This is a genomic window from Cryobacterium cryoconiti (genome assembly GCF_004403065.1).
In the GTDB taxonomy this organism is placed as follows: Bacteria; Actinomycetota; Actinomycetes; order Actinomycetales; family Microbacteriaceae; genus Cryobacterium; species Cryobacterium cryoconiti.
On record NZ_SOHA01000005.1, the window covers coordinates 114,348 to 170,840 of the forward strand.

59 protein-coding genes (2 of these 59 running past the window's edge) are annotated in these 56,493 nt (G+C 68.5%); 42 read left to right on the top strand and 17 right to left on the bottom strand.

Annotation, left to right across the window (positions count from 1 at the left end; all coding sequences use genetic code 11):
• From fliS to csrA, 29 genes are all read left to right on the top strand, one after another.
• Positions 1-207, top strand: partial view of a flagellar export chaperone FliS gene (gene fliS / locus E3T49_RS01880; protein ID WP_338145413.1) — the final stretch only. 231 nt of this gene lie to the left of the window's left edge; only the last 207 of its 438 coding nucleotides appear in the window; the start codon falls outside the window, past its left edge; it ends in the stop codon at positions 205-207.
• The gene (locus E3T49_RS01885; protein ID WP_134422953.1) at positions 200-547 is read left to right on the top strand and encodes a hypothetical protein; all 348 of its coding nucleotides are present in this window, start codon (positions 200-202) and stop codon (positions 545-547) included. The genes fliS and E3T49_RS01885 overlap by 8 nt, the downstream gene beginning before the upstream one ends.
• Positions 548-817: 270 nt before the next feature.
• Entirely contained in the window at positions 818-1,159 is a 342-nt protein-coding gene (locus E3T49_RS01890) for a flagellar basal body rod protein FlgB (protein ID WP_134422955.1), read from the top strand.
• Positions 1,159-1,551, top strand: coding sequence for a flagellar basal body rod protein FlgC (locus tag E3T49_RS01895; RefSeq protein ID WP_134422957.1), 393 nt, complete (start codon positions 1,159-1,161; stop codon positions 1,549-1,551). Before E3T49_RS01890 ends, E3T49_RS01895 begins: the two co-directional genes overlap by 1 nt.
• Positions 1,551-1,874 carry a flagellar hook-basal body complex protein FliE gene (gene fliE, locus E3T49_RS01900; protein ID WP_134422959.1) on the top strand — a complete coding sequence of 108 codons (324 nt, stop codon included), beginning with the start codon at positions 1,551-1,553 and terminating at the stop codon, positions 1,872-1,874. The genes E3T49_RS01895 and fliE overlap by 1 nt, the downstream gene beginning before the upstream one ends.
• Complete coding sequence (gene fliF / locus E3T49_RS01905) at positions 1,874-3,475, top strand: flagellar basal-body MS-ring/collar protein FliF (protein ID WP_134422961.1); 1,602 nt, start codon at positions 1,874-1,876, stop codon at positions 3,473-3,475. Before fliE ends, fliF begins: the two co-directional genes overlap by 1 nt.
• The gene (fliG, locus tag E3T49_RS01910; protein WP_134422963.1) at positions 3,472-4,491 is read left to right on the top strand and encodes a flagellar motor switch protein FliG; all 1,020 of its coding nucleotides are present in this window, start codon (positions 3,472-3,474) and stop codon (positions 4,489-4,491) included. The genes fliF and fliG overlap by 4 nt, the downstream gene beginning before the upstream one ends.
• Complete coding sequence (locus E3T49_RS01915; RefSeq protein WP_134422965.1) at positions 4,481-5,110, top strand: FliH/SctL family protein; 630 nt, start codon at positions 4,481-4,483, stop codon at positions 5,108-5,110. Before fliG ends, E3T49_RS01915 begins: the two co-directional genes overlap by 11 nt.
• Positions 5,107-6,480, top strand: a complete 1,374-nt coding sequence (locus E3T49_RS01920) for a FliI/YscN family ATPase (RefSeq protein ID WP_134422967.1) — start codon at positions 5,107-5,109, stop codon at positions 6,478-6,480. The genes E3T49_RS01915 and E3T49_RS01920 overlap by 4 nt, the downstream gene beginning before the upstream one ends.
• The gene (locus E3T49_RS01925; protein ID WP_134422969.1) at positions 6,480-6,920 is read left to right on the top strand and encodes a hypothetical protein; all 441 of its coding nucleotides are present in this window, start codon (positions 6,480-6,482) and stop codon (positions 6,918-6,920) included. The genes E3T49_RS01920 and E3T49_RS01925 overlap by 1 nt, the downstream gene beginning before the upstream one ends.
• Positions 6,917-7,558 carry a C40 family peptidase gene (locus E3T49_RS01930; protein WP_134422971.1) on the top strand — a complete coding sequence of 214 codons (642 nt, stop codon included), beginning with the start codon at positions 6,917-6,919 and terminating at the stop codon, positions 7,556-7,558. The genes E3T49_RS01925 and E3T49_RS01930 overlap by 4 nt, the downstream gene beginning before the upstream one ends.
• Complete coding sequence (locus E3T49_RS01935) at positions 7,555-8,820, top strand: flagellar hook-length control protein FliK (RefSeq protein WP_134422973.1); 1,266 nt, start codon at positions 7,555-7,557, stop codon at positions 8,818-8,820. The genes E3T49_RS01930 and E3T49_RS01935 overlap by 4 nt, the downstream gene beginning before the upstream one ends.
• Before the next feature lie 55 nt (positions 8,821-8,875).
• Positions 8,876-9,361, top strand: a complete 486-nt coding sequence (locus E3T49_RS01940; RefSeq protein ID WP_420898521.1) for a flagellar hook capping FlgD N-terminal domain-containing protein — start codon at positions 8,876-8,878, stop codon at positions 9,359-9,361.
• A gap of 45 nt (positions 9,362-9,406) precedes the next feature.
• Positions 9,407-10,579, top strand: coding sequence for a flagellar hook protein FlgE (locus E3T49_RS01945; RefSeq protein WP_134422975.1), 1,173 nt, complete (start codon positions 9,407-9,409; stop codon positions 10,577-10,579).
• Between the two features lie 91 nt (positions 10,580-10,670).
• Positions 10,671-11,021, top strand: a complete 351-nt coding sequence (locus E3T49_RS01950; RefSeq protein ID WP_134422977.1) for an HPF/RaiA family ribosome-associated protein — start codon at positions 10,671-10,673, stop codon at positions 11,019-11,021.
• A 75-nt stretch (positions 11,022-11,096) separates the two neighbouring features.
• The gene (locus E3T49_RS01955) at positions 11,097-12,692 is read left to right on the top strand and encodes an ABC-F family ATP-binding cassette domain-containing protein (RefSeq protein ID WP_134422979.1); all 1,596 of its coding nucleotides are present in this window, start codon (positions 11,097-11,099) and stop codon (positions 12,690-12,692) included.
• 105 nt (positions 12,693-12,797) lie between these two features.
• On the top strand, positions 12,798-13,109 hold the full coding sequence (locus E3T49_RS01960; RefSeq protein WP_134422981.1) for a flagellar FlbD family protein: 312 nt from the start codon (positions 12,798-12,800) through the stop codon (positions 13,107-13,109).
• The gene (locus E3T49_RS01965; protein ID WP_134422983.1) at positions 13,109-13,924 is read left to right on the top strand and encodes a motility protein A; all 816 of its coding nucleotides are present in this window, start codon (positions 13,109-13,111) and stop codon (positions 13,922-13,924) included. The genes E3T49_RS01960 and E3T49_RS01965 overlap by 1 nt, the downstream gene beginning before the upstream one ends.
• Entirely contained in the window at positions 13,921-14,820 is a 900-nt protein-coding gene (locus E3T49_RS01970; protein WP_134422985.1) for an OmpA/MotB family protein, read from the top strand. The genes E3T49_RS01965 and E3T49_RS01970 overlap by 4 nt, the downstream gene beginning before the upstream one ends.
• Before the next feature lie 61 nt (positions 14,821-14,881).
• A complete protein-coding gene (locus E3T49_RS01975; protein ID WP_134422987.1) occupies positions 14,882-15,769 on the top strand; it encodes a flagellar motor switch protein FliM in 888 nt (295 codons plus the stop codon).
• Positions 15,766-16,470, top strand: a complete 705-nt coding sequence (gene fliN, locus E3T49_RS01980) for a flagellar motor switch protein FliN (RefSeq protein ID WP_134422989.1) — start codon at positions 15,766-15,768, stop codon at positions 16,468-16,470. Before E3T49_RS01975 ends, fliN begins: the two co-directional genes overlap by 4 nt.
• Entirely contained in the window at positions 16,471-16,932 is a 462-nt protein-coding gene (locus tag E3T49_RS01985; RefSeq protein ID WP_134422991.1) for a FliO/MopB family protein, read from the top strand.
• Positions 16,933-16,997: 65 nt separating this feature from the next.
• Positions 16,998-17,789 (top strand): flagellar type III secretion system pore protein FliP, encoded by a 792-nt coding sequence (fliP, locus tag E3T49_RS01990; RefSeq protein ID WP_134423654.1) that lies wholly within the window; start codon positions 16,998-17,000, stop codon positions 17,787-17,789.
• On the top strand, positions 17,789-18,064 hold the full coding sequence (gene fliQ / locus E3T49_RS01995; protein WP_134364018.1) for a flagellar biosynthesis protein FliQ: 276 nt from the start codon (positions 17,789-17,791) through the stop codon (positions 18,062-18,064). The genes fliP and fliQ overlap by 1 nt, the downstream gene beginning before the upstream one ends.
• Position 18,065: 1 nt before the next feature.
• Complete coding sequence (locus E3T49_RS02000; RefSeq protein WP_134422993.1) at positions 18,066-18,824, top strand: flagellar biosynthetic protein FliR; 759 nt, start codon at positions 18,066-18,068, stop codon at positions 18,822-18,824.
• The gene (locus tag E3T49_RS02005) at positions 18,825-19,931 is read left to right on the top strand and encodes an EscU/YscU/HrcU family type III secretion system export apparatus switch protein (protein WP_134422995.1); all 1,107 of its coding nucleotides are present in this window, start codon (positions 18,825-18,827) and stop codon (positions 19,929-19,931) included.
• Positions 19,928-21,979, top strand: coding sequence for a flagellar biosynthesis protein FlhA (locus E3T49_RS02010; protein WP_134422997.1), 2,052 nt, complete (start codon positions 19,928-19,930; stop codon positions 21,977-21,979). Before E3T49_RS02005 ends, E3T49_RS02010 begins: the two co-directional genes overlap by 4 nt.
• Entirely contained in the window at positions 21,954-23,075 is a 1,122-nt protein-coding gene (locus tag E3T49_RS02015) for a hypothetical protein (protein WP_134422999.1), read from the top strand. The genes E3T49_RS02010 and E3T49_RS02015 overlap by 26 nt, the downstream gene beginning before the upstream one ends.
• A gap of 4 nt (positions 23,076-23,079) precedes the next feature.
• A complete protein-coding gene (csrA, locus tag E3T49_RS02020; protein WP_134423001.1) occupies positions 23,080-23,343 on the top strand; it encodes a carbon storage regulator CsrA in 264 nt (87 codons plus the stop codon).
• A 282-nt stretch (positions 23,344-23,625) separates the two neighbouring features.
• Here the strand turns inward: csrA and E3T49_RS02025 are convergent, their stop codons facing one another.
• From E3T49_RS02025 to E3T49_RS02050, 6 genes are all read right to left on the bottom strand, one after another.
• Positions 23,626-25,137, bottom strand: a complete 1,512-nt coding sequence (locus E3T49_RS02025) for a DUF222 domain-containing protein (RefSeq protein WP_134423003.1) — start codon at positions 25,135-25,137, stop codon at positions 23,626-23,628.
• Between the two features lie 256 nt (positions 25,138-25,393).
• On the bottom strand, positions 25,394-26,464 hold the full coding sequence (locus E3T49_RS02030) for a glycoside hydrolase family 130 protein (RefSeq protein WP_134423005.1): 1,071 nt from the start codon (positions 26,462-26,464) through the stop codon (positions 25,394-25,396).
• A gap of 2 nt (positions 26,465-26,466) precedes the next feature.
• A complete protein-coding gene (locus E3T49_RS02035; RefSeq protein WP_134423007.1) occupies positions 26,467-27,300 on the bottom strand; it encodes a carbohydrate ABC transporter permease in 834 nt (277 codons plus the stop codon).
• Complete coding sequence (locus E3T49_RS02040) at positions 27,297-28,253, bottom strand: carbohydrate ABC transporter permease (protein WP_134423009.1); 957 nt, start codon at positions 28,251-28,253, stop codon at positions 27,297-27,299. The genes E3T49_RS02035 and E3T49_RS02040 overlap by 4 nt, the downstream gene beginning before the upstream one ends.
• Before the next feature lie 3 nt (positions 28,254-28,256).
• Positions 28,257-29,558 carry an extracellular solute-binding protein gene (locus E3T49_RS02045; protein WP_134423011.1) on the bottom strand — a complete coding sequence of 434 codons (1,302 nt, stop codon included), beginning with the start codon at positions 29,556-29,558 and terminating at the stop codon, positions 28,257-28,259.
• Positions 29,559-29,609: 51 nt separating this feature from the next.
• The gene (locus tag E3T49_RS02050) at positions 29,610-30,677 is read right to left on the bottom strand and encodes a LacI family DNA-binding transcriptional regulator (RefSeq protein ID WP_241972591.1); all 1,068 of its coding nucleotides are present in this window, start codon (positions 30,675-30,677) and stop codon (positions 29,610-29,612) included.
• A 154-nt stretch (positions 30,678-30,831) separates the two neighbouring features.
• Between E3T49_RS02050 and E3T49_RS02055 the strand changes: the two genes are divergently transcribed.
• Together E3T49_RS02055 and E3T49_RS02060 are read left to right on the top strand one after the other, a co-directional pair.
• Positions 30,832-32,271 carry a lipase maturation factor family protein gene (locus E3T49_RS02055; protein ID WP_134423013.1) on the top strand — a complete coding sequence of 480 codons (1,440 nt, stop codon included), beginning with the start codon at positions 30,832-30,834 and terminating at the stop codon, positions 32,269-32,271.
• On the top strand, positions 32,264-33,721 hold the full coding sequence (locus E3T49_RS02060) for a phytoene desaturase family protein (RefSeq protein ID WP_134423015.1): 1,458 nt from the start codon (positions 32,264-32,266) through the stop codon (positions 33,719-33,721). The genes E3T49_RS02055 and E3T49_RS02060 overlap by 8 nt, the downstream gene beginning before the upstream one ends.
• A 266-nt stretch (positions 33,722-33,987) precedes the next feature.
• On the opposite strand, the gene E3T49_RS02065 is transcribed toward E3T49_RS02060, so the two are convergent.
• The 8 genes from E3T49_RS02065 to idi are packed head-to-tail and all read right to left on the bottom strand — an operon-like array spanning position 33,988 to position 40,044.
• Positions 33,988-34,389, bottom strand: a complete 402-nt coding sequence (locus E3T49_RS02065; protein ID WP_134423017.1) for an RNA-binding S4 domain-containing protein — start codon at positions 34,387-34,389, stop codon at positions 33,988-33,990.
• Between the two features lie 40 nt (positions 34,390-34,429).
• Positions 34,430-35,332 carry a prenyltransferase gene (locus E3T49_RS02070; RefSeq protein WP_134423019.1) on the bottom strand — a complete coding sequence of 301 codons (903 nt, stop codon included), beginning with the start codon at positions 35,330-35,332 and terminating at the stop codon, positions 34,430-34,432.
• The gene (locus tag E3T49_RS02075; protein ID WP_134423021.1) at positions 35,329-35,634 is read right to left on the bottom strand and encodes a lycopene cyclase domain-containing protein; all 306 of its coding nucleotides are present in this window, start codon (positions 35,632-35,634) and stop codon (positions 35,329-35,331) included. The genes E3T49_RS02070 and E3T49_RS02075 overlap by 4 nt, the downstream gene beginning before the upstream one ends.
• Entirely contained in the window at positions 35,631-35,981 is a 351-nt protein-coding gene (locus E3T49_RS02080) for a lycopene cyclase domain-containing protein (RefSeq protein WP_134423023.1), read from the bottom strand. Before E3T49_RS02080 ends, E3T49_RS02075 begins: the two co-directional genes overlap by 4 nt.
• The gene (crtI, locus tag E3T49_RS02085; RefSeq protein ID WP_134423025.1) at positions 35,978-37,582 is read right to left on the bottom strand and encodes a phytoene desaturase family protein; all 1,605 of its coding nucleotides are present in this window, start codon (positions 37,580-37,582) and stop codon (positions 35,978-35,980) included. The genes E3T49_RS02080 and crtI overlap by 4 nt, the downstream gene beginning before the upstream one ends.
• On the bottom strand, positions 37,579-38,472 hold the full coding sequence (locus E3T49_RS02090; RefSeq protein WP_134423027.1) for a phytoene/squalene synthase family protein: 894 nt from the start codon (positions 38,470-38,472) through the stop codon (positions 37,579-37,581). The genes crtI and E3T49_RS02090 overlap by 4 nt, the downstream gene beginning before the upstream one ends.
• Positions 38,469-39,512, bottom strand: coding sequence for a polyprenyl synthetase family protein (locus E3T49_RS02095; RefSeq protein ID WP_134423029.1), 1,044 nt, complete (start codon positions 39,510-39,512; stop codon positions 38,469-38,471). Before E3T49_RS02095 ends, E3T49_RS02090 begins: the two co-directional genes overlap by 4 nt.
• On the bottom strand, positions 39,505-40,044 hold the full coding sequence (gene idi / locus E3T49_RS02100; protein WP_134423031.1) for an isopentenyl-diphosphate Delta-isomerase: 540 nt from the start codon (positions 40,042-40,044) through the stop codon (positions 39,505-39,507). Before idi ends, E3T49_RS02095 begins: the two co-directional genes overlap by 8 nt.
• Before the next feature lie 155 nt (positions 40,045-40,199).
• Here idi and E3T49_RS02105 point away from each other — a divergent pair, with 155 nt between their 5' ends.
• Positions 40,200-40,727 (top strand): adenine phosphoribosyltransferase, encoded by a 528-nt coding sequence (locus E3T49_RS02105; protein WP_134423033.1) that lies wholly within the window; start codon positions 40,200-40,202, stop codon positions 40,725-40,727.
• Positions 40,728-40,873: 146 nt separating this feature from the next.
• Positions 40,874-41,326, top strand: coding sequence for an NUDIX domain-containing protein (locus E3T49_RS02110; RefSeq protein WP_134423035.1), 453 nt, complete (start codon positions 40,874-40,876; stop codon positions 41,324-41,326).
• A gap of 112 nt (positions 41,327-41,438) precedes the next feature.
• Here E3T49_RS02110 and E3T49_RS02115 read toward each other — a convergent pair whose 3' ends face one another.
• On the bottom strand, positions 41,439-43,919 hold the full coding sequence (locus E3T49_RS02115) for an ATP-dependent DNA ligase (RefSeq protein WP_134423037.1): 2,481 nt from the start codon (positions 43,917-43,919) through the stop codon (positions 41,439-41,441).
• A 68-nt stretch (positions 43,920-43,987) separates the two neighbouring features.
• Between E3T49_RS02115 and ku the strand changes: the two genes are divergently transcribed.
• The 5 genes from ku to E3T49_RS02140 all read left to right on the top strand — a co-directional run bounded on the left by ku (position 43,988) and on the right by E3T49_RS02140 (position 47,377).
• Entirely contained in the window at positions 43,988-44,851 is an 864-nt protein-coding gene (gene ku, locus E3T49_RS02120) for a non-homologous end joining protein Ku (RefSeq protein ID WP_134423039.1), read from the top strand.
• A 47-nt stretch (positions 44,852-44,898) separates the two neighbouring features.
• Positions 44,899-45,513, top strand: coding sequence for a CDP-alcohol phosphatidyltransferase family protein (locus E3T49_RS02125; protein ID WP_277613075.1), 615 nt, complete (start codon positions 44,899-44,901; stop codon positions 45,511-45,513).
• An 88-nt stretch (positions 45,514-45,601) separates the two neighbouring features.
• Entirely contained in the window at positions 45,602-46,015 is a 414-nt protein-coding gene (locus E3T49_RS02130) for an FHA domain-containing protein (RefSeq protein WP_134423657.1), read from the top strand.
• On the top strand, positions 46,015-46,713 hold the full coding sequence (gene ftsR / locus E3T49_RS02135; RefSeq protein WP_134423041.1) for a transcriptional regulator FtsR: 699 nt from the start codon (positions 46,015-46,017) through the stop codon (positions 46,711-46,713). The genes E3T49_RS02130 and ftsR overlap by 1 nt, the downstream gene beginning before the upstream one ends.
• A 112-nt stretch (positions 46,714-46,825) precedes the next feature.
• Positions 46,826-47,377, top strand: a complete 552-nt coding sequence (locus tag E3T49_RS02140) for a MerR family transcriptional regulator (RefSeq protein WP_134423043.1) — start codon at positions 46,826-46,828, stop codon at positions 47,375-47,377.
• A 67-nt stretch (positions 47,378-47,444) separates the two neighbouring features.
• Here the strand turns inward: E3T49_RS02140 and E3T49_RS02145 are convergent, their stop codons facing one another.
• Positions 47,445-48,251, bottom strand: a complete 807-nt coding sequence (locus E3T49_RS02145) for a ParA family protein (RefSeq protein ID WP_134423658.1) — start codon at positions 48,249-48,251, stop codon at positions 47,445-47,447.
• Between the two features lie 77 nt (positions 48,252-48,328).
• On the opposite strand from E3T49_RS02145, the gene E3T49_RS02150 reads away from it, so the two are divergent.
• From E3T49_RS02150 to def, 3 genes are all read left to right on the top strand, one after another.
• The gene (locus E3T49_RS02150; protein ID WP_134423045.1) at positions 48,329-51,733 is read left to right on the top strand and encodes a pyruvate carboxylase; all 3,405 of its coding nucleotides are present in this window, start codon (positions 48,329-48,331) and stop codon (positions 51,731-51,733) included.
• Between the two features lie 35 nt (positions 51,734-51,768).
• Positions 51,769-53,091 carry a MinD/ParA family ATP-binding protein gene (locus E3T49_RS02155; RefSeq protein WP_241972592.1) on the top strand — a complete coding sequence of 441 codons (1,323 nt, stop codon included), beginning with the start codon at positions 51,769-51,771 and terminating at the stop codon, positions 53,089-53,091.
• A gap of 77 nt (positions 53,092-53,168) precedes the next feature.
• Entirely contained in the window at positions 53,169-53,660 is a 492-nt protein-coding gene (gene def / locus E3T49_RS02160; RefSeq protein ID WP_134423047.1) for a peptide deformylase, read from the top strand.
• Positions 53,661-53,996: 336 nt separating this feature from the next.
• Here the strand turns inward: def and E3T49_RS02165 are convergent, their stop codons facing one another.
• Positions 53,997-55,799 carry an AMP-dependent synthetase/ligase gene (locus E3T49_RS02165; RefSeq protein WP_134423049.1) on the bottom strand — a complete coding sequence of 601 codons (1,803 nt, stop codon included), beginning with the start codon at positions 55,797-55,799 and terminating at the stop codon, positions 53,997-53,999.
• A 175-nt stretch (positions 55,800-55,974) separates the two neighbouring features.
• Here E3T49_RS02165 and E3T49_RS02170 point away from each other — a divergent pair, with 175 nt between their 5' ends.
• Positions 55,975-56,493: the 5' portion of an ROK family glucokinase gene (locus tag E3T49_RS02170; RefSeq protein WP_134423051.1), read on the top strand. The gene runs 429 nt beyond the window's last position; 519 of the gene's 948 nt are visible here — the first part of the coding sequence; the start codon lies at positions 55,975-55,977; its stop codon lies off the right edge, out of view.

Genomic DNA, 56,493 nt, shown 5'->3' on the forward strand with positions numbered 1-56,493 from the left:
GACGCCTGGGAGGGCGGCGAAGGTCTGTTCGCCCTGTACACCTACGCCTCGAACGCGTTGATGAGCGCCAACATCCATCGGGATGTCGCCCGCACCCGCGAGGCGATCGCCCTGCTCGAGCCGCTGCGGCAGACCTGGCACGAAGCCGCCGGCCTGCTGCCGGCCCAGCCCATGCAGCGTGCCGGCGGGGAGTACGGACTTGCCTAGGCAGGTGGTGCAGATCGGCGAAGGGACGAACGCACGCCGGGCGTGGCTGGAGGTTCTCGACCAGCTCGAGTCCAGCCTCGGCTCCGGTGCCCGCGACGCCGTGCTGGCCGCACCGGGGGAGCGGTTCTCCACCGGCGTGCAGTGGCGCGCCCCCGATCACCTGGGCCAGTTGCCTGCCGACCTGGAGAAGCGCGCCCGGAGCCTGATCGCCGGCCAGATCGCCCTGATCGCCACGATCGAGGATGCCCGGCGCTCCGCCGGTCTGCACCTCGCCGCCGTGCACACCATCATCTCGGCGCAGCACACCGACCAGGCCGTCTACCTCGACGTGGCCGGCTGACCCTCGCCCGTTACCCTCGCCCGCGACCGTAACCACGTTCCAACTGTTCCCCGATCGGACAAGTGTTGCCCGTGCGCGGGCGACACTTGTCCGATTCGGCGACAGTTGCGGGGTTCGGGCCGGCGGCGTGCGGCAGGGCGTGCGGGAGAAAGTTTCGCGAGAAACTTCTAACGCAGCGCGGCCACCGGCCGATAGCTAGGAACGAGCAGGGATTGCTCGACCACAGGCCACGGATCGGCCGCCCTCGTTTTGCCGACGAATCGGGTATCCGTGTTCCAATCCGTGACCGCCACCGCCATTGTCAGTGCCCTGGACGGCCTGGCGCTGCGCCAGCGCACCATCGCGAACAACATCGCGAACGTCAACACCCCCAACTACCAGGCCAAGCGCGTGGCGTTCGAGGAGGCCCTGGCCAAATCGGTCGAAGCCGGCAGCGGCAGCACCGTCGCCACCACGGCGAGCTCGCTCGAGCCCACCCGCCTCGACGGCAATAACGTGAATCTCGACACCGAGACCCTCTCCAACATCGACACCGTGCTGCGGTACCAGTTCGCGACGCAGGCCGCCAACGGTCCGTTCACCTCACTGCGCTCCGCGATGCGGACCAGCTGATGACCTTCGACGCGATCGGGATCGCCGGCTCCGGCCTCACCCTGCACCGCAAGTGGCTCGACGCCGTCGCGGACAACATCGCCAACGTCAACACGGTCACCGCCACCGACGGGGATGCCTTCCAGGCGCGCTACATCGTGGCCCAGGCCGGCCAGGGCACCACGGGCGCCTACGTCGCCGGCGCCGCTCTCGGCGACGCCGAGGGGATCCTGACCTTCGACCCGAGCAACCCTCTCGCCGACGAAGCCGGCTATGTGCGCCGTCCGGACATCGACCTGGCCGAGCAGATGAGTGCGCTGATCATGGCGCAGCGCGGCTACCAGGCCAACGCCGCCGTCGTCGACCGGGCCAAGACATCCTATGAAGCCGCACTCCAGATTGGACGCTCCTGATGACGATCGGATCGATCAACCCGCTCCAGGCCGTGAGCGGAACAGGCTACCTCTCCGGCGTGCAGGGCGTGCAGGGTGCACCGGGCGTGCAGGGCACCGACGGCTCGGGCTTCGGCAGCGCGCTCGTCGGTGCGGTCGACAACCTGCAGCAGCTGCAGGCCACGTCCAACACCCTCGCGGTGCAGGCCGTCACCGGCAACCTGACCGACATCCACTCCGCCACCCTGGCGTCCACCCGCGCGCAGGTCACCCTCGAACTCGTCGCCGCCGTGCGTAATAAGGGTGTCGACGCGTTCAACGAGATCATGAGGATGCAGGCCTGATGCCCCGTCCGATCACGTCGGCGTTCGAACGCCTCGGCCGCGGCATCAGCTCGTTCTCCGTCGCGCAGCGCACAGTCGCCATCATCGGGGTCGCCGTGCTCGCCCTGGGCATCGCCGCCCTCAGCATGTGGGCCACCAAACCGGCCTTCACGCCCCTGTTCTCCGGCCTCAGCGGCTCCGACGCGAGCACCATCGTCGAGCAACTCCGCACCGACGGCGTCGCCTACGAGCTCAGCGACGGCGGCGGCACCATCCTGGTTCCGCAGGAGCACGTCTACGACGAGCGCCTCAAGGCCGCCGCGGCCGGCCTGCCGTCCTCCAGCACGAGCGGCTACGGGCTGCTCGACAGCATGGGCGTCACCTCCAGCGAGTTCCAGCAGTCGGTCACCTACAAGCGGGCGCTCGAGGGCGAGATCGCGAACACCGTCAAGGCCATGAAGGGCGTCAAGAACGCCTCGGTACGCCTGGCGATCCCCGAGGAGACCGTGTTCGCGTCGGAGCAGAGCGACCCCACGGCATCCGTCTTCGTGGAAACGGCCACCGGCAGCACCCTCAACACCGAACAGGTGCAGGCCATCGTGCACCTGACCTCCGCTTCGATCGAGGGTATGGCCCCCACCGATGTGGCCGTCATCGACTCCGCCGGCGTCGTGTTGTCGGCGGTCGGAGTGGGTGCCACCGGTTCTGCCGACCAGCAGGCCGGCGCCTATGAGGACCGCGTGCGCGGAGCCGTGCAGGCCATGCTGGACAAGGTCGTCGGGCCCGGAAACGCCACCGTCGTGGTGGCCGCCGACATGAGCTACCAGTCGGCCCAGCGGGTCGAGGAATCCTTCACCACCCCCGAGGACGCCCCCGCCCTCAACGAGGCCGTCAAGACCGAGTCGTACTCGGGAGCCGGCGGCGCCGGCGGTGCCGCCGGGGTTCTCGGCCCGGACAACATCGCCGTTCCGGCCGCCGCCGAAGGAGACGGCACCTTCACGTCGGAGGACACCACCAAGAACAACGCCGTCAACAAGGTCACCGAAACCCGCACCATCCCGGCCGGGGAGATCAACCGGCAGACGGTGTCCGTGGCCGTGAACGCCGACGTCGTCGGCAATCTCAACGTCGCCGACATCACCTCGCTCGTGGCCTCCGCAGCCGGCATCGACGCCCAGCGCGGCGACGCCGTCACGGTCGAGGTCGTCGGTTTCAACGGTGGCGCGGCAGCGGATGCCGCTGCCGCCCTCGCTGCGGCGGAGGCGGAGGCCGCCGCCGATCGGTTCGCCGAGATCGTGCGCATCGCCATCATCACCGCGGGAATCGTCATCACCCTCGTGCTGGGCCTCATCCTGTATGCGCGCCGTTCGCGCCGCCAGAGCCGCGAAGCGATCGAGCTCGACGAGCTGATGGAGGTGCGTCCCGCGTTGAACGCGCCCGGGATGCCTTTCCCACTGACCGCGCCGATCGCACCGATCATGATCGATCCCACGCCGACGGTGGCCTACCAGCCGCCCGCGGCCGACCGGATGCGCGTCGAGATCGATTCCCTCGCCCAGCGCGACCCTGCGAAAACAGCGGAGCTCCTGCGCGGCCTGATGGATGACCGGCAGCCCGCATGATCGACGCCCAGCCGGCCCTGACCGGCACGCAGAAGGTGGCGGTCGTTCTGATGAGCATGGAACATCAGCGTGCCACCGAGGTGATGAAGCAGTTCACCGAAGCCGAGGCGGCCGACATCGCCGCGGAAATGGTGCAGTTGCGCCGGGTCGACCCCGACGTGACCGAGACCACCGTGCTCGAGTTCCACGAACTCACGGTCAAGGGCAACCGGGCCGGCCGCGGCGGGCACGCCTACGCGATCGGCCTGCTGGAGGCATCCTTCGGAGCGGAGAAAGCCGCCGGGGTCATGGTCAAGGTGGCCTCCTCGATGGCCGGCAAGGCCTTCGAGTTCCTGGACGCCACCGAGCCGCTGCAGATCCTCACCCTGCTCGACGGCGAGCTGCCGCAGACCATCGCCCTGGTGCTGGCGCACCTGCGCCCCGGGCACGCCTCAGCCGTGCTCGGCGGACTGGACACCGATCTCCGCGCCGAGGTAGCCCAGCGCATCGCCGGCATGGGCACCACCACCCCGGAAGCCGTTCGCGTGGTCACCGAGACGCTCAAGGCCCGGGTCGGCGCCGTCTCCTCGACCCGCGACTCCGTCGAAACGGTCGGCGGCATCCAGCCGCTGGTCGAGATCATCAACCGGGCCGATGTGGCCACCGAACGTGCCCTCCTGGAGGCCCTCGACGCGCGCGACCCCGCGCTGGCCGAGGACGTGCGGTCACGGATGCTGACCTTCGCCGACATCGTCAAGCTCGAGAACCGTGATGTGCAGCAGGTCCTCCGCGGCATCGACGCGGCGGTCCTGGCCATCGCCCTCAAAGGCTCGACCGACGGCGTGGTCACCACCATCCGCACCAATCTCTCCGAACGCAACCGCGAGATCCTCGACGACGAGGTCAAGGCCCTGGCGCCCGTGCGGGTGTCGCAGGTCGAGGAGGCGCGCGCCACGATCGTGCGCGCCATCCGCGACCTCGAGGCTCAGGGCAGCATCACCGTGCAGCGTGCCGAGGAGGACGACTATGTCGTCTAGTGCGCAGTCGATGCCGTTCTCCGCCGTGAGCTTCCCCAGCCTGCGCAACGAGCGAGGCGCCGGGGACGAGTCCTCGCGGGCCCGCGGCCACGCCGCCGGGTACACCGCGGGTCTGCGGGCGGCAGCCGCCGAAATCGACGCCCGGATCGCCCTCCACGATGCCGAGCACGCCGCTGCGATGCTGCACCAGCAGACACGGGTGGACCGGGCGGTCGCCCTCCTCGGTGCCGCCGCCGCCGCACTGCACCAGCGCACCCTCCCTGTGCTCCAGGACGTGGAGGACACCCTCGTCGCCACCGCCGTGGAACTGGCTGAAGCCATCCTCGGGCACGAACTCGGCGACACGGAGACCTCCGCCCGCGCCGCCCTGAGCCGGGCCCTGATCCCCGGCACTGACGCCATCGCCGGCAGCGGTCGCCCGCATGCGGTTCGGATGCACCCGGCCGACCTTGCCCTGATCGACCAGATCACCCGAACGGATGCCGGCGTCGACCTCATCGCCGACGCGGGCCTCGCCCGCGGCGACGCGATCGCCGAATTCCCGGACGGGTTCCTCGACGCCCGGATCGGCACGGCCCTGGCCCGCGCGAAGGCCGCGCTCGGGAGCGCAGCCTCATGACTCTGCTGCAGACCCCGTCCGCCTCCGCCACGGCCACTGCTACCCGCGCTCCGGGCTGGCGCCCGCAGGCCGGGAAAATCCGTTCCGCGGTGGCCGCGTCCCGGCCCGAACGGGTCGGCGTGGTGTCCTCGATCGTCGGACTCGGCCTCGAGGTGCGCGGGCTGAACTCCGCGATCGGCGATCTCGTCACGGTCGGCGACGGCGGGGAGGTCGACGCCGAGGTCGTCGCCACGACGCGCGACGGCATCCGGTGCATGCCCCTCGGCCGGATGACCGGCATCCGGGTCGGAGCCCCCGTGCGCTCCGGCGGAGCCCCGCACCTCGTCCCCACCGGTGCGGGCCTGTTCGGACGCGTCATCGACGGTCTGGGTCGTCCCATCGACGGTAAGGGGCCACTGATCGTCGAACGGTTCGTCGGCATCGATCACGACAGCCCGTCGGCCATGGCCCGCGCCCGGATCCTGGAACCGCTGCAGCTCGGCGTGCGTGTGCTCGACACCCTCACCACCGTCGGCAAGGGGCAGCGGATGGGCCTGTTCGCCGGTTCCGGCGTGGGCAAGTCCTCGCTGCTGTCGATGATCGCCCGCGGCACCGAAGCGGAGGTGTCGGTGATCGCCCTGGTGGGGGAGCGCGGCCGTGAAGTGCGTGAATTCCTGGAGGACGACCTCGGCCCTGCCGGGCTCGCCCGCTCGATCGTGGTCGTGTCCACCTCCGACGAACCGGCGATGATGCGCCTGCGGGCCGCCTTCCTGGCCACCCGGATCGCGGAGTCCTTCCGCGACGACGGCGCCGACGTCATGCTGATGATGGATTCGCTCACCCGGGTGGCGATGGCGCAGCGGGAGATCGGGCTGTCGGTGGGCGAGCCCCCGGCCACCCGAGGCTATCCGCCGTCGACCTTCTCCCTGCTCGCCCGACTGCTCGAGCGGGCCGGCACCGACGAAACCGGGTCGATCACGGGCATCTACACGGTGCTCGTCGACGGCGACGACCACAACGAGCCCATCGCGGATGCCGCCCGTTCGATTCTGGACGGACACGTCGTCCTCGACCGCAAACTGGCCGTCCTCGGCCATTTCCCATCCGTCGACGCGCTCTCCTCGATTTCCCGGGTGGCGTACCGGGTCAACAGCCCCGCGCAGAACCAGGTCGCCGGACTGCTGCGCCGGGTGCTCGCCGCCCGCCGCAACGCGCAGGACCTGCTCGACGTGGGGGCCTACCGCCGGGGCACCAACCCGCTGGTCGACGCGGCAGTCGACCATGAGGGCGCCATCAACGCATTCCTCCAGCAGCGCATGGACGACCAGACCTCATCCCGGCACGCCTGGGACCACCTGACCACACTCACTCGAACGCTGGGGGCCCTCTGATGGCACGCACTTTCGCTCTCGCCGGCCTGTTGCGCCTGCGGCATCTGCAACAGGACCAGGCGGCCGGAGACCTGGCAGCGGCCAACGCCGTCGCCCAGGCGAACGCGGCCCGACGCGCGGATGCCCGGGCAGGCCTCCAGCGGATGCCCAGCACAGCGAACGGAGCCGACATGCTCTCCACCATCGCCGCGGCCCGCGCCTCGGCCCGCAGCATGCTCGCCGACATGGAGGCTCTCGGCCGCAACTACCAGGTTGCCGTGGGCGAGGCACAGGTCGCCTTTGATGCGACACGAGCCGACTCGGTGCGGCTCGAAAAGCTCGAGGGGCGGCACGGAGCCCTGGTCGTCGCCGAGGATCTGCACCGGGAACAGACCGTGCTCGACGAGATCGCCGGGGCGGGCTGGCACCGTAACCGTTCAGTGGACGGTGGCCCGCGATGACGATGATCGCGGCGATGAGCCGGGTCAGCGAGATCCAGGCGACGCTGGTGCAGCTCTCGGCCGGGGCGAGCTCCCAGAAGACGGCTGCGACGACGACAGCGGCGTCGGCGAACACCTTCGCCGACGCTCTCGCCACCGCGTCGAGCGCTGCCTCGGGTGCCGCCGCCGTCACGCCGGCGGCCCCGTCGACCGGCGGTGCCACCGGCACCGACGTTGTCGACGGCGCGAAGAAGTACCTCGGTGTGCCCTACGTCTTCGGCGGCGAAGACGCCAGCGGCATGGATTGCTCCGGGCTCGTGCAGACCGTGTATGCCGAACTCGGCATAGACGTGCCGCGTCTCGTCTCCGGACAGATGAAGATCGGCACCGAGGTCGGCTCCCTCGCCGAGGCCAGGCCCGGCGACCTCATCGTCACTGCTGGTGGCGACCACATCCTGATCTACGCCGGCGACAACAAGGTCATCCACGCCCCCTACGAGGGACGCACGGTCTCCCTGGTCGAGGCCTACATGGACGACTCCGAGATCACCACCATCCGCCGCGTGATCCCGGATGCTCCGGCAGCCCCCGCAAGCACGGCCGCCGGCAGCCAGCTCAGCGCCGCACTGGCCTCCTTCATGAACGGAGCAGCCCGGTGAACGCCCTGCTCGGCCGGATGGCCGCCACGATGCCGGCGGGCCCGGCCCACGCCGTCGCGCCGGCTCCCCGCACCGGCCGCTCCGACACGTCCGGCGTGTCCGGAGCGGGGTCGTTCGCCGCTGTGCTGCAGGGCACGCTCGACGCCGCACCGGCCGAGAGGCCGGCTGTGCCTGCCGAGAAGCCCGCCGGGCCGGCCGAGCCGACGACGGATGCGGGGACGGACCGCGTTCTCGACGCAGGTTCTGTCGCGGGGGAGCCAGAACCGGGCACCGAGCCGGGCACGGAGCCGCAGTCGGTGCAGAACCTTGCGGCGCACCCGCTGACCGCCCTGCTCGCGCCCGCCGGAACGGCTCTGTCGGCGATGTTGTCCGGCACCGGCACCGGCACCGGCACGGTCGTGGCGGATCCTGCCGCGGCCGACGCCGGGACGGTTCCTGTGTCCGCCGCCGCTTCTGCCCTCGAGGGCGCGGCTCCCGCCGCCGGCATTTCGAGTGCCGTCCCCGGTGCCGTCCCGGGTGCCGTCCCGAGTACAGTCCAGGGAACTCCCGCGACGCCCGCCGCCGGGGGACCGGCGACCGTGCCTGCCGCCCTGCCCGGCTCCGCCGAGCAGCTCGGGACCGCGCCGGTCGTGTCCACGTCGTCGCCCGCCGCACTGCCGGCCTCGGCCGTCTCCGCCGGAGCCGCGCGGCCCGGGCCCGGCGACCCGGTCACCCTCCGGCCCGCGGACTCCGCCACCGACGTGACGGCCCCCGTCGCCCTGCTCGTCCCGGTCGGCACTCCGGCACCGGCTGCGGCGCCCGTCGCCGGCATTCCGGCACCGGCGGCGGTCGTTCCCACCCCGCACGTTCCCCTCACCGGCCAGGTCTCCCGCCCCCTGTTCACCCTGGTGGGTGCGGCCAACGGCGACCATGTGATGACCATCAGCGTCAGCCCCGACAACCTGGGACCGGTCACCGTGCGCGCCCATGTGAGCGGTGACGGCATCCGGGTCGAGCTGTTCGCCCCCACCGACCTGGCCCGGGACGCGCTCCGTGCCATCCTGCCGGACCTGCGCCGGGATCTGACCGGCGGCGGGCTGAACGCCCAGCTCACCCTGTCGGCCGACGACCAGGCGTCCGACTCCGCCGCGCAGTGGCACGACCGCACCGGTGCCGGGCGTGATCGGGAAGCCGGGGAAACCCGACCCGACGCATCCGCTGCCGGTACCCGGACCGCCGTGCTGCGGACCGCCGGCTCGCACACCATCGACGTCTTCGCCTGACCCGCACACCCTGACCCGCAGCCCCCGACCCGCCACCACCAGAAGAGAGAACCTTGTGACCATCGACGCAGTGGCAGCAGCCGCCCCGGCCGGGATGTACTCGACCACTCCCGTGCGCACCCCGAAACAGTCCCTGGACTCCGAGGCCTTCATGTCGCTGCTGGTGACCCAGCTGCGCAACCAGGACCCCAGCTCTCCCATGGACACCAACCAGATGATCTCGCAGACCACGCAGCTGGCCATGATGGAGAAGATGGCGGCGCTGTCGACCACCGCCGACGAGAACTTCTCCCTGCAGATGCGCGTCGCCGCGGCCGCACTGGTCGGCCAGGACGTCACCTACACCCGGGCCGACGGCACGACCGGCACCGGCACCGCATCGAGTGTCTCCTATGCCGGGGCCGTGCCCCAGGTCACCGTGGGCGGCACGACCATCGCGCTCGACCTGGTGACCGGCGTCACCTCCGGCACCACGCCCGGCGTCACGCCCGGCGTCACGCCCGGCGTCACCTCCGGCACCGCTCCCGGCCTCTCCGCGTAAATCCTGCTTCTCCGCCCGTCTCGCATCCACCGAAAGGCAGCACCCATGCTTCGCTCCCTGTACTCCGGAATCTCCGGCCTCCGTTCGCACCAGACCATGCTCGACGTCACCGGCAACAACATCGCCAACGTCAACACCACGGCGTTCAAGGCGTCCGCCGTTCAGTTCCAGGACACCCTGTCGCAGCTCAAGCAGGGTGCCGGCGGACCGCAGGCGGAGGTCGGCGGCACAAACCCGGCCCAGATCGGACTCGGCGTGCAGGTGGCCGGCATCTCGACCAATTTCTCCCAGGGCTCCGCGCAGTCGACGGGTCGGGCCACCGACGTCGCAATCTCCGGTGACGGGTTCTTCGTCACCCAACTCGGCGGCGAGACGCTGTACAGCCGTGCGGGCGCCTTCGACTTCGACGCCGAGGGTCGCCTGGTCTCGCCGGACGGCGCGATCGTGCAGGGCTGGAACGGCGTCAACGGACAAATCAACGAGGGTGGCCCGGTGGGCAACATCACTCTGCCGCTGCAGGCCATGATCCCCGCAGCAGCGACGAACACGGCGACCATGGTGGGCAACCTGCCGGCCGACGCCGCGGCAGGGGAATCCCTCGTGCGCGACATCAAGATCTACGACGCTGTGGGCGCCGCGCGCACGCTCTCCCTGACCTTCACCCGCTCGGGCTCCGGTTGGGACGTCGCCGGCAGCGACGGAATCGGCACCGGTTCCACCGCCCTGACGCTCGACGCGGCGGGAAACCTCACGCCGACCGGAGCGCTGACGGTGAACGGGGTCAACGTCGACCTGACCGAGCTGACCGGACAGGCCGGTCTCACCACGGCGACCGCCAGCAGCCAGAACGGCTCCGCCGCCGGAACGCTGCAGTCGTTCACGCTCGGCAAGGACGGCACCCTGGTGGGCCTGTTCAGCAACGGAAGCCAGGCATCCATCGCCCGCATCGCCCTCGCGACCTTCACCAACCCGGGTGGCCTGGAGAAGGCCGGCTCGTCGGCCTACCGGGCCACGTTCAACTCGGGGAACGCTGCCCTCGGCGCCCCCGGCGACGGCGGCTTCGGCTCGCTCAGCGGCGGAACCCTGGAAATGTCCAACGTGGACCTGTCGCAGGAGTTCACCAATCTGATCGTCGCCCAGCGCGGCTTCCAGGCGAACGCGCGCATCATCACCACCTCCGACGAGGTGCTTCAGGAGCTCACCAACCTGAAGCGGTAGCCGCCGGGCGGATGATCAGCGTCGGCATCGTGTCAGGCGCCAGATTTCTGCGCGCATACTGGAATGACCGACGTTCAACTGAGGAGCAAAGATGCAAATCCTGGTCAACACCGACAACAACATCAAGGGCACGGAAACCATCCGCCAGGAGGTTGAATCGTCGGTCGAAACGGTCCTGGCCCGGTTCGACTCCCGGTTGACGCGAGTGGTGGTTCACCTCAGCGACCAGAGTGCCGGCCGGGAGACGACCGACGACATCCGTTGCGTGCTCGAGGCGCGTCCCGCCGGAGGGAATCCGCTCGCGGCAACCGGCAATGCGGAGAGCGTGAACGCGGCCGTCAACGGGGCACTCCACAAGCTGGTCAGCGTTCTCGAGACCGAATTCGGTCGGTTGGACGAACACAAGGGTGCCTCTGCCATGGGTGACGAGCCCATGCCGTGAACCGGCGGCCGGCACGGTAAAGTTGGCGGTCCGCCTCGCCCGGGGCTTGAACCCCCACCCGAGAGGACGGCCGCAATGAGCCTGATCAGGCTGAACGACGTCAGCATCCGTTTCGAGAACACCCAGATCCTGCGCGAGGCCTTCTTCCGGCTCGAACCGGGGGACCGGGTGGGCCTGATCGGCCGTAACGGGTCCGGCAAGTCGACCATCCTGAAACTGGCCCTCGGCCAGGTGACAGCGGATGCCGGCACCGTCACCCTCGACCCCGGGATCCGGGTGGGCTACTTCTCCCAGTTCTCCGAGCTGAACGGGGAATCCACCATCACCGAGGTGCTCGACGGCCTGTTCGCCCCGATCAAGGCCATCGAATCGGAGCTTTCGTCGATCGACGCCCGGATCGCGGCGGATTCCTCGCAGAGCGCCGAACTGGACCGGCTGATCCACCGCCAGGCCGAACTGTTCGAGGACATGGACCGCCTCGACGGGTGGGACTATCCCCGGCGCATCGACACCGCGCTGACCACCCTCGGGTTCGACGAGGCCCACCGCGTCTGCGCCATCGACGAGCTGTCCGGAGGCTGGCGCAACCGGGCCGCGCTGGCCAAGATCCTGCTCGAACAGCCCGATGTGCTGTTGCTCGACGAGCCCACCAACTACCTCGACGTGGCCGGCGTCGAGTGGCTCGAGGCGTGGTTCCGCAGCTTCCGCGGCGCGGCCATCATCGTCTCGCACGACCGGCGGTTCCTCGACGGGGTCGTCACCCGCATCATCGAGGTCGAGAACTACCACCTGCACGAGTACCCCGGCAACTTCGGCGAATATGTGGTGCAGAAGCAATTCCGCCTGAAAACCCTCGAGCAGCAGTTCCTGCACGAGTCCGAGCTGCTCGCGTTCGAATCCGAGGGAATCAGCGACCGCCGTGAAGCCGCGAAGGCCGCCAGCCGCAGCCTCGACAACCAGCTCGCCCACATCAAGAAGACCCGCAGCCCGCGGCCCGTCGACACGATCATCACCGAGATCTACGGCGGACTGCACGTGAAGGACTCGCTCTGCCGGATCGAGTCGCTCAGCAAGTCCTACGGCGACAAGGCCCTGTTCACCGACCTCACCTTCGAGATCCGCCGCGGCAACCGCATCGTCGTGCTGGGTTCCAACGGCAGCGGTAAGACCACGCTGCTGCGGGTGCTGGCGGGGGAGGAGACGGCCGATTTCGGCACCGTGGCCTGGGCGGCCGGCGCCGCCGTGGTCTCCTACAACCAGGTGCTCGACGGCCTCGACGACGACGACACCGTCAGCCATTCCGTCAATGCCATGCCGGGCAGCCTCGCCTTCACCGCGACCCGCAAATCGGTCAACCGCTTCCTCGCGATGTTCCAATTCTCCGAGGCCGACCTCAAGCAGAAGATCGGCAACCTCTCCGGCGGGCAGCGCGCCCGCGTCGCCATGGCACAGTGCCTGCTGTCCGGCGCAGCGGTGCTGTTGCTGGACGAACCGACCAACCACCTGGACATGGCCAGCACCCAGGTGATGGAGCGCGCGCTGATCCACTTCCCCGGTGCCGTGGTCGTGGTCAGCCACGACCGGTTCTTCACCGACAAGATCGCCACCCGGCACCTGGTCTTCGGCAGCGACGCGGCCGAGCCGGGCGAGATCGTGGTGCGCGCGGCGTAACCGGGAAGGGGGGTCTGTTCCCGCCGGCAGCTAACGCACCCGGCCTCGCGGCCGACAGTGGGGCGTGACGGTTACTCGAATCGTTCTGAACCCAGGGTGGACGCCATGATCGTTGTGACGAGGCTGAATGACAGCCAGTTCGCGATCAACCCGGACCTGATCGAACGCATCCACGCGAACCCCGACACGACCCTCGTCATGGTCGACGGCGCCAAGTTCATCGTCACGGAGACCCTCGAGGACGTCATCGAGAAGATCGCCCGGTTCCGGGCCCATGTGATTTCGCTGGCCTACCTGTCCCCGGATACCGACTACCGGCCGGGCATCCGTTCGCTCGAAATCGTCGACGGTCCGCATGCGATCGCGGAAATCATCGAACCCGGCAGCACGGTTCCCTCCCGCCCGCGGAGGATCTGATGGCAACCCTGATCGGCATAGCGATCGCCTTCGGCTCGCTCTACGCGATGATCATCCTCGAGGGCGGCCACGTCCAGTCGATCCTCCTGCCTGCCCCGATGGTCCTGGTCTTCGGTGCCACCATCGCGGTCGGGATCGCGGGCGGCACCATCCGGGACGCGATTTCGGCGTTCAAAGCCCTGCCCGGCGCCTTCTTCGGCAAGACCACCCCTCCGCAGCAGGTGATCGACCAGGTGGTCGGCCTCGCCGAGAAAGCCCGCAGCTCCGGCCTGCTCGCCCTCGAGCAGGAGGCCGACAACGTTTCCGACCCGTTCCTGCGCGGCGCCCTGCAGAACATCGCCGACGGCACCGACGGCGACGAACTTCGGATCCTGCTGGAAGACGAGCTCGCGACCGCCACCAAGGAGAGCCGCAACGCCGCCAAGTTCTTCACCACCCTCGGCGGCTACGCGCCCACGGTCGGCATCATCGGAACGGTCGTCTCGCTGACGCACGTGCTGGAGAACCTCGACACGCCGTCCACCCTCGGCCCGATGATCGCCGCCGCCTTCGTCGCCACTCTCTGGGGGCTGCTCACGGCCAACTTCCTCTGGCTGCCGATCGGCAACCGTCTGAAACGGCTCAGCGACATCGAGGTCGAACGGATGACCCTGCTCCTGGAAGGCGCGCTGGCAGTCCAGGCAGGCAGCCAGCCCCGACTCCTCGGAGAGAGATTGCGCGCCATGGTTCCCGCGGCGGCGACGGCCAAGGCCGGCAAGGCAGGCAAGCCGGGAAAGGCCGGTAAGGCGGACAAGTCCCTGTCGGAGGCAGCATGAGCGGGCACGGCCGTGGCCGCCCGCGGGGACGGGGGCTGGAGGAGGAGCACGTCGAGCACGTCGACGAGCGGTGGATGGCGTCCTACATGGACATGGTCACCGTGCTGATGTGCATGTTCATCGTCCTGTTCGCGATGTCCTCCGTCGACCAGGAGAAGTTCCTGCAACTGAAGAACTCCCTCGCGACGGGTTTCGGCGTCACGGATGTCGGCAAGATCGACACGGCCAAGGGTGTCGTCGTCACCGCGGACAAGGTCGCCCAGTCCGAGATGACCGGGTTCACCGACATCCAGGTCGCCGCCGCGGAGGTCAAGGACCTCACCGCGGTGAAGGATGCCCTGCAGGCCGCGGTGGATGCCAAGGGCGTGGCCCAGCAGGTGCAGTTCACGATCGACGAGCGCGGCCTGATCATCGGGCTGATCGGCTCCGAGGCCTTCTTCGAACCCAACCTCGCCAATCTGAGCAGCCAGGCCGTGCAGGTCCTGGATGCCGTCGCCCCGATCCTGTCCGGCAACACCCGGGAGATCAAGGTGGAGGGCCACGCCGACCGGCACGGCGTGACCACGAATTACCCCACCGACTGGGAGCTGTCCTCGGGCCGGGCAACGGCGGTGCTCCGCCGGCTGGTCGAGTCCGGCGGCGTGGGACAGGAACGCGTCTCGGCGGTCGGCTACGGTTCGGCCCGACCCGTGGCCGAGGGTGCCGATCTGGCGGCGCAGGCGCAGAACCGACGGGTCGACGTCGTGCTCCTCTCCAGCCAGCCGGAAGCGGTGCGCCAGCTGATTCCCGACATCGTCGCGGGGGTGACGCCCGTCAGCCCGGAGCCGGCGGTGAAGGCCCAGACCGCGGAGTCTCCCGTGACCGCCGTGGTCAAAGAGGAAAAGAAAGGTCACTGAGCTGCTAACCATCGGCTCGCTCTGACCGATAGTCCTCACCGTGACGGTCCAGGAACAAGCAGTGATTGGTGTGCCCGCTTCGGCGGAGCGCACGGTCGAGGTGTACGACTTTCGTCGCCCGACAACGCTCGCGCGCGAGCACTCCCGGGTGCTCGAGCTTGCCTTCGAAACCTTCGCCCGTCAGTGGGGCACTCAGCTCACCGCCAAGGTGCGGGTCATGTCGCAGGTGAAATGCGATCACGTGATCATGCGAACCTACGACGAGTACGCATCCTCGCTGCCGGCCACGACCGCCATGGTGCTGTGCCCCGTGGGCGGCATCACGGCCAAAGCCGTCGTGCAGTTCCCCACCTCCGCGGCCCTGTCCTGGGTCAGCCACATGCTGGGCGGCACCGCCGGCACCACGTTACCGGAGCGTGCCTTCACCCAGATCGAACTCGCTCTCGTGCGTCGCCTGATGGATGACGCCCTCGAGGACCTGCGCTACTCGCTCGGTTCCCTGTTGGTTCATTCCATTGCCGTCGGCGCGATCCAGTACAACTCGCAGTTCGCCCAGGCCGCGGCCACCGCCGACCTGATGATCGTCGCCAGCTTCATCCTGCGTATCGGTGAGGGCACCGCCGCCGCCACCGTCGCTCTCCCGGCGGAGGCGCTCCTGCCGCAGCTGGTCGAGGCCGTTCCGCCGACCGGGAGCGCCGATTCTGCCGACCTGCTGCGCGCCCAGCTGTCCCAGGTGCCGGTGGACGTGTCCGTTCGCCTGACGCCGGCACTCGTGCTGCCCAGCGTCGTGCTGGGTCTGGCCGTCGGCGACGTTCTGCCCCTGCCGCACCCTCAGCACCGGCCTCTCGACGTGGTGGTCGACGGCCACACTCTCGCTCGGGCCGCCGTCGGTTCCAACGGCTCCCGCCTGGCCTGCATCGTCACCGACACCGAGGAGTCCTCCCCATGATCACCACCCCCACCGCCGCGCAGACCGCCGCCGTCGAGGCCCTGCTGGATCTTCTCCCCACCACGACCCGCCTCCGCGCGCAGGTCTGCTCCGGGGCCGCCCTCGCCGGTCGGGTCGGGGATGCCGCGCTGGCGTCCTTCGTGGGGGTCTCCTCCGCCGATCTGGCCCTGGTGCTCGCCGACCCGGCTTCACTGGATTCCGCCTCCGGCACTGATTCCGCCCTCGTCTCCCGCCAGGATGTGCTGCGCCCCGCCCTGGAGAGCGCCGCGAGCGTGTTCGGCGTCGGGGTCCTCGGGGAGACGCGGTCGGGCGATGCCACGGCCCTGTTCGCGGATGACGCCACCAGCGTTTTCGAGCTGACCGGTGACGGACACGTCACGGGCTGGTTCGCCGTGCGGCTGCGCGACAACGGCGTGTCTGCCGGCGCGCCGCGCTCTCCGCAGTCCGTGGCCGGCAAACTCGGACGGATCAACAGCGTGCAGATGGCCCTGACCGTGGAGATCGGGCGCACCCGGATGTCCGTGCGCGACGTGCTCACCCTCGAACCGGGTGCCGTCATCGAACTCGACCGTTCCGCCGGGGCTCCCGCCGATGTGCTGCTGAACGGCCGGCTGATCGCGCACGGCGAGATCGTCGTGGTGGACCAGGACTACGGGGTGCGGATCACCCAGATCCTCGACGTGGCCGAGAGCCTGACCTAGGTGGACACCGTCCTCGTCGCGCTCCGGGTGGCGCTGTCCCTGGCCGCCGTGCTGGGGCTGCTCTGGGTGCTGCAGCGCAAGCTGACGAAGGGCTCCCTCGGCGCGCGCACCCCGAACCTGGTCACCGTGGTGGGCCGGCAGGGTGTGGGTCAGAAGGCATCCGTCGTCGTCGTCGACATCGACGGCCGGCGCTTCGTGCTCGGCGTGACCGAGCAGTCCGTCAGCGTTCTGCACGGTGGCGACGCACCCACGGATGCAGCGGCCCCGCACGCCGGGGACGACTTCGCCCGCGAGCTCGACGAGGCCGTGCACGCCGATTCCGGCACCGGCGGCGAGGTGCTCACGCCGCCCCTCATCCTCCGGCCGCGGCGGGACCGGACCACGTCGGGCCGGATCGGCGGGTCGATCCTCTCGCCCGCCACCTGGCAGCAGACCGCCGCCGCACTGCGGCAGGGCCGGTGACCACGTCGGCCGTGCGCCCGGCCGTGCGCCCGGATCGGCGGCGAGAGCTGGCCCGGTACCTGGTGATGGCGGCCCTCGTGCTGGTGATCGTCATCGCCGTCCTGATGCTGGTGGCGCCTGCCGGCCATGCCGCACCGACCGATCCGGTCGGTCCGACCGACCCGGTCACGCCGACGGATCCGGGCGGCGGCGGGCTCAACGTGCAGATCAACGGCCCGAACGGCGAGCCGTCCTCGGCGATCGTGACCCTGATCGGGATCACCCTGCTCTCGGTGGCGCCGGCCCTGCTGCTCATGATGACGAGCTTCACGAAGATCTTCGTCGTTCTCGCGATGACCCGGAACGCGCTCGCACTGCCGTCGATCCCGCCGAACCAGGTTCTGGCCGGGCTGGCCCTGTTCCTGTCGCTGTTCATCATGGCGCCCATCCTGACCGAGATCAACGACGGCGCCCTGCAGCCGTACCTGAACGGCACGATGAACTTCGACGACGCGGTCACGCTCGGCTCCGCGCCGCTCCGCACCTTCATGCTCGCGCACACCCGGGAGGAGGACCTGGCCCTGATGACCCGGGCCGCGGACCAGGCGAACCCGGAAACCCGTGACGCGGTGTCGCTGCTCACCCTGATCCCCGCGTTCATGATCTCCGAGCTTCGCGCCGCGTTCATCATCGGCTTCGTGATCTTCGTGCCGTTCCTCGTGATCGACCTCGTCGTGTCCGCGGCCCTGATGTCGATGGGCATGATGATGCTTCCGCCGGTGATGATCTCGCTGCCGTTCAAAATCCTCCTGTTCGTGCTCGTCGACGGCTGGGGTCTGATCATCACGACCCTCGTCTCCAGTTACCGGGGTGGCTGATGGATACCAACGCCGTCCTCGACATCGGGCTGCAGGGCATCCTGATCGCCGGCAAACTTTCCGCACCCATCCTGATCACGGCCCTGGTCGTCGGTTTCGCGATCTCCCTGCTGCAGTCGATCACCCAGATCCAGGAGGTCACGCTGTCGTTCGTGCCCAAGGCGATCGCCGTGGCCGTGGCCATGATCATCTCCGGACACTGGATGATCTCCGAGATGGTCTCCTTCACGCACATGCTGTTCGACAAGATCCCCGGCCTCATCGGCGGCGGCTGACATGAATATCACCCTCGATTTCGCCTGGATCGAAGCAACAATGCTGGCCGGCGTGCGCATGGTGGCGTTCCTTGTCGTGGCGCCGCCGTTCTCCTACAACGCGTTCCCGCTGCGGATCAAGGGCATGCTCGCCCTCGGCCTGGCCCTCGCGGTCTCCCCGCGGGTCACGCCCGGCTACCTCTCGCCCGACACGGGCGGCTTCATCACGGCCCTGATCCTCGAGATCGTGGTCGGCGGGTTGCTGGGTTTCCTGGTGCTCGTGGTGTTCTCCGCCATCCAGTCCGCCGGCAACCTGATCGACATGTTCGGCGGCTTCCAGCTCGCCCAGGGCTTCGACCCGCAGGCCATGGTCAACGGCGCCCAGTTCACCCGGCTCTACCAGATGACCGCGCTGGCCCTCCTGTTCGCCTCCGGCGGCTACCAGCTGATCATCGGCGGCGTGACGCGCACATTCTCGGCCCTGCCGATCGGCGGGGGGATCGATCTCGCCATACCGATGCAGACCGTCACGGCGGCGGTCGGCCAGATGCTGCTCGCAGCTGTGCAGATCGCCGGCCCACTGATCGTCGTGTTGTTCCTCGCCGACGCGGGCCTCGGCCTCCTCACCCGGGTGGCCCCGGCCCTGAACGCCTTCGCGCTCGGCTTCCCGCTCAAGATCCTGATCACCTTCACGCTCGGCGCCGCCGGCTTCGTGGCGCTGCCGCGCATCGTCGCGTCACTGACCGATGACGCCGTCGCCACCATGCTGGGGGTGAAATAGGTGTCCGACTCCGGTGAGAAGACCGAACAGGCGACCGATAAACGGATGCGCGAGGTGCGGTCCAAGGGCCAGCTCTCCAAGTCCCAGGACCTGACGGCGTGGATCGGCATCGGCGCCGCCGCCGCGATGACCCCGGTCACGATCGGCCTGGCCGCGAAGGCCGGAACCGACCAGATGATCAGCATCCGTTCACTGGTCGCCAACCCGCAGCCGGACCTGGCCGTGCAGATGCTGGTGGACTCACTGGCCTCGATGGGTGCCATCCTGACCCCCATGCTCGCCACCGTCTTCGTCGTTGTTCTGGTGGGCGCCGTCGTGCAGGGCGGGGTTCACTTCAAGAAGGTCGCCGGCAAATACGATCAGTTCAACCTCGTGACCGGTCTCGGCCGCACCTTCGGCGGCCAGGCCGTGTGGCAGGGCGTCAAGGCCCTGCTCAAGACCATCGCCGTGGGGCTCGTTCTGGTGCTCGTGGTGCAGGGGCTCACGCCCCTGCTGATGACGGCCGGGGGACTGCCCGTCTCCGTGCTGATCGGTGCGGCCAGCGGAGGGGCGACCGCCCTCGTGCAGTCGGCGGTGATCGCCGGACTGGTGCTCGCCGCCGCAGACGTGTTCGTGGTGATGCGGCGCAACCGCAAGCGCACGCGCATGACGAAGAAGGAAGTCACCGACGAGAACAAGAGTTCCGAGGGCGACCCGATGGTGAAGCAGCAGCGCCGGGCCCGGCAGCTCGCGATGAGCCGCAACCGGATGATCGCCGCCGTCGCCACCGCCGACGTGGTCATGGTCAACCCCACGCACTTCGCCGTCGCGCTGCGCTACGAGCCGGGCAAGTCCGCACCGCGGGTGGTGGCCACGGGGGCCGGCGTGATCGCGGCGCGCATCCGGGAGCAGGCCGAGACCGATCGGGTGCCGATCGTGCGCGACATTCCGCTCACCCGTGCCCTGCACAGCGCCTGCAAGCTGGGCGACGAGATCCCGGTCGAGCTGTACAACGCCGTGGCCCAGGTGCTCGCCTTCGTGCTCGCCCTGAAGACCCGCGGCTCCGGTGCCGGCTCGGGTGTGCACATCATGAACGATCGCGTCCTGACGGCCGGAGGCCACCGATGAACAGCAATCTCGCCAAACTCGCGGTGCCGGTCGGAGTGGTCGGCATCATCCTGCTGCTCGTCGTGCCGGTGCCCGCCGTGATGCTCGATGTGCTGATCATCGTGAACATCCTTTTGGCGCTGGTCACGCTGCTGACCACGATGTTCGTCAAGAAGCCCCTCGACTTCTCGGTGTTCCCGTCGCTGCTGCTCGTCGCCACCCTGTTCCGGCTGGGCCTGAACGTCGCGTCGACCCGGCTCGTGCTGGGCGAGGGCTATGCCGGGCAGGTGATCGCCGCGTTCGGCCACGTGGCCGTCGGTGGGTCGATCATCATCGGCGCCGTCATCTTCCTGATCCTGGTCGTGATCCAGTTCGTGGTGGTCACCAAGGGTGCCGAGCGTGTCGCCGAGGTCGGCGCGCGGTTCACCCTGGATGCCATGCCCGGCAAGCAGATGGCGATCGACGCCGACCTGAACGCCGGCCTGATCACCGATGTGCAGGCCAGGGAGCGCCGTGCGGAGGTGTCCGCGGAGGCGGACTTCTACGGTGCCATGGACGGCGCGTCGAAGTTCGTCAAGGGTGACGCGATCGCCGGGATCATCATCATCATCATCAACCTGATCGGCGGTATCGCGATCGGCATGATTCAGCGCGGGCTGTCGGTCTCCGAGGCCATGACCACCTACTCGCTGCTGACCATCGGCGACGGCCTCGTGACGCAGATCCCGGCCCTGCTGATGGCGGTCTCAACGGGCATGATCGTGACCCGTTCCAACGCGGAGTCCGACATCGGTGCGGCCGCGTCCGGCCAGCTCACCCAGTCCCGCATGGCCCTGACCATCGCCGGCAGTGCCGCCCTCCTGATGGCGCTGATCCCGGGTATGCCGATCCTGCCGTTCGTGGTGATCGGGCTGGGCCTGATCCTCTTCGCCCGCCGGATCAAGGCGGGGGAGACCCGGGACCAGGCCGGTCGGGATGCCGGCGTCGCCGCCGAGGCGATGGCACCCCGCTCCGATACCCCGGAAGACCTGATCGAGACCATGCGGGTGCACGCGCTGGAGATCCTTCTCGCTCCCGACCTCGTGGATCTCGTCTCCGGGGCGCAGGACGACCTCCTGGCCCGCGTGCGCGCCCTGCGTCGCAAGGTGGCCGTGGACCTCGGTGTGGTCGTTCCGCCCGTGCGCACCCGGGACAGCGTCGACCTGCCCTCGTCGACGTATTCGATCCGGATCGCCGGGGTGGAGGCCGGCCGCGGGATGGCGCCGTCCGGCAAGGTGCTCGCGCTCGGTGACGCGCTCGATTCGCTGCCGGGTCAGGCCACGGTGGAGCCCGTGTTCGGCCTCGTCGGCAAATGGGTGCCGAGCGAGATGCGGCACAGCGCGGAGATGACCGGGGCCACGGTCATCGACCGGGTTTCCGTTCTGGTCACCCACCTGTCCTCGATCATCACCGGAAATGCGGCGCGGCTGCTCACCCGCGAGGATGTGCGCGTGCTCACCGACGGCGTGCGGCTGGTCAACCCGTCGGCCGTCGAGGACCTCATCCCCGGACTGCTGTCCCTCGCCGAGGTGCAGCGCGTGCTGCAGGGTCTGCTGGTGGAGATGATCCCGATCAACGACCTGCCCCGCATCTACGAGTCGCTCTCGCTGCGGGCGAAGGTGTCCAACGACCCGGAGGGACTGATCGAGGCGGCCCGTCAGGCTCTGGGTCCGGCCCTCACCGCCCAGTACCTCGATGAGGGGCTGCTCCGGGTCATCATGATCGAGCCCGGCCTCGAGCAGTCCATGCTCGAGGGGATGCGTCCTTCCGACCAGGGCACGCAGATCATGCTGGATCCGAATCGGGTCGAGGCCATCCTGGGTTCGCTCAAGGAGGCTCTCGCGAACGTCGAGGCGGCCGGGTTGAGCGCGGTGCTGGTCTGCGCGCCGGCACTTCGCCCTGCCGTCCGCCGCCTGGTCTCCGCGCAGTCCGGCGGCATCGCCGTGTTGTCCTATCAGGAGGTCACGTCCGCGAACGTGGCCATCGAGACGGTGGGGGTGGTGCGTGGAACCGAATCGATTTCTGCTTGAGGGTTCATCGCTGCCGGAACTGAAGGCGCGCATCCTGGCCGAGCACGGCGCCGAGGCCCGCATCGTCGCCGCGGAGCAGGTGACCGTCGGTGGCATCCGGGGTTTCTTCGCGAGGCGGCACATCGAGGTCACCGTGGAGGTGCCCGCCCGCCGACGGCGAGCGGCCCACTCCCGGAGCGATGTGCAGGTGCGGCTCGGCATCGCCGCGCTTCTCGACGACGCCGACGCGGAGGAGGCCCGCCTGTACACCGCGGCCGAGCCGCGCATGTCGACCGTGTCCGAGGGGTTCGCCGATCTGATGGATGAACTCACCTTCGCAACGCGCGAAATGCCCGACCCGGTGCTGATCACCCCCGTCGCGCCGACGGTCGCGTCCCCGGCTGCTCCCATGGGCGGCGAGACGACGGCCGAGGAGCAGACCCCGGCCATGGCTGGCGTCTCTGCCGCGCCGACCTTCACTGAACGGGCCGCGGATTTGCTGTCCGAGGGCACGGCTGCCCCGCGGGCGAGTGGGCGCCGAGCCGCCCGCAGGCAAATGACCCGAGCGGGCGCGGACGCCGCCGTCCCCCGTGCGCTCACCGGCGCGGGGAATCTTGTCATCGTCATCGGCTGGCAGGATGCCGCGCTGCCCGTGACGCGGGAACTCGCCCCGGCAAACGGTACGGCCGTGGTTCTCGTGGCCGGCGCCATCGATGGCGGGCTGGCCGCGGAGGCCGGGCTGGACCGCGTCCTGGATCGACGTACCGCGCTCGAGGCCCGGGCCAGGGGAGTGGAGCTCGGCCAGACCAGTTTCGTCGCCTTCGGGTTTGACAAGAATCCGGCGACGGCCGCCATTCACGCGTCTCTTCTCGGGTTGATTCGCCCGGATCAGGTCTGGGTCGTTGTGGATGCCGGCCGCAAGCCCGCGGATACCGCACGCTGGGTCGCCGAAGTCGCGCGGAGCCTGGACATCGATGCGCTGGCGGTCACCGGGTATGCCACGACCGGTTCACCGGAGACCGTTGACGACCTGGGCATCCCGGTGGGGTGGGTCGACGGTGTCCCGGCGCCGGCCGGCACGGTGGCCGCAATGCGGCAGAGCCTCAAGCTAGGCTGAACGGGTGCTGGTACTAACGCGGAAGCAGGGGGAGAAGATCCTCATTGGTGACGACATCGTCATCACCGTCCTCGACGTGCGTGGCGACAGTATCCGGATCGGCGTCGACGCTCCGCGAGGAGTGCGCATCCAGCGTGATGAAGTGCTCCGTGCCGTGACCGAGGCGAATATCGCGGCGAGCGAGTCCGGTCAGGGTCACGACGATGCCGAGGCCCGCCTCAAGGCCACCCTGGGTCTTCTTCCCGTTCCGCCAACGCCCGCCCCGTAGCCCCTCAACAGCAAAGCCCACGGCGGTCGAGCCACGGCGGTCGAGCCCCGGTGGTCGAGCCTGTCGAGACCCGCGGTGGTCGAGCCTGTCGAGACCCGGTGACCCGCCCTCCAGAGGTTCCCGCGACGGTGGTCGAGCCTGTCGAGACCAGAGCCTGTCGAGACCCGGCGACCCACCCTCCAGAGGTTCCCGCGACGGTGGTCGAGCCTGTCGAGACCCGGGGCCACGCCCTCCAGAGGTTCCCGCGACGGTGGTCGAGCCTGTCAAGACCCGGGGCCACGCCTACAGGGTAGCCCGTTTGCTGGGCAGTGCGATCAGCGTTTGTTCCGGGTCAACCTCGACCGGTGGCCGGAGCCAGTAGTCATTTCCGGTGCGGATGATGTTCCAGTGCTGGTTGTGAAGCAGCAGATGGTGCGGATGGCAGAGCAGCACCCCGTCGGCAAGGTCGGTGAACCCGTTGTCCGCGAGCCATTCGTTGATGTGGTGTGCCTCAGACCACGCGGGTGATCGGTCGCAGTCGACCCAGCGGCAGCCTCCGTCCCGCACTCCCATCGCGGCGCGTTGTGCTTCGGTGAAGAGTCGTTGGTCACGGCCGACGTTGATGATCTGGCCGGTGTCGTCGATCTGGATGCCGCGGGTTCCGGTATCGCAGAGCAACCGGTCGATGGTTTCCTGCGAGATCGGCACGGGGTTGCCTTCGATCTGACCGTGGGCGGCGGCTTCGCGGGTTTCGGTGTCTTCGGCGGGAACCGGGCCACCCTGGGCAGCCTGGCCGGGGGCCGGCTGGCCCGTCTGACCGGCCGGCTGGCCCGGCTGGCCCGACTTCAGGGCCTTCTCGGTGACGATGACCCGCACCGCGGGGCGGCGGCCGCCGAAGACCCGGCCCTGGTCGGCCTCACCGGCGATCTTCAGCAACTGCACCAGGGCGTCGGCGGCGATCTGCTCGGTGCTGCGCGGGTCATCCTGCACACGCTTGGCCCAGGCAGCCTTCTCCTTGTCGACGAAACGCACCCCGCCGCGGCGAGGGCTGGTCACGGAGTCGAACGTGGACAGCACGAACTCGCCGTCTTCGGGGGCGAAGAGCCCATTCAGGCGCACCTTGCCGTTTCCCAGCCGGTAGACCCGCAGGAACCGGTCATCGTGGGCCTGCTTCTCCCGGGCGGCGATACCGGCCTCGTCGAGCTGGTCACGGAGGCGGCGGGCGAGCTTGAAGACCTGATCTGCGTTCAGTGACGCGGCCTCGACGAGGAGGGAATCGAGGGCGGTGCCGAGCTTGTCGGCGGTGACCGCGGCGTCGATCTGGCCGAGGCCGGAACGGATCGACTCGGCCGCATCGACCGAGAGGGTGCCGTCGGTGACAGCTCGGGCGATCGGTGCCTGCCACGGCACCTTCGCCACGAACTCCGCGACCGCGGCGGGATCCGCGTCGGGCGACTCCACGGCAGCCTCGACCAGTTTCTCCGCTGCCTCGGCATCGGCCATCATCGTGCCGACCGCGACGAGCTTGAAGGCGTCGTTCTTCGTCGACCCGGTCACCGTCTGGATGAGTGCCTCGGGCGAGAGGAACCCCTGCTGCGCGGCCAGGCCGGAGTGGCCGAGCTCCGGCCGCGAGCGACGGGCGATGATTGCGGCCATCCACGCCGACCGGGTGTCGAGGAGCCGCCGGGCTGCTGCGATCTGCTTCTGACCGGCCAGCACCTCGGCATCGGCGAGTGCCTCGTAGTCGGCGCAGGAGGATCCCAGGCGGGCGACGGCATCCGTCGCCGTTCTGAGGTCGTCTGCGGTGGTGGTCATGCGTCGAGAATACCAGAACTAGTACGCGTAGTCGAGAGTTGGTCACCTAATTGTCGAAGGATTATCGAAGACATATGCGAGTACACCTCGCTCGGGTCGAGCGCCTCAGCTGGGCCCGTCCTCGCGGCGCAGTGCGTGGAAGCGGGCGCACGTTCTAGCGTGCGCCCGCTTCCACGGCCTGCGCCGCGAACGCACGGGCGGTCCCGCCGGGAACGACCCCGGCACGACCGCCCGTGCAACGAGAAGGCCCGAGGGCCTACGCTCCCACGCGATCCAGGCGCGCGACACCGATCTTCGAGTCAGCCATGCCGTAGAACACGAAGAGCTGCCCCTCGATCTCCTCGATCGCGGTCGGGAACACCACGTTCGGCACGATTCCGCTGATCTCGTCGGGCGTCTCCGCCTTCAACAGGGGCTCCGAGGTGCGCTGCAGCACGATGGTGGGGTCGTTCGCGTCCAGGATCATCGCCCCGGCCGAGTAGTTCACCTTCTGCTGCTGAGAGAACGCACCGTTGATGGTTCCGGTGACGCCGTGATGCATCAGCAGCCAGCCCTCCGGTACGCGCAGCGGTGCAGGGCCGCCGCCGATCTTCAGCTCCTCGAAGGGGAATTCCGGCCCCGCGAAGAAGCGGTGGCCGCTCCAGAAGGTGAGCTTCGTGATGTCGGCGAGCACATCGGCGACCGGAACGTAGCTGATCCAGATGCTCTGCCGGGTGTCGGTCACTCCGGCGGGAACACGGATGCCCTCACCCGGCTTGACCTCGCCCAGATCCCACATCGGACGGTGCAGCACGGCGAAGCTCTCCACTCCGTTCGGGCCGGCGACCGGCTCGGGGAAGAACACGGTGTCCTTGTTGTGGAACAGGTTCAGGTCCATGTCCAGGGCGTCGTCGAAGGCGAACAGCGCCGGGCCGAGCCGGCGCCACTCGCGCAGGTCCGAGGACACGGCAACGGCCGTGCGGGGGCCGAGGGGTCCGTACGCGACGTACGTCATCACGTGCAGTCCGAGCCGGGGGATGAAGGTCACCCGGGGGTCTTCGACACCGGCGTTGTTGGCGCCGCGTTCCCAGCCGCGGTCGGGCTCGAGCACGATTCCCTCGCGTTCGACGCCGGTGGGAACACCGTCGGTGATGATGACCTTCGCGATTCCGACGCGGGAGACGTTGCCGGTGGCGACGAGGCGCGGAAGCAGATACAGCGTCCCGTCCGCAGTGTGCCCGGTGCCGGGGTTCAGCACCCCCTCGGCCTCGAGGTCGTTGCCCTCTTCGGGTGTCATGATGACGCCCATTCGGGTCAGGGTGTACGGGAATTCGGTGGGGTTGGGCATTTCTAACCTTTCACGCCGGAACCGATATTGTTCGACACGAAGTGTCGCTGGAAGAGGATGAACAGGATCACAGCAGGACCGGCCAGGACGCAGGCCCCGGCAAGGACCGCCCCGAACGGGTTCGCCGCGGTGGCCGCGACGTTGCTGAGGTAATTGGCCAGGGACACCGCGAGCGGCTGGAGGGACGCCTCCTTGGTGATCAGGAACGGCCAGAGGAACTCGTTCCACGGGCCGATGAAGGTCAGCAGTACGACGGTCAGCAGGGCCGGCCGCACGAGCGGGAGGGCGATCCGCCGCAGGATCCGCAGTTCACCGGCACCGTCGATGCGGGCGGCGTCGAACAGCTCCTTGGGGATCTGCAGGAAGTACTGCCGGAAGATGATGACGGCCGTCGAGTTGATGGCGAACGGCAGGATCATGCCCAGGTAGTTGTCGGCGAGGCCGTAGTCCCTGGCGATCATCACGTAGAGCGGGATCATCAGCAGCTGGAACGGCACGACCTGCACCAGCAGGGCGAGAGCGAAGGTGACTCCGCGTCCGCGCCACTGCAGCTGGGCGAGGGCGTAGCCCACCAGAACACCGAAGACCACGGTGCAGAGGATGACGCCGCCCGTGAAGATCCCCGAGTTGAGCAGCCCCTGCAGCAGGTTGATCCGGCTGTTGATGTCACCGTAGTTGTCGAGCGTCAGGTTGGCGGGGTTCGGGAACGCGCCGGCGACGGTCGGGTCCGGTGTCGCCTGCAGCGAGCCGATGACCATGTAGTAGAAGGGGAACAGGAACACGAGGGCCCCGACCGTGAGCACCACGCCCCGCAGGATGTTCTGCCCGCGGCTCATGATTCGTCACCGCCCGCAAGCTTCCGCTGGATGAACGCGAGAATCAGAACTCCGATCACGAGGATGACGCCGATCGCGGCCGCCGTGTCGGGGGACCCCTGTTCGATCCCGCGCTGATACATCATCAGCACGGGCGATGAGGATGCCCCGTTGGGGCCGCCGCCGCCGGTGAGCAGGTACGGCTCCGTGAAGAGGTTGGCGCCGGTGACCGTTGAGAGCAGCAGCACGAGCACGGTCGCCGGGCGCACGCCCGGAACGGTGACCGAGAAGAAACTGCGGATCTTGCCCGCGCCATCCGTCGACGCAGCCTCGTAGAGCTCCTCCGAGACGTTCTGCAGGGCGGCCAGATAGAGCAGGATGAAGAATCCGAGGCCCTTCCAGGTGACGAAGATCGCGATGGTGGGCATGGCCCAGTCCTCGTTGATCAACCAGGCCGGATCGGGGGCGAGCGGCCCGAGAATCTGGTTCACGAGGCCGTTGCCGCTGAACAGGAAGATCCAGACGCCGACGACGGCGACACTCGCGGTCACATACGGCACGTAGTAGGCCACGCGCAGGAAGGTGCGGAACCGGACGGCCTTGTTCAGCGCCGTCGCGAGCACGAGCGAGAGCACGACGGTCAGAGGCACGTTGATCAGCAGGAAGATTCCCACATTGCCGAACGAACGGATGATGGCCGGGTCGGCCAGCACTTCCCGGAAATTGTCCAGGCCGACGAAGGGCCGGTCCACGTCTGCGCCGGGGGCGGCGAAGAAGTAGTCGTGGAGCGACATCCAGAAGGCGAAGACCAGCGGGTATGCGAAGACCGCCAGGACGAAGATGAGGTACGGGGCGCTGAGCAGGAGCCCGAACGGGTTCTTGCCCAGAAGCGGGCGTTTGCGTCGGGGGGAGCCCCCGCCGGGAGGAGTCGTGCTCCTCCCGGCGGCGGTCCGGCTCTTGGTTGCGAAAGCCATTGGTTACGGCTTGGCGATCAGGGTGTTGATCTTCTCGGCGGCGGAGTCGAGGGCGGCGGGGATATCACCCTCGCCGGTGATGACCGCCTTCGTGTACGCATCACGGAATGCCTGCCAGGCGGCGACCGAGCTGGAGACGTTCGGCACCTCGACCATGCGGGATGCCTGGTCGCCGAACTGTTCGTAGGCGGGGTTCGCCGCGAAGTACTCCGAGTAGACCGTGGGGAGGTCCTGGCGGAGCGGCATCTGCCCGGTCAGGTCGAGCAGCTGGCCGTCCTGCTCCTCGCTGGTGGCGAATTTCAGCACGTCCCAGGCCGTGGCCTGGTTCTCGCAGGCCGTGAACATTCCGACGTTCTTGGCGTCGCTGAACGTGTAGGTCTCCTCGGCGGCGATTCCATCGCTGGTGGGAACGGGAACCGCACCCCAGTTGACGGCGTCCTTGTACACCGACACGGCCCACGGGCCGACGATGGACATGGCGGCCTGGCCATCGGCGAACGAGTCACCCTGGTACTGCTCCTTGCCGGCGAGACCCTCGGCGTAGAGGGTCTTCCAGAATTCGGCGACCTTTTCGCCGTTTTCGTCGTTGAAGGTGGATTCGCCGTCTTCGATCAGCTGCGTGCCACCGGTTTCGGCGGCGTAGAGCGGGTAGAAGTCGAACCAGCTCTGGAAGAACTGGCTGGTGGGCGCCGGGTAGATGGCGTTCGGCGCTGCGCCGCTCTCGACGAGGGTGCGCGAGGTGGCGAGGAATTCGTCATAGGTGGCGAGCTGCGGGTTCTCGGCGTCGAGTCCGGCGGCGGTGAACATGTCCTTGTTGTAGAAGATCATCACGGGGTTGGACTTCCACGGCATCTGGAAGTACTTGCCGTCGGCGCTCTGGTACTGCTCGGCCGTGGCTCCGCTGCGCTCTTCGATGTAGGCGGTGCCGTCTTCGAAGCTGGACAGGTCGACGAGGCCGCCCTGCTTCTCGAACTGCGGCACGGCGACGGGAGCCGTGTTGAAGACGAGGCACGGTGCGTTGCCGGCCGTGATGGCGGCTCCGATGACTTCCTCGCTGCTCTTACCGGCGGGGATCTCCTGGGCCTTCACCTTTTCATCCGGGTTCTCGGCGTTCCAGGCTTCCACCATCTGCTTGCCCCAGGCGATCTCGGTCTCATTGTTCGAGTACCAGATGGTGATCGGCCCGCGTTTGGTGGCGGCGTCCCCTGAGGTCCCGCCGGACGCGCAGGCACTGAGGGCCAGGACGACGGTGGCGGATGCCGCCGTGACGACGAGAAGGCGCCTCGCCAATCCGTTTGTGTGCATGTTGTACTCCATTTCCTTGAAACCCGCAGCAGCTTTGCCGCGGTAAGACTGTTACCTGTCGCTCGGCGGGGCGGTCGAGCCTCGCACCACGAGGCGGGCGGCCGGGAGGTCCACGTCGTCCGCCGAGCCGTTCTCCATCAGAGTCAGGAGCGTGCTCGCCGCCGAGCGGCCCCACACCATGGGGGCGGCGCTGACCGTGGTCAGGGGCGGGTAGACGTACCGGCAGAAGTCGATGTCGTCGTAGCCGGTGATGGAGAGCTCGTCGGGCACGCGAACGCCCAGCTCGTGCGCCATGCCGAGGCCGGCGATGGCCATCGGGTCGTTGGCATAGACGATTGCGGTCGGCGGGTGGTCCTGGGTGAGCAGGCGGCGGGTGGCGTCCGATCCGGCGGCCACGGAGAAGTCCGTCTCGACGGTCTGGCCTGCGGGCAGGCCGGCCGCCTCGAGGGCGGCGGCGAAGGCCGCCCGGCGACGCAGACCGTGCAGGAGGGTTGAGCTGCCCGCGACATGCGCGATGCGGCGGTGACCCAGGGTGGCCAGGTGGGCGACGGATGCCATCACGCCCGGGGTGTCGTCCACGGTCACCGCCGGGAAGGGGCTGGGGCCGTCAGGGCGTCCGAGTGTGACCGCCGGCAGGCCCAGCTCGGCGAGGAGCGGGATGCGCGCGTCATTGTGGCGGAGGTCGCTGACGAAGACCCCGTCGACCCGGCCGTCGGCCACGAGCGAGCGGTAGGTGTGAAGCTCGGTTTCCTCATCGGGGACGACGCTGAGCACGAGGGCGCGGCCCTCCGGGGCGAGGATACTTTCGACGCCCGCGATGAAAGAGGGGAAGAACGGGTCGGACGCGAGGACATCCGGGTTGCGGGCGATCACGAGGCCGAGCGCGTAGGACCGCTGCGTGCTGAGTGACCGAGCGCGAAGAGACGGCTTCCAGCCGAGTTCTTTCGCGACCTCGAGGATGCGCACCCTGGTCTCCGGTGAGACGCCGGGGCGGTTGTTCAGGGCGAAGGAGACCAGACCCTTGCTGACGCCCGCTTTCTTCGCGACCACCTCGATGGTGACCTTCGGGGCGGTGGACTTCATGGCGGTGCTGGCAGGAAAATTCGCGGGAATGTTCACCGGGCCTCCTCATTGACAGCCGATTCCCACTGAACCGGTTTAGAAAAGGCTATACCGGTTTAGTCCCCGCCGTCAAGCGGACGCCGGACTTCCCGGGGCACCTGATCGGGCACGCTGATTGAAGGCGAGCCGGGGGAGGCCTAGATTGAGCGGAATGGAGTGGTTCGGGGCCGCAGACTACGAGTTTGCGCGGCAGGTGCTGCAGCGCGGGGTGGCAGCCTGCTACCTGATCGCCTTCATCTCGGCGGTCAATCAATTCCCGGTCCTGCTGGGCGACCACGGGCTGCTTCCGGTTTCCCGCTTCACCGCGCACGTGCGTTTCCGTCAGTCACCGAGCGTCTTCCACTGGTACTACTCCGACCGGGTACTCCGCATCCTCGCCTGGACCGGCGCCACCCTCGCCGCCGCCCTTGTGGCCGGACTGCCCCAGCAGGGCCCGCCCTGGCTGCCGATGCTGGCCTTCCTCCTGCTCTTCGCGGGTTACCTCTCCATCGTCAACGTCGGTCAGACCTTCTACTCGTTCGGCTGGGAGAGCCTGCTGCTGGAGGCAGGGTTCGTGGTGGCCTTCCTCGGCTCCGAGCAGGTGGCCCCGCCACTGTTCGTGATCCTGTTCTGCCGCTGGCTGCTCTTCCGGCTGGAATTCGGCGCCGGCCTGATCAAGATCCGCGGCGGACGGGAGTGGCGCGACCTGACCGCCCTCTATTACCATCACGAGACGCAGCCGATGCCGAATCCGCTCAGTTGGTTCGCTCACCACCTGCCGCGCTGGTTCCATCGGTCCGAGGTCGTCGGCAACCACTTCGCACAGCTGGTCGTGCCGTTCTTCCTCTTCGCACCCCAGCCCATCGCATCCGTCGCCGCCCTGATCGTGATCCTGAGCCAGTTCTGGCTGGTGCTCACCGGCAACTTCGCCTGGCTGAACGCGGTCACCATCGTGCTGGCCTTCTCGGCGGTCGACGACGGCACGCTGCGCGCCCTACTGACGTGGCTCCCGGCCGGGCAGGCCGCACCGGATGCCCCCCTCTGGTTCGTTCTCGTGGTCAGCCTGGCCACGGGGCTGCTGGTCGTGCTCAGCTACTGGCCGCTGCGCAACCTGTTCGCCCGCCGGCAGCTGATGAATGCGAGCTTCAACCGGTACCACCTGGTGAACGCCTACGGCGCCTTCGGCACGGTCACCCGGCAGCGTCACGAGGTGGTCGTCGAGGGAAGCGACGCCGCCGACCCGGCCGATGAGACGGGCTGGCGCGCCTACGAGTTCCGCGGTAAGCCGGGCGACCCTGTGCGCCGGCCCCGCCAGTTCGCGCCGTACCACCTGCGGCTCGACTGGCTGATGTGGTTCCTGGCTCTCGGCGCCCGCGACACCCGGTGGTTCGAAATGCTCCTGGTCCGCCTCCTCGAGGGTGACCGGCCCACGCTCCGGATGCTGCGGGCCAATCCGTTCCCGCAGGCTCCGCCCCGGTACGTGCGTGCCCGGCTCTACCGCTACCGCTTCTCCACTCCGGCCGAGCGCCGCGAGACCGGCGAGTGGTGGGTGCGCACGGACGTGGGCCTGCTCGTGGCCCCGATCACCCTGTCCTGGAGGTCCCGTGCCTGATGTGAATGTGGTCGGAGCGGGACCCAACGGGCTCGCCGCGGCGGTCGTGCTGGCCCGGGCCGGTCTGAGCGTGCACGTCACCGAGCGGGAGAGCCGGGCCGGCGGCGCTCTGCGCACCGAGCAGCTGACCCTGCCCGGGTTCCGGCACGACGTGGGCTCCGCGGTGCATCCGGCGGCCCTCGCGTCCCCGTTCTTCCAGGCGTTCGGCCTCGCGAGCAGGGTGCAGTTCATCACCCCGGACATCTCCTATGCGCATCCGCTCGACGACGGACGCGCCGTTCTCGCCTGGCGCAGCATCGACCGCACGGCCGACGGGCTGGGCCGGGACTCCCGGGCCTGGGCCGAGGTGTTCCAGCCGCTGCTGAACCGGCTCGACGGCGTCGTGGCGTTCACCGGCAACCAGCTGCTGCGCTGGCCGGACGACCCGCGCGCGGTGCTCGATTACGGCACCCGGGCGGTCGCCCTCGGCACCGCGCTGGGGCGCCTGGTCTTCCGCGGCGAGGAGGCCGCAGCCCTCTTCGCGGGCGTGGCGGCCCACGCACCCGGCCGGCAGCCCTCCCTCGCCACGGCCGGCGCCGGTCTTCTGCTCGCCGCGCACGCCCACGCCGGCGGCTGGGCGTACCCGGTCGGCGGGTCGCAGGCCATCGCTGACGCCCTCGTCGCCGACCTGCTCGCCCACGGCGGAACCCTGCGGCTGGGCACGGAGGTACAGTCCCCGACCGATCTGGAGCCGTCCCGGGTCACCGTGCTCGACACCTCCCCGGTGTTCCTCGAGCGGTTCGCGGGGGAGTCCCTGCCGGCCCGTTACCGCCGGGGCCTCCGCCGCTACCGCTACGGCAGCGGCGCGGCGAAGGTCGATTTCGCACTGTCCGGGCCGGTGCCGTGGGCGAACCCGGAGGTGGGCCTCGCTCCCACGGTGCACCTCGGCGGCAGCCGGGCCGAGGTGCGCGCGGCGGAGCGCCTGGTGGCCCGGGGCCGCCTGGCGCCGCATCCGTTCGTGCTCCTGACTCAGCCCGGCGTGCTCGACCTCAGCCGGGCGCCACACGGACGGCAGACGCTCTGGGCGTACATCCACGTGCCCGCCGGTTCCGACCAGGACCCGACCGAGGCAGTCGTGCGGCAGATCGAACGCTTCGCGCCGGGCTTCCGGCAGACCGTGCTGGCCAGCTCGGCGCACAGCGCGCGCGGCCTGGCGGCTCTCGATCCGAACCTCGTCGGCGGCGACATCCTCGGTGGTGCCGTCACGCTGCGCCAGCTGGTCAAGCGACCGGTGCTGTCGCCGACTCCCTGGAAGACCCCGGTCACGGGACTCTACCTGTGCTCCGCGTCGACGCCCCCGGGGCCGGCGGTGCACGGCATGAACGGCTGGTACGCCGCCACCCTGGTCCTGCGCGACGAGTTCGGCATCGAGTCGCTGCCGAGCCTCGCGCCCGACGCCGCGCTGGCCTGACAGCCCCGCGCCCGACGCCGCGCTGGCCTGACCGTCCCGCGCTGCCCAGCCAGTGCCGAACGCAGGAGCCGGCGATCTGCCAGGTCGGAGCCCCGCCTCGTGCATAACTCCTGCAATTCGCCGACGGCGGCCGTGTTGGGCCCGGAATCACGGGGGAGTCCGATGGCACCGGCAGAATGTGCAGGAGTTATGCACGCCGGTGGGCGGCCAACGCACCCCACTGCGCGGCCAACGCGGACCCACGGACGTCAGGGCGGCCCGACCGGCTACTCCTCGTCGGGGTCCGGCGGCAGCGCCACGGGCGCCCGAAGCTTGTCGATCTCGCGGCGTTCGCGTTTGGTGGGGCGCCCGGCGCCGCGGTCCCGCATCGGAAGCAGCGCAACCTCCTCGCGCGGCGGCGGCGGGGGAGTCTTGTCAACGAAGCACTCCGCGGCGACGGGCGCGCTGACCCGCTTGACCATGATCTTCGCCACGATCAGGATGCGGTCGAAACCGCTGATCCGCACCCGCACCTCGTCGCCGATCCGCACGGTCTGCGCGGACTTGGCCCGCTCGCCGTTCACCTTCACGTGACCGGCCCGGCAGGCGGCGGTGGCCTGGGAGCGGGTCTTGAACATCCGCACGGCCCAGGTCCAGCTGTCGACGCGGGCGGAGGTCAACGGTTCCATCCCTCGACTCTACGGCCCGCTGGCGGGAACGGCCCGCAGGCTAGAACGGTCCGAGCAGCACCCAGGCGATCAGCAGCATGGTGACCAGGAAGCCGGTCAGGAAGTTGAGCCACAGAAAGCGCTTCCAACCGGCATTGGCGGTCTCGGCCCGCTCGTCGCTGACCGATCGGAATGGCCAGGCTGCCAGGATGTACGGTACCGCGAGCACCGAGGCCAGCAACCCGGGCCACCCGGTGAAGAGCATGAGCACGCCGGCCAGAGCCCAGAACGTGATCGCGAGGCGCACGGTGCGGGCGGCACCGAGGGCGGTCGCGATCGAGGCGATGCCGCCTTCCCGGTCGGGCACGACATCCTGCACCGCACCGAACGCGTGGCTGGCCATGCCCCACAGGAAGAAGGCGGCGAGCAGGGCCACCAGGCCGGGGGTGACGACGGCACCGGCCACCGCGAGCCCGTAGACGGCGGGGCTCACGAAGTGCGTGCTCGAGGTGATCGAGTCCACGATCGGGCGTTCCTTGAACCGCAGTCCCGGAACCGAATACGCAGCCACGGCGAACAGGCTCACCGCCAGGATGAACCACGACGACGGATGCTCCGCGCCGGCCAGCACGAGCATCGCTACCAGCAGGGGAAGTGCCGTCACGATCCCGGAGACCAGCACCGTGCGGTGCAGACCCGGGTCGAGCATGGCTCCCTCGACGCCGCCCTTGCGCGGGTTGCGCAGGTCGGATTCGTAGTCGAAGACGTCGTTGATGCCGTACATCAGGAGGTTGTACGGGATCAGGAAGAACAGGGTGCCCACCACGAGCAGGGCGTCCACTCGTCCGGTGGTCACCACATACGCGGCGGCGAAGGGGAAGGCCGTGTTGATCCAGCTCAGCGGCCGCGACGAGAGCAGCACCTGCCGGGTCTTCCAGAACGGCGGGGTGCGGGTCTCAGTCATTCGGTTTTCTTTCCTGACAGTGCCCAGAGCGCCGGCAGCAGGAGCGCCGCCGCAACGGGATAGGCGAAGTCTTCGATCGGGGCCAGCCCGATCCGCAGTCCGAAGATGCGACTCGGGTCGTAGTCGACCAGCCCGACCCCGATCATAATGCTGTCGAAAACAGCTGTGAGCACCAGCACGGCAGCCAGGGCGATCGCGGCGGCGGCGATACGGCGCCGGGACAGCCGGCCGCGGCGCACGGCCACGAGGAACGCGCCCCCGGCGAGTACGAGAAAGACGGTGTTCAGGAGCAGGTACGTCATCCGTCGCTCCCCTCGTCGACGCCGCCCCGGGTTGCCCTGGCCGCGAGGAGGAGGTGCGCTCCCTGCACGGCATTCATTGTGAGATAGCAGAGGAAGGTGAGGAAGAAGAACTCCTCCACGGGCAGCTCCGGGGCCAGCAGCAGTCCGGTCATCAGCGTGGTCTCGCCGCGGTAGAAGATGCCTAGGCCGATACCGAAGAGGTCCCAGGCCAGGAAGAACACGAGCCCGGCGGCGAGCACGATGGCAGCCCGCCCGGGGTTCCACCAGAAGAACAGCCGGAAGCGATGGTCGAGCAGAACCATCGCCCCCAGGCTCAATAGCAGTGTCAGCAGGTAGGCGAACGTCACAGTGCTTCCGGCAGCGGTGCCCGCACGGAGTTCGGCAGTGGTTCCGCCAGCGGGCCGGTGGAGGTGTCACCGTTGATGCGCTTCAGCAGGATTTCAGCGCTGATCAGGCACATCGGCAGGCCGATGCCCGGGATCGTGGTGCCACCGGCGTAGAACAGGCCGGCGACCTTCGCGGAGGCGTTGGAGCCGCGCAGGAACGCGCTCTGACGCAGGGTGTGCGCGGGGCCGAGGGCCCCGCCGCGCCAGGAGTTCAGGTCGTCGGCGAAGTCGCCGGGTCCCACGGTGCGGCGCACCACGATCCGCTCGGCGAGGTCGGGGATGCCGGCCCAGTCGCTGAGCTGCTTGATGGTGTCGTCCGCGACCTTCTCGATCGCGGCCGAGCCCGTCCCATTGATGCCGCCGTGGCCGAGGCCCGGATCGGCGGGGATCGGCACCAGCAGGAACATGTTCGTGTAGCCGTCGGGGGCGACGCCCGGGTCGGTGGCACTGGGCATGCAGGCGTAGAAGGAGGCCGGGGAGGGCACACTGGTCTTCTTGCCGAAGATGCGGCCGAAGTTCTCGGACCAGTCTTTCGTGAAAAACAGGCTGTGGTGCTGCAGCGCGGGCAGGTCGCCCTTGATGCCGAGCAGCACGAGCACGGCGCCGGGGCCGGACACGCGCTTCTGCCAGTAGCTCTCCGGGTAGGTCTGCGCGGATGCCGGCAGCAGTTCGGTCTCCGTGTGGTGCAGGTCGGCGGCCGAGACGACCGTGTCGGCGTCAAGGGTGACGATGGTGCCGTCTGCGGTGCGGTAGCTGACGCCGGCGACGGCGGTCGCGGCGCCCGGAGTGGTGTGGATCGCCGTGACGCTCGCCTCGGTGATCACGGTCACGCCCTGGGCCTTCGCGATGTCGGCGATGCTGTCGATCAGCCGGGTGAACCCGCCCTGCGGGTAGAGCACGCCGTCGGCCATGTCGAGGTGGCTCATCAGGTGGTACATCGACGGGGTCTGGTCGGGGGAGGAGCCCAGGAAAACCGCCGGGTAGCCGAGGATCTGGCGCAGCCGGTGGTCCTTGACGTAGCCGGCCACGAACTTGTCGAGCGGCTGCAGCAGCAGGCGGGCCAGCCGGCCGAGCCGCTTGAGGACATCCGGAACCAGCAACGGCTTGAAGGAGGCGAAGCTGGTGTAGAGGAACCGCTTGACGGCCATGTCGTAGGTCTCTTTGGCCGAGACGAGGTAGCGGTCCAGGGCCGCGCCCGCGCCGGGCTCGAGGCTTTCGAACAGACGGATGTTGTCGGCCCGCTCGGCCGCCACGTCCACCGGCGCCGTGATGCCCTCGAAGAACACGCGGTAGCCGGGGTCGAGGCGGGTCAGGTCGAGCTGCTCCGCGGAGGACGTGCCGAACAGGCGGTAGAAGTGGTCGAAGACCTGCGGCATCAGGTACCAGGACGGCCCGGTCTCGAACCGGAACCCGTCGACCTCCCAGAAGCCGGCGCGGCCGCCGAGGGTGGCATGCTTCTCGAGCAGGGTGACCTGGTGGCCGTCCCGCGCCAGCAGGGCGGCGCTGGCCAGCCCCGCGATGCCGCCGCCGATGACGACGGTGTGCTTGGCGGGGGTGCTCATCGCTTCCACGCTCCGGGACCGAACGACGCGGTGAGTGCAATCATGATTTTCTCCGGATCCGGCACCCGTACCCGGGCGCTCATCAATGCTCGTGCAGGGGTGACTCGCAGCTTCGCCGACAGTCGGGCGAAGAGGTGGTGTGCGGCGGTGACCGCGCGGCGGCTCCCCACCGGAAGCATGGGCAGCACGCGGGCGGCCGCGTCGAGGTCGGCGTCCATGTCGTCGAGGAGCTCGTTCTTCTGGGTCTCGGTCATGGTCAGCAGGTTCACGCCGGGAAAGTAGTTGCGGCCGAGGGCGTCGCGGTCGGCGGCGAGGTCGCGCAAAAAATTGACCTTCTGAAAGGCCGCGCCGAGGCTCCGCGCGCCGGTTTCCAACACCTGGAGTTCGTCGGCGCTGCGGGGCGTGTCCTGCACGAAGCAGCGCAGGCACATCAGCCCGATGACCTCGGCCGAACCGTAGATGTACTCGGCCACGCCGGCCGCGTCGAACGGTGCCGGGTCGAGGTCCCGGCGCATCGAGGCGAAGAAAGGGGCGGTCAGGCTGGTGTCGATTCCGGCTTCCCGGGCGGTCGCTGCGAAGGCGTGCACGACCAGGTTGGTACTGAAACCGGTGACGATGGCCTGGACGGTCTCCCGTTCGAGGTCGTCGAGGAGTTCCCGTTGGCCGTCAAGACTGACCCCGGCCTGGCTGGCGGCACCGTCGACGATCTCGTCGGCCACCCTGACAAGGGCATAGATCGTGCGCACCTGGCTGCGCACGCGCGGCTCGAGGAGCCGGGCGGCGAGACCGAAGGAGGTGGAGTAGTGACCGATGACCGTGGCGGAGCTGGCGCGCGCCGCGGCGTTGTACTTGGCGATTCCGGTGTGATCGGTTGGGCGGTCGCGCTTCATCGGGTGCGATTCACGGCGGTGCCGGCCAGAACGGTGAGCATCTCGCGCAGTGGAGCCGGCACGGCGGCCGTGTCGAGCGCGGCCACGGCGCGATTGAGGTGGTCGGTGGCCAGCTCATCCGCTGCTTGCAGGGCGCCGCAGGCCCGCAGCAGGCCCCGCACGGTTGCCGCCTCCGCCTCGGTGAGATCGGGCTTGCCGATGTAGGGTGCGATTTCGGGCCAGCCGGTGGTGGTGCCCGCGTGGGCGATCAGGGTGGTCTGCTTGCCCTCGCGGAGGTCGGTGAGCACGCTCTTGCCGGTCTTCTCCGGGTCGCCGAACACTCCGAGGATGTCGTCGGTCAGCTGGAAGGCCACGCCGATCAGGCGGCCGTAAGAGCCGAGCACGCCGATCGCCTCGTCCGAGCCGCCGGCCAGGATGGCTCCGGCCTGCAGGGGCGCCTCGAACGAGTAGACCGCGGTCTTCTGCTCCAGGGTGGAGACGACCTGGGCCACCGTGAGCGGATGCTTCGATGCGGCATTGGTGACGTCGGCCAGTTCCCCTGCGGCCGAGATGAAGACGGCGCGGTCGAGGAGGTCGAGCAGTCGGCCGCGCAGTTCGAGCTCGACGGGGAGCATCGCGAGGGCGCGGTGGGCCTCGCTCAGCGCGAGGTCGCCGGCCAGGATCGCGGCCGTCGCGGCCCACGCCCCGGCCTGGTCGCCGGCGCCGTGGGCGAGGGCTCGCTCGGCGAACCGCCCGGCGATGTTGGCCACGCCGCGGCGGGCGAGATCGTGGTCGATCACGTCGTCGTGAATCACGAAGGCCGTGTGCAGCAGCTCGAAGCTGACTGCGACCGGGGTGGCCAGAGTGAGATCGGTGCCGCCAAGGCCGGTGAACGCAGCCAGGACCAGCGCTGGGCGCACGCGCTTGCCGCCACTGCTGGCGTGCTCGAGGGAGTCCCAGAGCGCGACATAGTGATCGCCGTAGTCACTGGCACGCAGGCGGGCGGCAGCAAAGAAACGCTGCAGCTCCGTCCCTACCCCGACCGTCTGGATTTCATGCATTGAAGCTGGTCAATTCCTGGAGCTGCAGCCCCAGCCAGGGGCTGAATGCCCACGGGGCGTCTCGCACGGACCGTTGCAGGGCGGCAGGCTCGACCCAGGCGAACTCCATGACCTCGTTTGGATTGGGCTGCGGGTCAGTGGCGGCGCTGGCGACGTACACCGGGCAGATCTCGTTCTCGACGATGCCGCTGCTGTCGACGGCGCGGTAGCGGAAGTCCGGCAGAGTGACGCGGAGGTTCGTGATCTGAAGGCCCAGTTCGTACCGGGCGCGGCGTTCGATGGCGTCCGTGAACGACTCACCGGGCAGCGGATGTCCGCAGAAGGAATTGGTCCAAACGCCCGGCCAGGTCTTCTTCGCGAGGGCACGTCGGGTGACGAGAACCTCGCCGGCCGAGTTCAGCACGTGGCAGGAGAAAGCGAGGTGAAGCGCGGTGTCCGTATCGTGCACGCTGAGCTTCGGGGCCGTGCCGATTTCGCGGCCGGACTCGTCCAGCAGGACCACCAGTTCTTCGAGCACTTCGACCGGCCGCATTAGCCATCCCTTCGGTGATGCAGTCACGATACCGGATAAAGTACCTAACCTTATTAGCTAAATCGAGGCTAGCACGGAGGCCTGTCCGAACCGTCCATTCCCGCCCTTCGGGAGGCTCGTCCGGCAGCCCTCGGTCGAGCGCTTAAACTCAAGGGGTGCCAACACCCGCTGCAGCCCATGTCAACTCTCTCCTCGCGTCCTACCCGGACTTCCCGCAAGCGGGCATCCTGTTCCGCGACCTCAACCCGGTGTTCGCCGACGCGAGCGCATTCCGCTCGCTGATCGATGAGCTCACCGGGCGGTTCCGGGGTGAGTTCGACGCCGTGGCGGGCATCGAAGCGCGCGGGTTCCTGCTGGCCGCGGCCATCGGCTACGCGGCGGATGTCGCCGTTCTGGCCGTGCGCAAGGGCGGCAAGCTCCCCGGCACCGTGTTGAGCGAGGAGTATGACCTGGAATACGGCTCCGCCTGCCTCGAGCTCGAGGTCGGTCAGCTCGCCCCGGGCGCCCGGGTGCTGGTCGTCGACGATGTGCTGGCCACCGGCGGAACGATCGCCGCGACCTCCCGGCTGGTCGAGCGCGCCGGCTACCGTCTCACCGGCGTCGGCGTCGTGCTCGAGCTCACCGAACTGGTCGGTCGCACCCGGCTCGGCGACGCCCCCGTGCACGCCATCGTCGCCCTTTAGCCTCCCCCTCCGTCCACCCGTCGTGGCGCACCCTATGGAAGCCGGCGCACGTTGTACCGTGCGCCACCTTCCACAACCTGCGCCGTGAGCCGCATGCTCGCCGGAACACAGTGTGTTTTCCCGGGGACGTGGCGCATGCTTGAGCCATGAGCACTAACGGCGACAGGTGGGTGTACGGGCCCGACGGCCGCAAATTCTGGGGGCTCTACGGCGCGGCCGGCCTGCTCGTGCACCACACAGAGCTGGGGGTGCTTCTCCAGCACCGCGCGCTCTGGAGCCATCAGGGTGACACCTGGGGGCTGCCCGGCGGTGCACGCCATGAACACGAGAGCGCCCTCGAGGCGGCGCTCCGGGAGGCCGGCGAGGAGGCCGGCGTGCCCCCGGAGCTGGTCTCCGTGCAGTTCAGCTCCGTGCTCGACCTCGGTTTCTGGTCCTACACGACGGTCGTGGTGCGTGCCACAGAGCGTTTCGAGCCCGTGATCAGCGACCAGGAGAGCATCGCGCTGCGCTGGGTGCCCACCCACCAGGTCGACGCGCTGCCGTTGCATCCGGGCTTCGCCGCCAGCTGGCCCGCCCTGCTCGCCCGACTCGGCGGCTGAGCCTGTCGAAACCCGGTGGTTGAGCCTGTCGAAACCCGGTGGTTGAGCTTGTCGAAACCCGGTGGTTGAGCCTGTCGAAACCCGGTGGTTGAGCCTGTCGAAACCGGCCCCCCTATCCCCGCACCACCTCGGCCGGTGACTTGTCCGGCCGCCAGCCGCGCCAGACCGGATGCCTGAGTCTCCCCGTCACCGTCCACTCGGCGAATTCCACCTCGCCCACCAGAATCGGGCGCACCCAGACTGCCTCCCGGGAGTCGGCATCCGGAATGTCCGTGAAGGGGTTCTCCGCGGCGGCGATCGGGTCGAGTCTCGCCCGGAGGGCGTCGAGGTCACGGTCCCGGAATCCGGACCCCACCCGGCCGATGTAGATCAGTGCGTCACCGTGCGGAATTCCCAGCAGCAGCGACCCCAGGGTTTCCCGTCGCCGCCCATTGCCCGGCCGCCACCCGCCGATCACCACCTCCTGACTCCGATGATGTTTGATCTTGATCCAGGACCGGGACCGCCGCCCGGCCTCGTAGCGCCCGGCCTGGGTCTTGGCGACGATCCCTTCAAGGCCGAGTTCGCGACTGGCCGCCAGGGCCTGGGCGGAATCGCCCGTGAAAACCGGCGGTACCTGCACCGCGCCGGTTCCGGTCACGATCTCCTCGAGCACGCGGCGCCGTTCCGTGTACGCCAGGTCCAGCAGCGGCTGACCGTTGCGTTCGAGCACGTCGAAGGCCAGGAACTGCACCGGTACGGATGCCTCGCTCGCCTCGATCTGACGGCGATCGGTCAGTCCCAGTCGCGTCTGCAGCAGACCGAAGTCCGGCCGTCCGCCGGCGTCCAGGGCCACGATCTCTCCGTCGAGCACGGCCGAGTCGGCCGGTACAGCCCCCGGCAACGCCCGCACCAGCTCCGGGTACGCCTGCGTGACGTCGTTGCCGTTGCGGGTGAACAGGTGCACGGCCTGGTCGGGATCGTCGGCCGCCAGATAGGCGAGCGCGCGGATGCCGTCCCACTTCATCTCGTAGCTCCAATCGTCCTCGGCCGGCAGGGCGGCGATGGAACCCGGCGTGGCGAGCATGGGCCCGTAGCGGGTGCGGGGCCCGGTCCGAGCGGTGGTCCCCGCCGCCGCCCCGGTGCCCACCGCTCCGGCCGGCCTGGCAGGTCGTGTCTTCATCAGATGGATCAGCCAACTCCGGTCGCCCCTGCCGGAGCCCGCCGTGCGGATCAGTGCGAATCGGCGCGTGCCGCCGAGCCCGCCGCCTGCTTCACCGTGCAAGACGGCGATCACCTCGTCGTCCCGCCATTTCTCCAGGTCATAGTGGCCCTGGTCCCAGATGCTCACGCTCCCCGCCCCATATTCTCCGGCGGGAATCTCGCCCTCGAATGCTGCATATTCGAGCGGATGGTCCTCGGTGCGCACCGCGAGCCGGTTCCGGGCCGGATCGGTGGGCACCCCGCGGGGCAGCGCCCACGAGGCCAGCACCCCGTCGTGCTCGAGCCGGAAGTCGAAGTGCAGGTTGCGGGCGTGGTGTTCCTGAATGACGAATGAGGAACCGTCGGATGCCGACGGCGCACCCGTCGGCATCGGCTCCGGGGTGCGGGAAGCGTCTCGTTTGCCGAGATAGACGGCCAGCGCCCCGGCATCCGCTCCCGCCCGGTCAGCGGCGCCGCCGGCATCCGTGGCCCGGCGTCCGGAATGGGCCTCGAGCAGCCCGGCCAGCGGGTCACCGCTGCGCTGCACCCGGTGCATCGCCTGCTTGTAGTCGACCTGGGCCAGCCCGGGGGAGGCGAGTTCGCGCCAGGTCCGCGGCATGGCCACCATCGGATGCAGCGTGCCGCGCAGCGAATACGGGGCGATGGTCGTCTTGCTGGCGTTGTTCTGGCTCCAGTCCACGAACACCCGCCCGGGGCGGAGCGCCTTCTTCATATCGCTGACGATCAGGTTCGGATGGTCCGCCTCGAGCGCCCGGGCCAGTTCGTGCGCGACCTGGGATACCTCGGCAGCGGTGTGCGTGAGGTCCAGCGGGGCGTACAGGTGGATGCCCTTGCTTCCGCTGGTGACCGGCAGCGGGTCCAGGCCCATGCCCCGCAGGATGGCCCGGGCCAGCCGGGCGACCTCCGCGCACTCGTCGAGGGTGACCCCTTCTCCGGGGTCCAGGTCGAGTACGAGCCGGTCCGGGTTGCGCGGGGTTCCGCCGCGGCCGAACTGCCACTGCGGAACGTGGATCTCCAGGGCGGAGATCTGCGCCAGCCAGGTCAGAGTCGCGAGATCGTTGACCAGCGGATACTCGTTCACATGATTCGCATGCGTGATCGAGCGGCGCTTCACCCAGCTCGGCGTCGACTGGTCCAGGTTCTTCTGGAAGAAGACGGGTCCGGGTTCGTCGCCGGTGCCCACGCCGTGCACCCACCTTTTCCGGGTTGCCGGGCGGTTGGCGGTGTGCGGAATCATCACGTCGGCGATGAAGGCGTAGTACTGCAGAACATCCGCCTTCGTGGTTCCCGATTCGGGGTAGAGCACCTTGTCGAGGTGGGTGAGCGTGATCCGATGGCCGCCGACGCTGACGACCTGGCGGGAGTCCAGGGAGTCCGGCCTCTCGTTCATGGCACCAGCATGCTCTTGCCGTCACAGCGTGCCTAGCCCCCTCGGCGCGCCGGGTGTGTACTGGAGGAATGAGATCGATCTGGAAGGGCGCGATCACGTTCGGTCTCGTCAACGTGCCCGTCAAGGTCTACAGCGCGACCGAAGACCACGACGTCGCCCTGCATCAGGTGCACGACGCCGACGGCGGGCGCATCCGCTATCAGCGCCGGTGCGAGCGCTGCGGCCGGGTCGTCGACTACGCGCACATCGACAAGGCCTGGGACAGCGGCGACAAGACAGTCGTCATCACCGACGAGGACCTGCGCACGCTGCCGGCGGAGAGGAGCCGGGAGATCGAGGTCGTCGAGTTCGTGCCGAGCGACCAGCTCGACCCGATCATGTTCGAGCGCAGCTACTTCCTCGAACCGTCCGGCTCGTCCAAGGCCTACGTGCTGCTGCGCCGCGCCCTCGAGGCCACCGACCGCACCGCGATCGTGCGGTTCGCTCTGCGGCAGAAGACCCGTCTGGGCGCGCTCCGGGTCCGCGGCGACGTGCTGCTGCTGCAGTCGTTGCTGTGGGGGGACGAGGTGCGGGCCGTCGACTTCCCGATTTTGGAGGAGTCCGTGCGCATCTCCGCCCAGGAACTGGAACTCTCGGCCGCCCTGGTCGATTCCTTCGCCGCTGATTTCTCTCCGCAGGACTTCCGGGATGACTACCAGGACCAGCTCCGGGAGCTGCTCGAGGCGAAGCTCGCCGCAGGCGACGCCGTCGACACGGAGCTCACGTTCGGCCGGGAACCCGGGGCAGGGGAGGAGGGCGGTGGAGAGGTCCTCGACCTGATGGATGCCCTTCGGCGCAGTGTGGAGCGCAGCCGCAGCACGGCGGGGGGCGCAACAGCGGAGAAATCCGACAAACCCGCCGGCAAGAATCGAAAACGGGCAGCGGGCCGCTGACGAGGCCGCATTTCTCTTCGGGCGGCGCGTCGGTAGACTCGGGGATTGTGACAGGGGCAGAGAGCACGATCGTCAGTTCGAAAGTGCTCACCGTGCCCAATCTGCTCAGCATGCTCCGACTGGCGTTGGTCCCCGTCTTCCTGGTCGTCCTGGTTCAGGGCGAGGATGCCTGGGCGCTCCTGGTCCTGGCGGTCGCCAGTCTCACCGATTTCCTCGACGGCTTCCTGGCCCGCCGCTTCGGCCAGATCACCCGGCTCGGTCAGCTTCTCGATCCGGCGGCGGATCGGCTGTACATCTTCGCCGCCCTCCTCGGCTTGGCCTGGCGCGACCTGGTTCCATGGTGGATCGTGTTGGTGATCGTGGGCCGCGACGTGTTCCTGCTCGGCCTCGGCGTGGTGCTCGCGAACTACGGATTCGGGCCTCTTCCCGTGCATCAGCTCGGCAAGGTCGCCACGTTCTGCCTGTTCTATGCGCTGCCGATGATCATGTTGGGGGAGGCCTTCCCCGCGGTGTCGTGGTGGTCCCTCCCGCTGGGGTGGGCGTTCGGACTCTGGGGCGCTTTTCTTTACTGGTGGGCGGGCATAATCTACGCCGTCGAAACAGCCCGGGTTATTCGTCTCCCGCGGGTAAATCCGCCCCGTCCATCCGATACGCTGGAGTAGTAGGAGGTGTACGGTGATTGATTCCAAAAAGACGAATGAACCCCAACGCAAAGTCGCGCCCGAGAACTATTCCAACACCGATACGACGATGACGTTCGGCCAGGAGTTCGCTGCCCAATTGGCATCGATCGACGGCGACGTGACGGTCGAGGAACAGGAAGCCATCGCGGCTCTCCCGTCCGGTTCGGCTCTGCTCATTGTGCGTCGGGGCCCGAATTCGGGTGCCCGGTTCCTGCTCGATGCGGACGTGACGACGGTCGGCCGGCATCCCAACGCGGATATCTTCCTTGATGACGTCACGGTTTCCCGTCGGCATGCGGAGTTCCTGCGCAGCGGCACGACCTTCGAGGTGAAGGACCTGGTGTCCCTGAACGGAACGTACTTCGACGGGGTGCGGATCGACAAGGCGCTGCTGCACGACGGAGCCGAGGTCCAGGTCGGCAAGTTCCGGCTGACGTTCTACGCCTCGCGCCACGACCTCAAGCTTCTGGCGAGCGAGTAGTGCCCGCGTCCGCCGCCCAGGCCAGAGCGACGGGCGCGACGTCACTTCTCAGCATCGGTCAGGTTCTTGCGCGCCTGACGCCCGAATTCCCGGATCTTACCCCCTCGAAACTCCGGTTCCTCGAAGAGCAGAGGCTGGTCTCTCCGGCGCGCACGGAATCCGGGTACCGCAAATTCTGCGCCGGCGATCTTGACCGCTTGCGCCTGGTCCTGTCCATGCAGCGCGACCACTACCTCCCGCTGAAGGTGATCCGGAGTTACCTCGACGACCTCGACGCGGGTCTCTCGCCCACGCTGCCCGGGGGAGTGACGCCGGGACCGTCGATGCTGTCCACTGTGCGCCGCCTCGACCGCGACGAACTTCTGCGCGAAGCCGACGCCTCAGCGTCGCTGCTGCACGACGCCGTGTCCGCGTCGATCATCCTGCCGGCCGAGTTCTACGGAGACGATGCGCTCAGCGTGCTGCGAGCCCTCGTCGAGTTGCAGCGCAGCGGCATCGAGCCCCGGCACCTGCGCGGATTCCGCGGTGCCGCCGAACGTGAACTCGGTCTGATCGAGAGCGCACTTGTTCCCCTCTCCCGCCGTAAGGATGCGTCGAGCCGGGCCAAGGCGGCCGAGATGGCCGTCGAGATCGCCGGGCAGCTCGAGGTGATCCGCGGTAGCCTGATCAGGTCGGCCTTGGGTCGCCTGACCAGGTAGACGAGCCCGACACGCCAATTTGCTCGACCGGATGTCGTTGATCGGGGCCGTGACCTCGGTAGCGTAGATGCAGCGATCATTCGAATCGCAGTCCCACCCGAGAGGCAAACGTATGAGCGAGCTCAATCAGCGTGACGATGCCGCTCGCTACGGACTCGGCTTGCTCTTCACCGACGGGATGCCCGAGCTCGATGATAATTCCGGCTATCGCGGTGCCGTGGCGGCTCGGGCCGCCGGAATCAGTTACCGTCAGCTCGACTACTGGGCCCGCACCGAACTCGTTCAGCCCACCGTGCGTGGCGCGGCCGGTTCCGGTTCCCAGCGTCTCTACGGCTTTCGGGACATCCTGGTTCTGAAACTCGTGAAGCGTTTGCTCGATACGGGCATCTCACTGCAACAGATCCGTACCGCCGTGAACCAGCTGCGCGAATCCGGTGTCAGTGACCTGGCCCAGACCACCCTGATGAGCGACGGTGCCAGCGTCTACCTGTGCACGTCGAACGATGAGGTGATCGACCTCGTCAGCCGGGGCCAGGGTGTCTTCGGCATCGCCGTGGGCAAGGTGCTCCGCGAGGTCGAGACCAGCCTGGTCGAACTCGACACTCTGCCCGTCGACCCCACAGACGAACTCTCTGTGCGCCGAGGCAATCGCAAGGTGTCCTGAACGCTCCGCCGTCGCTGAGCGTCCGGCCGGGCTCAGCCTGCGACCGGCGTTGTGCGACCGAGGGCGACTAGCGCTGTTCGGCGTACTCGCCGATCCGGGCCGTGCGCAGCACGCGTTCGAGCAGCTGGTCGAAATAGCGGGCCATCTCCTGGGCGCTGTCGCCGGGCCAGGTGTGCAGCGGCTTCGCGGCGCCCTGAGCCTGCTGCAGTGAGGTGCGCTCCGGCAGCTGCGGGCTGAGTACGAGGGGTCCGAACATGTCACGCAGTTCCTTGATCCGGAACTGGTGCTCGAGGGACGCGACCCGGGCGCGGTTGACGATGATGCCGAGCGGCTGGAGCCGGGGGCTCAGGCCACGCCGGATCTCCTCGATCGCGCGCAGGGCGCGGTCGGCGGCGGCCACGGAGAACAGGCCGGGCTCGGTGACCACGGCGACCCGGTCGCTGGCCGCCCACGCCGTGCGGGTGAGGGCGTTGAGCGAGGGTGCGCAGTCGATCAGCACGAGGTCGTAGTCCTTCTCCACCGTCGAGAGGGCCTCTTCGAGTTTCCAGATGTCGCGGATGCTCGGGTGCGGGCCGTCGAAGTTGATGGCTGAGGGGCTGCCGATCATCACGTCGATGGTTCCGGGGCGGCCACGTGTCCAGCCGCTGGGCACGATGGCGGCGCGCACGACCTTTTCCTTGGGGGAGGCGAGGACATCGGCGATGTTGAGGTGGCCGGAGACCTCGATGTCCATCCCGGTGGACACATCCGACTGCGGATCGATATCCACAACCAGGGTCCGTACGCCGCGGGCGAAGGCAGCAGACGCCAGACCCAGGGTCACTGTGGTCTTGCCTACTCCTCCCTTGAGGGAGCTAACGCTTAGTACGTGCACAAGTAGATACGTTACCTTCACTAGTCTTGGAGAACCTAACCGTCGGCTGCGCGCGGCGTCACGCTTGAAAGGTCTGCATGTTCACGAAAATACTTGTTGCCAACCGCGGGGAAATCGCGATCCGGGCTTTTCGGGCTGCCTACGAGCTGGGTGCTAAAACCGTTGCGGTATTCCCGTTCGAGGACCGCAACTCCCTGCACCGGTTGAAGGCCGATGAGGCCTATCAGATCGGTGAGCCGGGGCACCCGGTGCGTGCTTATCTGACGGTGAGTGAGATCATCCGGGTCGCCCGGGAGAGCGGTGCCGATGCCATCTATCCCGGTTACGGCTTCCTGTCAGAGAACCCCGAGCTGGCCCTCGCGGCCCGCCAGGCGGGCATCACCTTCATCGGGCCGGGCGAGCACGTGCTCGAAATGGCCGGCAATAAGGTCACCGCGAAGGAGCACGCCATCAAGGCGGGCGTTCCGGTGCTCAAGTCCAGCGCCCCCTCTCGCGATGTCGACGAACTGATCGCCGCGGCCGAGGACATCGGCTTCCCGATCTTCGCCAAGGCCGTCGCCGGCGGCGGCGGGCGCGGCATGCGCCGTGTCGCCCAGATGAGCGAACTGCGCAGCTCGCTCGAGGAAGCCATGCGCGAAGCGAACAGCGCCTTCGGCGACCCGACCATGTTCCTCGAGCAGGCCGTGCTGCGGCCGCGTCACATCGAGGTCCAGATCCTCGCCGACGCCACCGGCGAGACCGTGCACCTGTTCGAGCGCGACTGTTCCGTGCAGCGGCGCCACCAGAAGGTCATCGAGATCGCTCCGGCCCCCAACCTCTCCGACGAGATCCGTCAGCGCCTCTACGCCGACGCCGTCGCGTTCGCCCGGTCGATCGGCTACGTCAACGCCGGAACCGTCGAGTTCCTGCTCGACACGATCGGCGAACGCGCCGGTCAGCACGTGTTCATCGAGATGAACCCGCGCATCCAGGTCGAGCACACCGTGACCGAAGAGGTGACGGATGTCGACCTCGTCCAGTCCCAGATCCGCATCGCCGCGGGCGAGTCCCTTCGCGACCTCGAACTCACGCAGGACAAGATCGTGTTGCGCGGCGCGGCCCTGCAGTGCCGGATCACCACCGAGGATCCCACCATGGGGTTCCGTCCGGACACCGGCAAGATCACCACCTACCGCTCGCCCGGCGGCGCGGGCATCCGCCTCGACGGCGGCACGATCAACCCCGGCGCCCAGATCAGCCCGCACTTCGATTCCATGCTCGCCAAGCTCACCTGCCGCGGCCGGGACTTCTCCTCCGCCGTGACACGGTCCAAGCGCGCCCTGGCCGAGTTCCGCATCCGCGGCGTCTCCACGAACGTCTCGTTCCTGCAGGCCGTTCTCGATGACCCTGACTTCGCGTCCGGCAACCTGAGCACCTCCTTCATCGACGAACGACCTGAGCTGCTCCGCGGCCGCGCGTCCAAGGACCGCGGCACGAAGATCCTCAACTGGCTCGCCGATGTCACCGTCAACAAGCCCAACGGTGTGCCGATCACACTGCTGAACCCGGCCGAAAAGCTGCCGAAGCTCGACCTCTCCGTGCCGGCCCCGGCCGGCTCCCGCCAGCGGCTCCAGTTGCTCGGCCCGGCCGGCTTCGCCGCGGACCTGCGCGCGCAGACCGCGCTGGCGGTCACGGACACCACCTTCCGCGACGCCCACCAGTCGCTGCTGGCGACCCGGGTGCGCACCCGCGACCTCGTGGCCGTGGCCCCGTATGTGGCCCGGATGACCCCGGAGCTGCTCTCGATCGAGGCCTGGGGCGGCGCGACGTACGATGTGGCGCTGCGCTTCCTCGGCGAAGACCCCTGGGAACGCCTGGCCTCGCTGCGCGAGGCCCTGCCGAACATCAACGTGCAGATGCTGCTCCGCGGCCGGAACACGGTCGGCTACACCCCGTATCCGACCGAGGTGACGGACGCATTCGTGCGCGAGGCGTCCACCACCGGCGTCGACATCTTCCGCATCTTCGACGCCCTCAACGACGTCTCGCAGATGCGACCGGCCATCGACGCCGTCCTGGCGACCGGCACCTCCGTCGCCGAGGTCGCCCTCTGCTACACCGGGGACCTGCTCGACCCTGCCGAGAAGTTGTACACCCTCGACTACTACCTGCGGCTCGCCGAGCAGATCGTGGACTCCGGCGCGCACATCCTCGCCATCAAGGACATGGCCGGCCTGCTGCGCCCGGCCGCAGCCGAGAAGCTCGTGGCGGCGCTGCGGGAGCGATTCGACCTGCCGGTGCACGTGCACACGCACGACACTCCCGGTGGCCAGCTCGCCACCCTGCTCGCCGCCAGCCGAGCCGGCGCCGACGCGGTCGACGTCGCCAGTGCCCCGATGGCCGGCACCACCAGCCAGCCGTCGGCGTCCTCCCTCGTCGCCGCCCTCGCCCACACGGACCGGGACACCGGTATTTCACTGCAGGCCGTCTGCGACCTGGAACCGTACTGGGAAGACGTGCGTCGCGTGTACCACCCCTTCGAATCCGGGCTGCGCGCGCCCACCGGTCGTGTCTACAAACATGAGATCCCCGGTGGCCAGCTGTCCAACCTGCGCACGCAGGCGGTCGCCCTCGGCCTCGCCGACGATTTCGAACTCATCGAGGACATGTATGCCGCAGCCAACGACATCCTCGGCCGGGTGCCGAAGGTGACGCCGTCGTCGAAGGTGGTCGGTGACCTCGCCCTCTACCTCGCCGCCGTGCGCGCCGACCCGGTCGACTTCGCCGAGAACCCCGGGAACTACGACGTGCCCGATTCCGTGATCGGTTTCATGGCGGGGGAGCTGGGTGACCTGCCCGGCGGGTGGCCCGAGCCGTTCCGCAGCAAGGTGCTCGCCGGCCGCACCGTGCGCGTCGGCGTCACCGAGCTCACGACGGAGGAGCGTGCCGCCCTGAACAGCGACAGCCTCACCCGCCGGGCCATGCTCAACCAGCTGTTGTTCCCGGCGCCCACGCGCCAGTTCGAGCAGATCCGGGAACTTTTCGGCGATCTGTCCGTGCTGGACACGGTGGACTACCTCAACGGTCTCCAGCAAGGCATCGAGCATGCCGTCGAAATCGACAAGGGCGTGCGCCTGTACGTCGGACTCGAGGCCATCAGTGAGGCAGACGACAAGGGCATGCGCACCGTCATGACCACCCTCAACGGCCAGCTCCGTCCGGTGTTCGTCCGGGACCGCAGCATCACCGTCAGCACCAAGGTGGCCGAGAAGGCGGATGCGAACCGGCCGGGCCAGGTCGCTGCGCCCTTCTCCGGCGTGGTCACCCTTCAGGTCGAGGAAGGGGACACCGTCGAAGCCGGTCAGGCCGTGGCCTCGATCGAGGCCATGAAAATGGAGGCCGCCATCACCTCGCCCATCGCGGGCTACGTCGAACGGCTGGCGGTGCCGCGCACTCAGCAGGTCGATGCCGGTGATCTGCTCGTGGTGGTGCGTCCACGCTAGGCTTGACGCGATCTATCGACGAAGGGACTGATCTTTTGTCCGATAAGCGCACAGGCGCCGAGGTTCCCGGTCGGGAACCCGCCGAGAATCTTGTCCCGGCGGGCGACGAGTACCACAGTGAATTGCCACCCCACACGATCGTGAACCTGGCGGCGGCCCTGCCGGAGAACCTGAGTGGCCGGATCGACGCACCAGCCCGCACCCTGCCCGGTACGGCGGGGGGTGCGTCCCACCGTGCCGGGTCCGGATCGTCGGTCACGCACACAGTCGAGATCAGGACTCCGGCCGTGCCGCGCGCCGACCGGTCCTCCGCCGCCGTCACCGGCGCCGTGCGGTCCCTCACCGGGTCGGGTGCAAGCGATGCCGCCGGTCAGTCCCGGCGGGAGAGCCTGCGCCTGAATGCCGGCCCTGCTCCGGAGTCCGCTTCACAGCTCACTCCGGACCGCCTGCTGGCCGTCAACCGCCGCACCAAGCCGCCGCCCCGCGGTGCCTGGAACAGCTTCGTGTTCGGGGCCACCCTGCATCTGGTCAACCTCGGCGACTCAGCCAGGGTGCGTGCGCACAAGGAACTCGACGAACGCATTCGCAAGGAATTCGCGGGCGGCACCCGGTTCGTGCCGATCCTCACGCGCAAGGGCGGGGTCGGCAAGACGACCGTCACGGCGCTCCTCGGGATGGCTCTCGCGGACGCGCGGGAAGACCGTATCATCGCGGTCGATGCCAATCCCGACCGTGGCACCCTTTCCGAGCGGGTGCCGAAGCAGACCCGCTCCACCGTGCGCGACGTGGTGACCAAGGCCGCTGCCATCGGCGGATTCACCGATTTCTCCGCGCTCGTGTCGCGGGACGCCACGCGGCTCGACATCCTCGCATCCGACACCGACCCGCTCCTGTCCGAGGCATTCGACGAGAACGACTACAACGTCGTCGCCGACCTGGCCGCGCGGTACTACTCGATCATGCTCACCGACTGCGGCACCGGCATCGTGCATTCCGTGATGCGGGCGACCCTGCAGCGAGCCGACTCGATCGTCATCGTCTCCGGCGGCAGCATCGACGAAGCCCGGCTGGCCTCCGAGACCTTGACCTGGCTCGAGGCCAACGGCTACGGCGACCTGGTGCAGAACGCCATCGTCGCGCTCAACACGGCCACGCAGGGCACGAACCTGGTGAAACTCGAAGAGATCGAGTCGCACTTCCGGTCGCGGGTACGGGAAATCGTCCGCATTCCCTGGGACCCGCAGCTCGCCGCCGGCAGTGTCATCTCCTTCGACGACCTCAAACCCATCACCAGGCTGGCCGCCCGCACCCTGGCCGCCCTGGTGGTCGAGGGGCTGCCCGCTGACCGCAGCATCTGATCGAACACCGGTTCCCGCTGCACCGCAATGCAGCGCGCCCTGTTTCACCCCCGCACCACAGACTTGGAGTTGCCACTGTGCCTGAGCGCCAGATCCGTCTCTTCGGAGATCCCGTCCTCAAGACCGTCTCCGACCCGATCACCACGATCGACGCACGGGCAAGGAGCCTGGTCGAGGATCTGGTCGACAGCGTGCGCCTGCCCGGGCGGGCCGGCGTTGCGGCGTCCCAGATCGGCGTCAACCTGCGCGCGTTCAGCTACAACGTCGACGGAGACATCGGGTACATCCTCAACCCGGTGCTGGTGGAGGTGTCGGGCGAGCCCGAGCTCGTGGACGAAGGCTGTCTTTCGGTGCCCGGACTGTGGTACCCGACCCGCCGCTACCCGTTCGCCCGGGTCGCCGGCACCGACCTCGACGGCGCCCCCGTCGAGCTGTCCGGTACCGGCATCATGGCCCAGGCCCTGCAGCACGAGACCGACCATCTGGACGGCCTGCTCTACCTGGACCGGCTTGACAAGGAGAATCGCCGGTCCGCCATGAAGGAGATCCGCGAGTCCACCTGGTTCTGATCCGGGTCGCTCACGGTGGTCGAGCCCTCACGGTGGTCGAGCCTGTCGAGACCCGACCACGCACGGTGGTCGAGCCCTCACGGTGGTCGAGCCTGTCGAGACCCGACCACGCACGGTGGTCGAGCCTGTCGAGACCCGAGCACGCACGGTGGTCGAGCCTGTCGAGACCCGACCACGCACGGTGGTCGAGCCCTCACGGTGGTCGAGCCTGTCGAGACCCGACCACCACTCCCGACGACTAGCCCTTGACCGGATTCACCCCGGTTACCGGGGCGCCGAGGTACATGGCCTCGATGACACTGGCGAAGTCCCGCAGGATCACGTCCCGCTTGATGCTCATCTTNCGAGGTACATGGCCTCGATGACACTGGCGAAGTCCCGCAGGATCACGTCCCGCTTGATGCTCATCTTCGGCGTCAGGTAGCCGTCATCCTCGGTCAGCTCGGTCGTCAGCACCGTGAACTTGCGGATCGACTCCGCCCGCGAGACATGGTCGTTGGCGTGGTCCACGGCGCGCTGCACCTCGGCGAGCACCTTCGGGTTGACGGATGCCTCAGTCAACGACATCCCCGCATCCTCGCCATTGTTGTTCAGCCAGACCGCGAGCATGTCAGGGTCCAGGGTGATCAATGCCGCGATGAACGGCTTGCGGTCGCCCACGACGACCACCTGGCCGATCAGCGGGTTGGACCGGATCGGGTCCTCCAGCGCCGCCGGGGCGACGTTCTTGCCGCCGGCGGTGACGATGATCTCCTTCTTGCGTCCGGTGATCGTGAGGAAACCGTCGCTGTCCATGGCCCCGATATCACCGGTGCGAAGCCAGCCATCGTTGAAGGTCGCCGCGGTGGCCTCGGGGTTCTTCCAGTACTCCTTGAAGACGTTGACGCCCTTGACCTCGATCTCACCATCGTCCAGCACCCGAACGGAGACGCCAGGGAGAGGCGGTCCGACGGTACCGATCTTGAACTTGGTGGTCAGTCCCACGGTCGTGGGGGCGGTGGTCTCGGTGAGGCCGTAGCCCTCGAGGATCTTGATGCCCAGGCTGTGGTAGAAGTGGCCCAGGTGCATGCCGAGTGGTGCGGATCCGGAGACCGCGTACTTCACGTTCCCGCCCATGGCCGCCCGCAGCTTGCTGAACACGAGCCGGTCGAAGAGCGCGAACTTGATCTTCAGCATCAGCGGAACGCTCTTGCCCTGGTCGATCAGCATCGAGTGGTCGACGGCGGCCTGCGCGGCCGCCTCGAAGATCTTGCCGCGGCCCGCGGCCAGAGCCTTCTGCTCGGCGGAGTTGTACACCTTCTCGAAGACGCGGGGGACCGCGAGCAGGAACGTGGGCTTGAAGGTGCCCAGCGACTCGAGCAGTTTGCGCGTGTCCGGCTGGTGGCCGACACGCACGCCGGCGTGCACGCAGAGCACCGAGATGAACCGGGCGAACACGTGCGCCGTGGTGATGAACAGCAGCGTGGAGGCGCCGTTCTTGTCCGTGAGGACTTCGTTCAGAGCGACCGCGGCGTTGCGGGACGTCTCGACGAAGTTCGCGTGGGTGAGCACACAGCCCTTGGGTCGACCGGTGGAACCCGAGGTGTAGATGAGGGTCGCGATGTCCGACCCGATCGCGAGGGCACGGCGGCGCTCGATCTCGTCATCAGGGACATCGGATCCAGCTGCCACGAGCTTGTCCAGATCACCCAGGTCGATCTGCCACACGCTCTGCACGGTGGGGAGCTCGGGGTGCACCTCGTCGAAGCGGGAGAAGTGCTCGGCGGTCTCGACGATCACACCCACGGCGTCCGAGTCGCCCAGGATCCACTGGATCTGTTTGGGCGAGCTCGTCTCATAGACCGGAACGAGAACGGCGCCTGCGAACCAGGTGGCGAAGTCGATCAGCGTCCACTCGTAGCGGGTCTTGCACATCAGACCGATTTTGTCGCCGGGCTGGATACCGGCTGCGACGAGACCCTTGGCCAGTGCAACAACCTGGGCGTGGAACTCAGCTGTGGTGACGGGGATCCAGGCTCCGTTTCTCGGCAGTGAGAAAAGCACGGAGTCTGGGGTCTCGGCGAGGCGATCGACCAGGAGGTCGGTGACATTGGCTTGCGGGTCTGCGGGAACAATTGCGGGCAGATCGAACTGTTTCACGGTAACTCCTCTGGTACCGGGCGGGCATTTTGCCCCACTCTATCCACGTTGGTACGTGGGAGCGTACGTTTCGCCTGGCGGTGCTGTGATTCACTACACTCTAGAGGGGTCGCACCGGCTCGGTTGTACGCCCGGTAGCGCGATTCCTCCAGCCCCTCAACGAAAGAAGTCTGCCGTGCACGCCATTGGGATCGACATCGGCGGCACAAAAATCGCCGCGGCTCTGGTTGACGAATCCGGCACGATCCTCCGGTCTGACCGGCGGCCGACCACCGCCACCGATCCCCGTGGCATCGAGGACGCCGTCGTTGCGATGATCACGGACCTCGCCGCCGGGGAAGAGGTCGTGGCCGCCGGTATCGCCGCTGCCGGATTCATCGACGCAGCGCAGTCCACCGTCTACTACGGCCCCAATGTCAACTGGCGGCACGAGCCGCTCCGGGCCACTCTCGAGGCCCGGCTCGACATGCCGATCCTGATCGAGAACGATGCCAACGCCGCCGGCTGGGCCGAATTCGTCTTCGGTGCCGGCCGTGGCTACAGCGACATGGTCACCCTCACCATCGGCACCGGCGTGGGCGGGGCGATTGTGTCGAACAGCCGCCTGTTCCGCGGAGGGTTCGGCTGTGCCGCCGAACTCGGGCACCTGCGTGTGGTTCCGGGTGGCCGTCTCTGCGGCTGCGGCGCACACGGC

Bases quoted from the DNA above. Each gene is read 5' to 3' on its own strand.
- E3T49_RS01920 (WP_134422967.1), top strand. From the start codon at position 5,107: ATGACTCTGCTGCAGACCCCGTCCGCCTCCGCCACGGCCACTGCTACC.
- E3T49_RS02030 (WP_134423005.1), bottom strand. From the start codon at position 26,464: ATGCCCAACCCCACCGAATTCCCGTACACCCTGACCCGAATGGGCGTC.
- fliE (WP_134422959.1), top strand. From the start codon at position 1,551: ATGACGATCGGATCGATCAACCCGCTCCAGGCCGTGAGCGGAACAGGC.
- E3T49_RS02075 (WP_134423021.1), bottom strand. From the start codon at position 35,634: ATGACGTACCTGCTCCTGAACACCGTCTTTCTCGTACTCGCCGGGGGC.
- E3T49_RS02115 (WP_134423037.1), bottom strand. From the start codon at position 43,919: ATGAACGAGAGGCCGGACTCCCTGGACTCCCGCCAGGTCGTCAGCGTC.
- E3T49_RS02090 (WP_134423027.1), bottom strand. From the start codon at position 38,472: ATGAAGCGCGACCGCCCAACCGATCACACCGGAATCGCCAAGTACAAC.
- E3T49_RS01925 (WP_134422969.1), top strand. From the start codon at position 6,480: ATGGCACGCACTTTCGCTCTCGCCGGCCTGTTGCGCCTGCGGCATCTG.
- E3T49_RS02110 (WP_134423035.1), top strand. From the start codon at position 40,874: ATGAGCACTAACGGCGACAGGTGGGTGTACGGGCCCGACGGCCGCAAA.
- E3T49_RS02150 (WP_134423045.1), top strand. From the start codon at position 48,329: ATGTTCACGAAAATACTTGTTGCCAACCGCGGGGAAATCGCGATCCGG.
- E3T49_RS01965 (WP_134422983.1), top strand. From the start codon at position 13,109: ATGGCAACCCTGATCGGCATAGCGATCGCCTTCGGCTCGCTCTACGCG.
- E3T49_RS02010 (WP_134422997.1), top strand. From the start codon at position 19,928: ATGAACAGCAATCTCGCCAAACTCGCGGTGCCGGTCGGAGTGGTCGGC.
- E3T49_RS01950 (WP_134422977.1), top strand. From the start codon at position 10,671: ATGCAAATCCTGGTCAACACCGACAACAACATCAAGGGCACGGAAACC.
- ku (WP_134423039.1), top strand. From the start codon at position 43,988: ATGAGATCGATCTGGAAGGGCGCGATCACGTTCGGTCTCGTCAACGTG.
- E3T49_RS02070 (WP_134423019.1), bottom strand. From the start codon at position 35,332: ATGACTGAGACCCGCACCCCGCCGTTCTGGAAGACCCGGCAGGTGCTG.
- E3T49_RS02065 (WP_134423017.1), bottom strand. From the start codon at position 34,389: ATGGAACCGTTGACCTCCGCCCGCGTCGACAGCTGGACCTGGGCCGTG.
- fliQ (WP_134364018.1), top strand. From the start codon at position 17,789: ATGGATACCAACGCCGTCCTCGACATCGGGCTGCAGGGCATCCTGATC.
- fliF (WP_134422961.1), top strand. From the start codon at position 1,874: ATGCCCCGTCCGATCACGTCGGCGTTCGAACGCCTCGGCCGCGGCATC.
- E3T49_RS01970 (WP_134422985.1), top strand. From the start codon at position 13,921: ATGAGCGGGCACGGCCGTGGCCGCCCGCGGGGACGGGGGCTGGAGGAG.
- E3T49_RS02035 (WP_134423007.1), bottom strand. From the start codon at position 27,300: ATGAGCCGCGGGCAGAACATCCTGCGGGGCGTGGTGCTCACGGTCGGG.
- fliP (WP_134423654.1), top strand. From the start codon at position 16,998: ATGGCGGCCCTCGTGCTGGTGATCGTCATCGCCGTCCTGATGCTGGTG.
- E3T49_RS02045 (WP_134423011.1), bottom strand. From the start codon at position 29,558: ATGCACACAAACGGATTGGCGAGGCGCCTTCTCGTCGTCACGGCGGCA.
- E3T49_RS02140 (WP_134423043.1), top strand. From the start codon at position 46,826: ATGAGCGAGCTCAATCAGCGTGACGATGCCGCTCGCTACGGACTCGGC.
- E3T49_RS01955 (WP_134422979.1), top strand. From the start codon at position 11,097: ATGAGCCTGATCAGGCTGAACGACGTCAGCATCCGTTTCGAGAACACC.
- E3T49_RS01895 (WP_134422957.1), top strand. From the start codon at position 1,159: ATGACCTTCGACGCGATCGGGATCGCCGGCTCCGGCCTCACCCTGCAC.
- E3T49_RS01945 (WP_134422975.1), top strand. From the start codon at position 9,407: ATGCTTCGCTCCCTGTACTCCGGAATCTCCGGCCTCCGTTCGCACCAG.
- E3T49_RS02095 (WP_134423029.1), bottom strand. From the start codon at position 39,512: ATGCATGAAATCCAGACGGTCGGGGTAGGGACGGAGCTGCAGCGTTTC.
- E3T49_RS02040 (WP_134423009.1), bottom strand. From the start codon at position 28,253: ATGGCTTTCGCAACCAAGAGCCGGACCGCCGCCGGGAGGAGCACGACT.
- E3T49_RS02000 (WP_134422993.1), top strand. From the start codon at position 18,066: ATGAATATCACCCTCGATTTCGCCTGGATCGAAGCAACAATGCTGGCC.
- E3T49_RS01960 (WP_134422981.1), top strand. From the start codon at position 12,798: ATGATCGTTGTGACGAGGCTGAATGACAGCCAGTTCGCGATCAACCCG.
- idi (WP_134423031.1), bottom strand. From the start codon at position 40,044: ATGCGGCCGGTCGAAGTGCTCGAAGAACTGGTGGTCCTGCTGGACGAG.
- fliG (WP_134422963.1), top strand. From the start codon at position 3,472: ATGATCGACGCCCAGCCGGCCCTGACCGGCACGCAGAAGGTGGCGGTC.
- E3T49_RS01930 (WP_134422971.1), top strand. From the start codon at position 6,917: ATGACGATGATCGCGGCGATGAGCCGGGTCAGCGAGATCCAGGCGACG.
- E3T49_RS01915 (WP_134422965.1), top strand. From the start codon at position 4,481: ATGTCGTCTAGTGCGCAGTCGATGCCGTTCTCCGCCGTGAGCTTCCCC.
- E3T49_RS02025 (WP_134423003.1), bottom strand. From the start codon at position 25,137: ATGACCACCACCGCAGACGACCTCAGAACGGCGACGGATGCCGTCGCC.
- fliN (WP_134422989.1), top strand. From the start codon at position 15,766: ATGATCACCACCCCCACCGCCGCGCAGACCGCCGCCGTCGAGGCCCTG.
- E3T49_RS02130 (WP_134423657.1), top strand. From the start codon at position 45,602: ATGACGTTCGGCCAGGAGTTCGCTGCCCAATTGGCATCGATCGACGGC.
- E3T49_RS02055 (WP_134423013.1), top strand. From the start codon at position 30,832: ATGGAGTGGTTCGGGGCCGCAGACTACGAGTTTGCGCGGCAGGTGCTG.
- crtI (WP_134423025.1), bottom strand. From the start codon at position 37,582: ATGAGCACCCCCGCCAAGCACACCGTCGTCATCGGCGGCGGCATCGCG.